55 protein-coding genes (1 of these 55 cut by a window edge) are annotated in these 57671 nt (G+C 26.3%); 49 read left to right on the top strand and 6 right to left on the bottom strand.

What is annotated here, in order from left to right:
- Together yedF and KYD98_RS02445 are read left to right on the top strand one after the other, a co-directional pair.
- Positions 1-279, top strand: the end of a protein-coding gene (gene yedF / locus KYD98_RS02450) for a sulfurtransferase-like selenium metabolism protein YedF (protein WP_219777989.1). The gene continues 297 nt to the left of window position 1, outside the view; the window shows 279 of its 576 coding nt (coding positions 298-576); its start codon lies beyond the left edge, outside the window; its stop codon occupies positions 277-279.
- A 27-nt stretch (positions 280-306) separates the two neighbouring features.
- A complete protein-coding gene (locus KYD98_RS02445) occupies positions 307-1263 on the top strand; it encodes an NAD(P)/FAD-dependent oxidoreductase (protein WP_219777988.1) in 957 nt (318 codons plus the stop codon).
- On the opposite strand, the gene KYD98_RS02440 is transcribed toward KYD98_RS02445, so the two are convergent.
- Complete coding sequence (locus tag KYD98_RS02440) at positions 1247-1810, bottom strand: GDSL-type esterase/lipase family protein (RefSeq protein ID WP_219777987.1); 564 nt, start codon at positions 1808-1810, stop codon at positions 1247-1249. The genes KYD98_RS02445 and KYD98_RS02440 overlap by 17 nt on opposite strands.
- Before the next feature lie 37 nt (positions 1811-1847).
- The gene (locus tag KYD98_RS02435; protein ID WP_219777986.1) at positions 1848-2462 is read right to left on the bottom strand and encodes a RusA family crossover junction endodeoxyribonuclease; all 615 of its coding nucleotides are present in this window, start codon (positions 2460-2462) and stop codon (positions 1848-1850) included.
- A 219-nt stretch (positions 2463-2681) separates the two neighbouring features.
- On the opposite strand from KYD98_RS02435, the gene tsaD reads away from it, so the two are divergent.
- The 6 genes from tsaD to KYD98_RS02405 all read left to right on the top strand — a co-directional run bounded on the left by tsaD (position 2682) and on the right by KYD98_RS02405 (position 9395).
- Positions 2682-3701, top strand: a complete 1020-nt coding sequence (gene tsaD, locus KYD98_RS02430) for a tRNA (adenosine(37)-N6)-threonylcarbamoyltransferase complex transferase subunit TsaD (RefSeq protein ID WP_219777985.1) — start codon at positions 2682-2684, stop codon at positions 3699-3701.
- Positions 3702-3705: 4 nt separating this feature from the next.
- Positions 3706-4707 carry an alpha/beta hydrolase gene (locus KYD98_RS02425; RefSeq protein WP_219777984.1) on the top strand — a complete coding sequence of 334 codons (1002 nt, stop codon included), beginning with the start codon at positions 3706-3708 and terminating at the stop codon, positions 4705-4707.
- Positions 4708-5035: 328 nt separating this feature from the next.
- Positions 5036-6229, top strand: coding sequence for a S1C family serine protease (locus tag KYD98_RS02420; RefSeq protein ID WP_219777983.1), 1194 nt, complete (start codon positions 5036-5038; stop codon positions 6227-6229).
- A 269-nt stretch (positions 6230-6498) separates the two neighbouring features.
- Positions 6499-6804 (top strand): PTS lactose/cellobiose transporter subunit IIA, encoded by a 306-nt coding sequence (locus tag KYD98_RS02415; RefSeq protein ID WP_219777982.1) that lies wholly within the window; start codon positions 6499-6501, stop codon positions 6802-6804.
- A gap of 298 nt (positions 6805-7102) precedes the next feature.
- Positions 7103-8197, top strand: a complete 1095-nt coding sequence (gene eutH / locus KYD98_RS02410; RefSeq protein ID WP_219777981.1) for an ethanolamine utilization protein EutH — start codon at positions 7103-7105, stop codon at positions 8195-8197.
- Between the two features lie 43 nt (positions 8198-8240).
- Complete coding sequence (locus KYD98_RS02405) at positions 8241-9395, top strand: ABC transporter substrate-binding protein (protein WP_219777980.1); 1155 nt, start codon at positions 8241-8243, stop codon at positions 9393-9395.
- 18 nt (positions 9396-9413) lie between these two features.
- On the opposite strand, the gene KYD98_RS02400 is transcribed toward KYD98_RS02405, so the two are convergent.
- Positions 9414-10538, bottom strand: coding sequence for a glycosyltransferase family 4 protein (locus KYD98_RS02400; protein WP_219777979.1), 1125 nt, complete (start codon positions 10536-10538; stop codon positions 9414-9416).
- A gap of 151 nt (positions 10539-10689) precedes the next feature.
- Here KYD98_RS02400 and KYD98_RS02395 point away from each other — a divergent pair, with 151 nt between their 5' ends.
- Genes KYD98_RS02395 through KYD98_RS02385 form a run of 3 tightly spaced genes read left to right on the top strand, consistent with a single transcriptional unit; the run spans position 10690 to position 13525 of the window.
- Complete coding sequence (locus KYD98_RS02395) at positions 10690-11706, top strand: CotS family spore coat protein (RefSeq protein WP_219777978.1); 1017 nt, start codon at positions 10690-10692, stop codon at positions 11704-11706.
- Position 11707: 1 nt separating this feature from the next.
- Positions 11708-12451, top strand: coding sequence for a spore coat protein (locus KYD98_RS02390; RefSeq protein WP_308462427.1), 744 nt, complete (start codon positions 11708-11710; stop codon positions 12449-12451).
- A 36-nt stretch (positions 12452-12487) separates the two neighbouring features.
- The gene (locus tag KYD98_RS02385) at positions 12488-13525 is read left to right on the top strand and encodes a CotS family spore coat protein (RefSeq protein ID WP_219777977.1); all 1038 of its coding nucleotides are present in this window, start codon (positions 12488-12490) and stop codon (positions 13523-13525) included.
- A gap of 207 nt (positions 13526-13732) precedes the next feature.
- On the opposite strand, the gene KYD98_RS02380 is transcribed toward KYD98_RS02385, so the two are convergent.
- Positions 13733-14860: a glycosyltransferase family 4 protein gene (locus KYD98_RS02380; protein WP_219777976.1), complete on the bottom strand. Its 1128-nt coding sequence runs from the start codon at positions 14858-14860 to the stop codon at positions 13733-13735.
- Positions 14861-14968: 108 nt separating this feature from the next.
- Between KYD98_RS02380 and KYD98_RS02375 the strand changes: the two genes are divergently transcribed.
- From KYD98_RS02375 to rho, 18 genes are all read left to right on the top strand, one after another.
- Positions 14969-15970, top strand: a complete 1002-nt coding sequence (locus tag KYD98_RS02375) for a CotS family spore coat protein (protein ID WP_219777975.1) — start codon at positions 14969-14971, stop codon at positions 15968-15970.
- A gap of 226 nt (positions 15971-16196) precedes the next feature.
- Entirely contained in the window at positions 16197-17060 is an 864-nt protein-coding gene (yabG, locus tag KYD98_RS02370; RefSeq protein ID WP_219777974.1) for a sporulation peptidase YabG, read from the top strand.
- 502 nt (positions 17061-17562) lie between these two features.
- A complete protein-coding gene (locus tag KYD98_RS02365; protein WP_219777973.1) occupies positions 17563-19497 on the top strand; it encodes a BglG family transcription antiterminator in 1935 nt (644 codons plus the stop codon).
- A gap of 118 nt (positions 19498-19615) precedes the next feature.
- Positions 19616-19936: a PTS sugar transporter subunit IIA gene (locus tag KYD98_RS02360; RefSeq protein ID WP_258049580.1), complete on the top strand. Its 321-nt coding sequence runs from the start codon at positions 19616-19618 to the stop codon at positions 19934-19936.
- A 1-nt stretch (position 19937) separates the two neighbouring features.
- Positions 19938-21335 (top strand): glycoside hydrolase family 1 protein, encoded by a 1398-nt coding sequence (locus KYD98_RS02355; RefSeq protein ID WP_219777972.1) that lies wholly within the window; start codon positions 19938-19940, stop codon positions 21333-21335.
- Positions 21335-21631 carry a PTS sugar transporter subunit IIB gene (locus KYD98_RS02350; RefSeq protein WP_219777971.1) on the top strand — a complete coding sequence of 99 codons (297 nt, stop codon included), beginning with the start codon at positions 21335-21337 and terminating at the stop codon, positions 21629-21631. Before KYD98_RS02355 ends, KYD98_RS02350 begins: the two co-directional genes overlap by 1 nt.
- A complete protein-coding gene (locus KYD98_RS02345) occupies positions 21631-22920 on the top strand; it encodes a PTS sugar transporter subunit IIC (protein WP_219777970.1) in 1290 nt (429 codons plus the stop codon). Before KYD98_RS02350 ends, KYD98_RS02345 begins: the two co-directional genes overlap by 1 nt.
- Before the next feature lie 609 nt (positions 22921-23529).
- The gene (locus tag KYD98_RS02340) at positions 23530-23772 is read left to right on the top strand and encodes a Veg family protein (RefSeq protein ID WP_219777969.1); all 243 of its coding nucleotides are present in this window, start codon (positions 23530-23532) and stop codon (positions 23770-23772) included.
- Positions 23773-24241: 469 nt separating this feature from the next.
- Complete coding sequence (locus KYD98_RS02335; protein WP_219777968.1) at positions 24242-25804, top strand: DUF3794 and LysM peptidoglycan-binding domain-containing protein; 1563 nt, start codon at positions 24242-24244, stop codon at positions 25802-25804.
- Between the two features lie 120 nt (positions 25805-25924).
- Positions 25925-26770: a cyanophycinase gene (locus KYD98_RS02330; RefSeq protein ID WP_219777967.1), complete on the top strand. Its 846-nt coding sequence runs from the start codon at positions 25925-25927 to the stop codon at positions 26768-26770.
- Positions 26742-29363 carry a cyanophycin synthetase gene (gene cphA / locus KYD98_RS02325; protein ID WP_219777966.1) on the top strand — a complete coding sequence of 874 codons (2622 nt, stop codon included), beginning with the start codon at positions 26742-26744 and terminating at the stop codon, positions 29361-29363. The genes KYD98_RS02330 and cphA overlap by 29 nt, the downstream gene beginning before the upstream one ends.
- A 225-nt stretch (positions 29364-29588) precedes the next feature.
- On the top strand, positions 29589-30431 hold the full coding sequence (ispE, locus tag KYD98_RS02320; protein ID WP_219777965.1) for a 4-(cytidine 5'-diphospho)-2-C-methyl-D-erythritol kinase: 843 nt from the start codon (positions 29589-29591) through the stop codon (positions 30429-30431).
- Between the two features lie 72 nt (positions 30432-30503).
- Positions 30504-31148: a stage II sporulation protein R gene (spoIIR, locus tag KYD98_RS02315; protein WP_219777964.1), complete on the top strand. Its 645-nt coding sequence runs from the start codon at positions 30504-30506 to the stop codon at positions 31146-31148.
- A gap of 204 nt (positions 31149-31352) precedes the next feature.
- A complete protein-coding gene (locus KYD98_RS02310) occupies positions 31353-32345 on the top strand; it encodes a tRNA 4-thiouridine(8) synthase ThiI (protein WP_219777963.1) in 993 nt (330 codons plus the stop codon).
- Between the two features lie 16 nt (positions 32346-32361).
- Complete coding sequence (locus tag KYD98_RS02305; protein WP_219777962.1) at positions 32362-32781, top strand: YwiB family protein; 420 nt, start codon at positions 32362-32364, stop codon at positions 32779-32781.
- A gap of 218 nt (positions 32782-32999) precedes the next feature.
- Positions 33000-33311, top strand: coding sequence for a hypothetical protein (locus KYD98_RS02300; RefSeq protein WP_219777961.1), 312 nt, complete (start codon positions 33000-33002; stop codon positions 33309-33311).
- Positions 33312-33466: 155 nt separating this feature from the next.
- The gene (pyrG, locus tag KYD98_RS02295; RefSeq protein WP_219777960.1) at positions 33467-35068 is read left to right on the top strand and encodes a CTP synthase; all 1602 of its coding nucleotides are present in this window, start codon (positions 33467-33469) and stop codon (positions 35066-35068) included.
- A gap of 782 nt (positions 35069-35850) precedes the next feature.
- Positions 35851-37293, top strand: coding sequence for a transcription termination factor Rho (rho, locus tag KYD98_RS02290; RefSeq protein ID WP_219777959.1), 1443 nt, complete (start codon positions 35851-35853; stop codon positions 37291-37293).
- A 40-nt stretch (positions 37294-37333) separates the two neighbouring features.
- On the opposite strand, the gene KYD98_RS02285 is transcribed toward rho, so the two are convergent.
- The gene (locus tag KYD98_RS02285) at positions 37334-38440 is read right to left on the bottom strand and encodes an MGDG synthase family glycosyltransferase (protein ID WP_219777958.1); all 1107 of its coding nucleotides are present in this window, start codon (positions 38438-38440) and stop codon (positions 37334-37336) included.
- Positions 38441-38592: 152 nt separating this feature from the next.
- Positions 38593-38802 carry a 50S ribosomal protein L31 gene (gene rpmE / locus KYD98_RS02280; RefSeq protein ID WP_219777957.1) on the bottom strand — a complete coding sequence of 70 codons (210 nt, stop codon included), beginning with the start codon at positions 38800-38802 and terminating at the stop codon, positions 38593-38595.
- Between the two features lie 407 nt (positions 38803-39209).
- Between rpmE and KYD98_RS02275 the strand changes: the two genes are divergently transcribed.
- From KYD98_RS02275 to KYD98_RS02180, 20 genes are all read left to right on the top strand, one after another.
- On the top strand, positions 39210-39818 hold the full coding sequence (locus tag KYD98_RS02275; RefSeq protein ID WP_219777956.1) for a thymidine kinase: 609 nt from the start codon (positions 39210-39212) through the stop codon (positions 39816-39818).
- 16 nt (positions 39819-39834) lie between these two features.
- Positions 39835-41598, top strand: a complete 1764-nt coding sequence (prmC, locus tag KYD98_RS02270; protein WP_219777955.1) for a peptide chain release factor N(5)-glutamine methyltransferase — start codon at positions 39835-39837, stop codon at positions 41596-41598.
- Positions 41599-41981: 383 nt separating this feature from the next.
- The gene (prfA, locus tag KYD98_RS02265) at positions 41982-43064 is read left to right on the top strand and encodes a peptide chain release factor 1 (RefSeq protein ID WP_219777954.1); all 1083 of its coding nucleotides are present in this window, start codon (positions 41982-41984) and stop codon (positions 43062-43064) included.
- An 83-nt stretch (positions 43065-43147) separates the two neighbouring features.
- On the top strand, positions 43148-43735 hold the full coding sequence (locus KYD98_RS02260) for a hypothetical protein (RefSeq protein WP_219777953.1): 588 nt from the start codon (positions 43148-43150) through the stop codon (positions 43733-43735).
- 20 nt (positions 43736-43755) lie between these two features.
- Positions 43756-44805, top strand: coding sequence for an L-threonylcarbamoyladenylate synthase (locus tag KYD98_RS02255; RefSeq protein ID WP_219777952.1), 1050 nt, complete (start codon positions 43756-43758; stop codon positions 44803-44805).
- A 118-nt stretch (positions 44806-44923) separates the two neighbouring features.
- Positions 44924-45373: a ribose 5-phosphate isomerase B gene (gene rpiB / locus KYD98_RS02250; RefSeq protein WP_219777951.1), complete on the top strand. Its 450-nt coding sequence runs from the start codon at positions 44924-44926 to the stop codon at positions 45371-45373.
- A 75-nt stretch (positions 45374-45448) separates the two neighbouring features.
- On the top strand, positions 45449-46078 hold the full coding sequence (gene upp, locus KYD98_RS02245) for a uracil phosphoribosyltransferase (protein WP_219777950.1): 630 nt from the start codon (positions 45449-45451) through the stop codon (positions 46076-46078).
- 180 nt (positions 46079-46258) lie between these two features.
- Positions 46259-46753, top strand: a complete 495-nt coding sequence (locus tag KYD98_RS02240; protein WP_219777949.1) for a dCMP deaminase family protein — start codon at positions 46259-46261, stop codon at positions 46751-46753.
- A 134-nt stretch (positions 46754-46887) separates the two neighbouring features.
- On the top strand, positions 46888-48036 hold the full coding sequence (wecB, locus tag KYD98_RS02235; protein WP_308462425.1) for a non-hydrolyzing UDP-N-acetylglucosamine 2-epimerase: 1149 nt from the start codon (positions 46888-46890) through the stop codon (positions 48034-48036).
- A 123-nt stretch (positions 48037-48159) separates the two neighbouring features.
- A complete protein-coding gene (locus KYD98_RS02230; RefSeq protein WP_219777947.1) occupies positions 48160-49341 on the top strand; it encodes an acetyl-CoA C-acetyltransferase in 1182 nt (393 codons plus the stop codon).
- Between the two features lie 731 nt (positions 49342-50072).
- Positions 50073-50447, top strand: a complete 375-nt coding sequence (locus tag KYD98_RS02225) for a hypothetical protein (protein ID WP_219777946.1) — start codon at positions 50073-50075, stop codon at positions 50445-50447.
- On the top strand, positions 50440-51129 hold the full coding sequence (locus tag KYD98_RS02220; RefSeq protein WP_373368718.1) for a F0F1 ATP synthase subunit A: 690 nt from the start codon (positions 50440-50442) through the stop codon (positions 51127-51129). Before KYD98_RS02225 ends, KYD98_RS02220 begins: the two co-directional genes overlap by 8 nt.
- 71 nt (positions 51130-51200) lie before the next feature.
- Positions 51201-51416 (top strand): ATP synthase F0 subunit C, encoded by a 216-nt coding sequence (gene atpE, locus KYD98_RS02215; protein WP_219777944.1) that lies wholly within the window; start codon positions 51201-51203, stop codon positions 51414-51416.
- A gap of 54 nt (positions 51417-51470) precedes the next feature.
- Positions 51471-51950, top strand: a complete 480-nt coding sequence (locus KYD98_RS02210) for a F0F1 ATP synthase subunit B (protein WP_219777943.1) — start codon at positions 51471-51473, stop codon at positions 51948-51950.
- A 2-nt stretch (positions 51951-51952) separates the two neighbouring features.
- Entirely contained in the window at positions 51953-52492 is a 540-nt protein-coding gene (locus KYD98_RS02205; RefSeq protein WP_219777942.1) for a F0F1 ATP synthase subunit delta, read from the top strand.
- 10 nt (positions 52493-52502) lie between these two features.
- The gene (atpA, locus tag KYD98_RS02200; RefSeq protein WP_219777941.1) at positions 52503-54017 is read left to right on the top strand and encodes a F0F1 ATP synthase subunit alpha; all 1515 of its coding nucleotides are present in this window, start codon (positions 52503-52505) and stop codon (positions 54015-54017) included.
- A 40-nt stretch (positions 54018-54057) separates the two neighbouring features.
- A complete protein-coding gene (gene atpG / locus KYD98_RS02195; protein ID WP_219777940.1) occupies positions 54058-54909 on the top strand; it encodes an ATP synthase F1 subunit gamma in 852 nt (283 codons plus the stop codon).
- Between the two features lie 14 nt (positions 54910-54923).
- A complete protein-coding gene (gene atpD, locus KYD98_RS02190; RefSeq protein WP_219777939.1) occupies positions 54924-56315 on the top strand; it encodes a F0F1 ATP synthase subunit beta in 1392 nt (463 codons plus the stop codon).
- Positions 56316-56329: 14 nt separating this feature from the next.
- Positions 56330-56728: an ATP synthase F1 subunit epsilon gene (gene atpC, locus KYD98_RS02185; protein ID WP_219777938.1), complete on the top strand. Its 399-nt coding sequence runs from the start codon at positions 56330-56332 to the stop codon at positions 56726-56728.
- Between the two features lie 274 nt (positions 56729-57002).
- On the top strand, positions 57003-57650 hold the full coding sequence (locus tag KYD98_RS02180; protein WP_219777937.1) for a hypothetical protein: 648 nt from the start codon (positions 57003-57005) through the stop codon (positions 57648-57650).
- Positions 57651-57671 lie beyond the last annotated feature (21 nt).

The raw sequence follows: 57671 nt of genomic DNA, 5'->3' as shown, positions 1-57671 counted from the left end.
ATATTATTAAATGAGTATTTAAATGCATTAAATGAGTCTGAAAAACTTCCTAAAAATATAATATTTTTAAATGAAGCTGTAAAAGTATTTGATACAAATGGTAATAAAGAAAAAATAAATAATATAAAATTATTATCACAAGAAGGTGTAGATGTTTTAGTACATGAAGGTTCTTTAAAATATTATAAATTGGATATAGTAGATGATTTTGTTGAAGTTGTTGATATGTACGATATAGTGGATATAATAAACGAATCTAAAAACTTAATAAAATTATAATAGATACTATATTTGGAGGACAATACAATGCTTAAATATGATTTGATTGTAATTGGTGGTGGAATAGCTGGAATGACAGCAGCCCTAGGAGCACTAAAAAGTGGAGTTAAAAATATATTAATTATTGAAAGAGATAATAATCTTGGAGGAATATTAAATCAATGTATTCATAATGGTTTTGGAGAAAAATTTTTAGGAGAGCAAGTAACTGGACCAGAATATATTAATTTTGTGCAGGAAAGATTATTAAGTTCTAATATAGAGATAAAATTAGAATCAACTGTAATAGAAATTACTAAGGAAAAAATAGTAACATATGTTAATCAAATAGATGGTATTAATAAAGTAAAATCAGATGCAATAATATTATCAACAGGAGCTAGAGAAATTTATACAGGAAGTGTTATAATTCCTACCAATGGATTAACTGGAATATTTACATTAGGAGATGCTCATAGGTTAATTAATATAGAAGGATATTTACCAGGTAGGAAAACTGTAGTTACAGCTAAAAATAAATGGGGTTTTTTGGTAGCTAGAAGAATTATAATAGAAGGCGGATATGTAGAGGCAATAGTAATAGAAGACGAATTTGATGCACTAAGAAATGAAGAGATAGAAAGTATACTAGATGGTTTTGATATAGAGATTATAGAAAATTCTAGAGTTATAGAAGTTCATGGAAATAGTAGGATTAATGGGCTTAAAATATTAAATCTAAAAGATGATGTTGTTATAGAAAGAGAATGTGACTCTTTACTATTATCAGTTGGATTTAGACCAGAAAACATGCTTGCAGAGATGTTAAAATTAAACATTAATTCGAATACATTAGTACCTATTGTAGATGATTTTAAAACATCAATCGATGGTATTTTTGCTTGTGGAAATTTAATTTATGGTAAAATGGCGTTAATTATGAATGAAACTGATGGTATTAATTGTGGAATAAAAACAGCAGAATATATTAAAAGTATGAAATAGCAGCTTTATACATAAGCTCATTGCCATGAGAATTTAAATGAAGTCCATCTAAATAAAAGTTTTTTTTATTGAAAGTTAATAAATAGAAATCTATATAAGAAAGGTTATAATTAACACATAAATTAATTATAGCTTTTCTTAATTTAGGTAATTCTATTTCAGCATAACTATAGAAAGGAGAAGATCCAAATAATCTATTTGCCATGCTGCCAATAATATTTGGTGGAATACCAAGAATAATTTTTGCATTAATATCAATAGAATCCTTAATCATTAATTCCAAATTATCAATTATTGTATCAATTTTCCTTCCAAGCAATAAGTCATTAGTACCACCCATAATAAAGATTTTATTTGGATTATATGTAATAACATCTCTATAATAACGAGTGAGCATTGAAGCCGTAGTATCACCATTACATCCTTTATTCAAAGAGGGATTTTCATATGAATTTTGAATTTTATATACCCATGAATCCTTTTTAGAAACACCGTATCCAAAAGTTAAGCTATCTCCAAAAAAAATTAAATCTATATTTTTAGTCATAAAAAAACATCCTTTCAACATTAAAGTTTAACTTAGATTAAAATAATTTATTAAAACACTTTTTACATATTAGAGTTTTACCTTTATCAGCTTTAATATAATCATTACCTTTGATTAAAGTATTACATATACTACATGTAGTTTTAATATTAGGTAATGGAGTTTTACTTTCAATTGATTTTTTTAAATCTTTTTTTATTGGGGAATAAATTTTAGGAGTAGTTATAGTTTCTTTTTTATTAATACAAAATCCTAAATCATATTCACTTTCACCAAATAACTCTAATTCAAATCTGGGATTTTCTTTATCATAATATTCTTGTACAATAATTCTTGTTATTTGAGCATCATTAACAATTAATCCGCTTTTTTCTATTCCATCAAAGATACTTTTAGTGATGTTAATTGTATCAGGATGACGCTTTTCACTTTTATAATAAACTTTTAATAATGCTATTAAGCTTTCATTTAAAATAACATTTGGATTTTGACTTCTTGCAACTAATGCAATTTCTTGTTCATAGAGAGCATATCTATCATGGTATTTCCCAGAATTGTTAGGTAAAATAGCACGTCCGTTTGAATTATGTAATTTAAAATTTGATTTAGTAATTGGTGAACCATTAACAATTACTTTAGCATAAGTTGTCATTAAAAATCTCCTCTTAAACAATATTTAAAAAAAATTAATTTTTTAGTAGTTAATAATTAATTTTTATATAGTAAAATATACATTATATCATTAGATTATACAATAATCATAAATTGATAATATACTTTATATAAAGTATAATATTTTTGGATAATTGTTGTTATAGCTAATTTTTAAATATACAAATTAAGTTAAATATAAAAATAAGAGGTATTAATTATGAATAGAAAATTAATTTTATCAATAGAATCAAGTTGTGATGAAACTTCTGCAGCTGTTGTTGCAAATGGAAGAGAAGTTTTATCTAATATTATATCTACACAGATTGATACTCATAAAAAATTTGGCGGTGTAGTCCCAGAAGTAGCTTCAAGAATGCATATTGAAACTATAGATTTTGTTGTAAAAAAAGCGTTAGAGGAAGCTGATGTTACTTTAGATGATATTGATGCAATAGGTGTTACATATGGTCCAGGACTTATAGGAGCACTTTTAGTTGGCTTGCAATATGCTAAGGGACTTGCTTTTGCTGCTAAAAAACCTTTAATTGGAGTTAATCATATTGAAGGTCATATTTCTGCAAATTTCATACAACATAAGGATTTAAAACCTCCATTTATATCTTTGGTAGTATCAGGAGGACATACTTTTATAGTTTGTGTTAATGATTTTTGTGATTTTGAAGTAATAGGAAAGACTAGAGATGATGCAGCAGGTGAAGCATATGATAAAGTTGCAAGAGCTTTAGGATTAGGTTATCCAGGAGGTCCTAAAATTGATAAATTAGCCAAAGAAGGAAATCCTAATGCTATTGATTTTCCTAAAGCTAAATTTCATGAAGATACATTAGATTTTTCTTTTAGTGGAGTTAAATCAGCAGTTTTAAATTATTTAAATAAAGCAAAAATGCAGGGTAATGAGATAAATAAAGCAGATGTAGCAGCATCTTTCCAAAAAGCTGTTATTGATGTTTTAAAAGAGAATGTATTTTTAACTTGTAAGAAAAAAAATGTTGATAAAATTGCTATAGCAGGTGGTGTAGCATCAAACTCATGTTTAAGAGAGACATTAGAAAAAGAAGGTGTAAAAAAGGGAATAAAAATATTATTTCCAGAACCAATATTATGTACAGATAATGCTGCAATGATAGGAAGTGCTGCGTATTTTAATTTTGAGAAGGGATTTATATCATCTTTTGATATAAATGCAAAACCTAATTTAAAGTTAGGAGATAGTTAAAAAGATGAATTTATTACCACATTCTAATGGCTTTGAAAGAATAAAACAAAAAAAATATAGTTTTTTAGAAATTTGTAAAAAAACATTAAAAATTATATTAGTACTTCTATTTGTAGGTTTTTTCGCACAATTAATGAGTAACTTTTTTAGTAATGAAAAAATTAAACCAAATTTAAAATATGTTAGAGTAGATAGCAATAAATTAGAATATAGAATTAGAGGAACAGGAAGCTATACGGTGGTTTTTGAAGGTGGCATAGGAACTAATATATATCAATGGGATGAAGTGTGTAAAACTTTGGAAGCTAATTCGGATATAAAAACATTTGTATATAATAGGCAAGGATATGGATTTAGTGATTCATCAGATAAAAAATCTCCTGAGCAACAAGCTGATGAATTGAGGGTATTGTTAAGAAAATCTGGTGCATCTGAACCATATATTTTTGTTGGAGAAGAGTATGGAAGTTTGGTTGCTACAAGTTTCACTAAAAAATACCCAGAATTGGTATCAGGATTAATATTTATTAATCCTTTATCAGAAGAATTGATTAGTAGTATACAATATTTAAAATCAATAAGATGGGAATATTATAAATCTAAGCTTGAGTTTATAGGAAGTTATTTTTATTTAACAGAATTATGTGATAAGTTTGGTCTTTTGGAAGAAAATAAAAATTTAGAAGAAAATATATCTATTGGTGCGCTAGAGGAATTTAATATACATAAAAATAAGAAAAATTATAGAAAAGCAGTTTCAGATGAAATAAGTAATTTATACAATAAAAATTTTGATATTCCAAGTATAGACCAATTAAATAAAATGCCTATGTATATAATAAGTAATAAAATAGAATCTAAATATGATTATTTGCAAGAAAATCCATTGATTACAGTATATGAAAGCTCTATTTTAGGTACACCTTATGTAGCAAAGGATAAAGATACAGTTATTAGTGCTATAAATAATACAATAAAAAAGGTAAAAAAATTAGATAAAAGTTAATAATACATATGTGTATATATTCAAATAATTACTTAATAAATTAAATGACTATATACTATTTTGGCCAAGATTTAAATTTGAACATATATTATAATAATCCTTTAAGTGGCTAATTAAGAATAAGTATTAAAAAATCATGCAAAAATAGGAAAACAAAATTTTCTTATATGCATGGTTTTTTATTTATGAAAATTTATAGTACATGAATTTAAATTATCTATTTTACTATTATATAAATATAGATTTATATTTGACATGTTTTTGACACAAAATACTTTTATACTAAGAATATGAATTACAAAACTTAGTTACCTTAGGAGGAGATTATATGGATAATGAGAATAATAATTTTATAGATGTAGAAACAAATGAGATACAACAGGTAAATAAATCTATATTTAATGATGATGTTATTAGCATAAAACGTAGGAAAAAGAAAAAGGCATTTTCCAATATTGCTTTAGCATTATTAATTGCGATAATAGGGGGATTATTTGGTAGTGGAATTACTTATTTAGTTCTTAAAAATTCGCAAATCTTAAATAACACAAACAGAAAATATGTAGCACCAATATTTACGGAAGATACATCGGCGGGGACACTATCAGTTACAGATGCATTTAATAAAGTTGCTCCAGCAGTTGTTATTGTATCTACAAAAGGATTATCTAATAATGGATTTATACCACAAGAAGTTGAAGGTATAGGATCAGGATTTATTATAAATGAAGAAGGATATATATTAACTAATTATCATGTTATAGAAGGAGCAAATGAAGTAAAAGTTACTTTAAGTGATGGAAAAGAAGTTAATGCAACAGTAGTAAATTATGATCAGGCACAAGATGTAGCAATGATTAAGGTTGAACCAGGAACTAAAGTGCCAGCAGTTGCAGAACTTGGAGATTCAGATGAAATATATCCAGGAGCACAAGTTATAGCAATTGGAACACCACTTTCAAAAGAATTTGCTCAAACACTTACACAAGGAATTATAAGTGCTGTTAATAGAAGTGTACCAGGTCAAAATGGAAATAATATAAATCTTATACAAACAGATGCAGCTATAAATCCAGGTAATAGTGGAGGACCATTAGTTAATTCTAAAGGTCAAGTTATAGGAATAAATTCTATGAAAATAGGTACACAACTTGGTGGAACAAGTGTTGAAGGAATGGGGTTTGCTATTCCTATTAATGAAGTGAAAACTAAGATAGATACTTTATCAAAGCCTATAGTTAATTTAGGAATACAAGTAAGAGAAATTACTAGTGAAATGGCTAAAAAATATGATTTAAAAGAAGGATTATATGTAGCAGGAGTCGAAGAATTTTCACCAGCGGAAAAAGGTGGAGTAAAAGTTGGAGATGTAGTAACTAAATTTGATGGTAAAAATATTAAAACATTTGATGAATTAAAAGAACTTAAATCAGCTAAAAATGTAGGAGATACTGTTAAGATAGGTGTAATTAGAGATAAAAAAGAGGTTGAGTTAAGTATAACCTTAGAAGAAAAGAAATAATTAATTGAATACTAAATTATAAAATATTATAGGGATATGAATATAAACAAAATCTTTTGATTTAAGAGAAGTTTATATTTATATCTCTATTTTTGAATGCATGAAATAAAACAATAGATAAAATAGATGGACATACTGGTATATATATTAATAAATTAAATATAATCTTTAATTTTAAACATATTTTGGTGTAAAATGTAATTATAGTAATTTGTGCGATGATAAAGTATATTTTCAATATACATAGGCTTAAGAAAGGGTGATTAGGTTTGGAAGAGGTAATATTAAATTTAATTATGCATAGTGGAGAAGCTAGAAGTTATTCAATGGAAGCAATTTCATTAGCTAAAGAAGGAGAAATTACAGCCGCAAAAAATTTGATTAAAAAAGCTGATAAAGAATTAGGATATGCCCATAATTCACAAACAACCTTAATCCAGACTGAAGCATCAGGGCAAAAATCAGAGTTTTCTTTGCTTTTAGTACATGCAGAAGATCATTTGATGACAACTACTATGTTAAAGGATCTATCAGTAGAATTTATAGAATTATATGAGAGAATTGGTGAATTATAAGTTGAAAATAAAATCAATAAAAGCTTTCTTAATTCAAAGAAGGCTTTTTATTCTTTAGACTAGTTATATTACTAAATAATCTTTGAATAAATCAGATTATATTTTTGAATTGACAATCTATGATTAAGAATTTAGGATGAACTCACCTTAGGCTTTCTAAAATATATATTTTTTAGAAAGCCTGTAGTTTTCAATCACAACTGTGTATTGTCAGCTGTCAATTGTCAATTGAAACGTGGCGCAGCCACTTTTGTTCTGTTATACTTAATAATAGTTTACGGTATTAACAGGAGGAGATATGAGAAATATATTGTTATATATTGTGGCTTTATTTTTTTTAATTGGAGCTATTGATTATATAGAGGGAAATAAGTTTAAGCTTGGAAAAGTTTTTGAGGATGGAATAAAAACAATAGGACCATTATCATTATCAATGATAGGTATATTGTCAATGACACCATTTTTTTCTGATATTTTAACAAAAACATTAGTACCTATAGCACAAAAATTTTCACTAGATGCATCAATATTTCCAGCAAGTATAATAGCTATAGATATGGGAGGACTTAATTTATCTCAAAAATTAGCTACATCTAATGAAATGGCTAAATTTACAGGAATATTTATATCATCAATTTTGGGATGTACTATTAGTTTTACATTACCACTTGCAATAGGGTTGATAAAAAAAGAAATGTTTGAAACGTTATTTAAAGGAATACTATGTGGTATTATAACTATGCCAATAGGGTTGTTTATAGGAGGAATTATAGTTAAAGTGCCTATTAATATATTAGCGTATAATCTCTTACCAATAATATTGTTAGCAGTTGTTTTAACTTTAGGTATACTTTTTAGACCTAAATTATTAATAGTAATATTTAAATTTATAGGAAAAGCTATAATGTTTATAAGTGTTATAGGTTTAATTATACAAGGGGTTAATTCTATAGCTGGAATATGTATTTTAGATAATGTTATGCCAATAGATAAGGTCTTAGAAATTGTGGGCAAAATAGCAATATTTTTAGGCGGAGCATATGTTATGTTAGAAGTATTAAAAAATACATTAAGTAAGCCTTTAAATAATATGAGTAAAATATTTAATGTTAATATAAATTCTATTGCAGCATTTATAGGTAGTTTAGCTTCTGCAATAGTTATATATTCAGAATATGATTCATTAGATGAAAGAGGAAGAGTTATTTGTACAGCTTTTTCTGTTGGTGGTGCATATGTATTTGGTGGACAAATGGGATACATTGCAAATCAGGCACAGGATATGTTATTAGCGTATATATTAGTTAAATTAATATGTGGAACATTAGCAATAATTTTTTCTATAATTTATTTAGAGTATGAAAGTAAAAAAGAGATTACCATATCTAAATAATTATAAATATTTTTAGATATGTATTTTTATAGAGGTGTAAATCATGAGAAATAAGATGAAATATTTAAGCATATTTTTTATTTTAATAATACTTTGCATAGTAGGAATGGATTTATTAGATTCTAGTAAAGAATCTAAAATTAAAGGTAATATAGAAATAGCAGTAAACGAAAATTTATATGAATATTTAAAAGAATGTGCAGATAAATTTATGGAATATAACCCAAAAACAAATATTCAAATTAAACAAATAAATAGCGATAAGTATGTAGATAATTTGAAATCTCAAATAGAAGAGAATGAATTATTTAATATAGGACAATTAAATAGATTAGATATGAAAAAATTATCATTAGAAGATATTAATATAGATGATGATATGAATAAAGTTTTAGAAACTTATTCTAAAAACTTTTCTAAAAATAGATTAGAACAAGTTATTAAGGATGATAAAAAAATAGCTATACCACTAAATTCAAGACCGTTAGTGTTATATATAAGAGAAGATATATTAAGTCAATATGGATATCATAATTATGATATTAGTACGTGGAATGATTTTGTAAATATTGGAACTGATATTTATAAGAAAAGTAATGGTAAGTTAAAGATATTAAATGCTACAGGACAGGATTATGAAGATTTAGTAAGTTTATTAGTTATGCAATCTTTGAGTAAGGATAAAAGCATTTATGACATTCAACAAGAAGTTGAAGATAAGTTAAAAGAACTAAAAGATAATAATATATTAAATTTACAAGATGGAAATCCATTTTTAGCAAGGATATCATCTATAAATGGAATGAGAGAACTTATGGCCTTAGACGAAAAATGCGAATGGGTAGCAATTAACACTCCGAGTAAGAATATTGGGACTAATAGATTTTTTTGTGCAGAAGGGGATAATCTTATAATATTAAACCAAAATAATGATAATAAAAAATTAATAGAAAAATTTATAACATTTGTCATTACTAATAATAAATATACTATTAAATATATTAAAGAAGGAAGATTTTTTTCAAGTTATTTATATACATATAAGAATATAGAAATTGAAGATAGTATTAAAAATTTTAATGGAAAGAGCCCTCTAATTATTATGAGTAACATAGAAGAGAGAGCTCCTGTTATAAAAAAATATGATGATTATATTGATATAAAAACAAAAGTACTTGAAGAAAATAACCTAAGATAATAGCTAAAATTAATGTATTTAATTATTAGATATTATTTGTTTATATGCATTTAAGGTATTTTTTGCTGTTTGCCTCCATGAAAATTGGAGGCTTCTTTTATAGCCTTTTTTGCTTAAATTAAGTTTTAAATCTTCATTATTAAGAAGATTTACCAATGCAAGTTCTAAGTCTTTTTCATTATAAGGATCAATTAATAGGGCATTATCTGATGTAACCTCTGGTATTGATGATATGTTAGATGATATTATCGGTGCACCACAGCTCATAGCTTCTAGTGGTGGTAATCCAAAACCTTCATAAAAAGATGGGTAAACAAATGCTTCACAACTATTATAAAGGATAGGTAAAATATCATCTTTAACATAGCCTGTAAAAATAACTTTATCATCTAAATTATTTTGTTTTACAAAATTATATAGCTCTTCACCTTCATCTTTTAATGTACCCACTAGTACTAGATTGTAAGTTTTATCTAAATCTTTATAGGCATTTTTAAATGCTTTTATAAGACCTAAGACATTTTTTCTTGAACTAAATCCACCTATATATAAAATAAATGGATTATTAACATTAAAGTTATCCTTAACATAATTATTGCAACTAGTTTTATTTAATAGCTTAAAATTAGAATTAGCTGCAAGTGGAGTAACAAATATTTTTTCTTCAGGATAACCGTTGAAAAACTTAAGTATGTCTTTTTTTGAATGTTCAGAAACAGTTAATATAGCTGATGAATTATAAATGATATTTGGCATATCTCTTAAGAAACGTTCTAAATATCCCTTTCCTACAGTTTCAGGCATAATATAAGGTATTAAATCATGTATTGTAACTATTGTTTTATAAGATGATGATGGTTCTAATCCAATACCATTTTGAGGGATATGGTATAAATCAATATGTTTTTCGTTTAACATTCGTGGAATATAGTATTTATCGTAAAATCCAGAATGCCTACCAGATGAGTATATAATATTAGTATTTTTTTTAATAAAATCTTTATTAAATTTTCCTGAACAAAATAATGTGAAATTATCTTGTGAGTTTATAGAGAGAATTTCTGATATAAGATTATTGGTATAAGTACCTATACCAGTACCTTCATGTAAGGTAGCACTACGAGCATCTATAGAAATTTTCATACAACACCTCTAAATATACATATATAACTAAGATATTAATCAAAACTAAATTTTGTGAATATAAAGTTTAGATATTTTTTGGATTTGCTAAATCACAATAAATAATTTAATAACATACAATAAAAAGAAGAATATTTTTTAGGTGAAATTTATGAAAAGTAATGATGATACATTTCAAATAAAAAACTGCATTAAAGAACAATATGAATTGAATATAAATAAAATTGAGAAGGTTAAAGGTAGCTATAAGATTTTAACAGAAGATATGGGATATTGCTTAAAAATAATTAAGTATAACTTTTTTCATTTTTATTTTATTTTATCTGCAATGAAACATTTACAAAACAATAATTTTAAAAATATACCTAAAATTATAAAAAACAAATATGGAAAGGATTATATAAATATAGATGGTAAATATGCTTATTTAACAAAGTGGGTACCATCAAGGGTAAGCAATTATGATAATCCAATGGAATTAGCAAAGATTTCTATGAAACTTGCAGAATTACATGAGTGTAGTAAAAATTTTACTATTAAACAAGGTATGCAGCCTAGAATAGGATGGTTTTCTTGGCAGGAAGTATTTAATACAAGATTAAATGAAATTTTAGATTTTAGAAATAGAATAAATCAAAAAGCATATAAATCTGATTTTGATTTATTATATTTAGAAAATATTAATAGGGAGATAGATAGAGCTAAGAAAAGTATTGAGGGATTAAAGAATAGTAATTATATAAAAATAATGGAAAAAGAAATGCTTTTAAGGGGATTTTGTCATCATGATTATGCTCATCACAATATTCTTATATGCGAGAATAATGATATAAATATAATAGATTTCGATTATTGTATACTAGATTCACATTTACATGATTTATCATCTTTGCTTATAAGGGTTATGAAAGATGGAAAATGGGAAGAACAGAAAGCTAATATAATATTAGACAATTATGAAAAAATAATTGAACTAAATAAAGAAGAAATACCATTAATCAGAGAATTTATTAGATTTCCACAGACTTTTTGGCAATTAGGAATTCAAGTATATTGGGAGCAACAACCATGGGGAGAAGAATTTTTTATTAATAAATTGAGTAAATATTTAGAAGATTGTTATGAGAGAGAAGAATTTATAGATAGTTATTTCAAAGGAGGAGATTAGGATTAAAGAGTTGAGTATAAAGGAATATCTAAATAATAAAGGAATAGATATTACAGAAAGATATTTTGTTTATGATAAAAATATAGAAAGTAAAGAAGCCATTGCTCAAGTTATAAGAATGGTTAATCTCCATAAAATCTTGTTAGGGTATCAAGGCGGATGTCTAACGAGGTTAGAAAGTACTATAGGAAAAGAAATTGAGAATTATAAAGTTCAAATAAAAAAGTTAAAAAAAGATTATGAAAGAATAATTGATAATGGAATAAAAAATGATTTTGAAAAATTAATAATTACGGATGGAAAAAGATTATTAGAACAAGCAGAAGAAGTTATAGGGTATATATATACTCATAATTATTTTGGAATTATAGAAAGAAGTATGAATAGAGAAGAAATATGCATTGGAAGAGCAGATCAAGCAAATCTAAAATTTGATTCAAATTTTAAAATAGCTAATCTAAAATATATGTCTTATAACTTAGTTGAAGAGGATCTTTATAAATACATTAAAAAACTCCAAAGGAAAAAATGCAAAATAGATGTGGAAGAGTTAATAAAAGTTTTTGTATATGAATCTCACTTATCAAACGATAGTTTTTTTTATTTAAGAGCATTAAATAGTTATCCTAAAGATTCATTAAAAGTTTGGGAAAGATATAGAACAAACAAAAAATCAAAAACAGAAGAGGAGTTGTTAATACAATTAAAAAATAGTATGGAGTATGAAAGTAAAAAATTTATTTAATCAGGTAAAGTTTTTATTTTAAATAGGAGGAAAGATATGAATAGAATTAGATATGCTGAGAAAAATTCATTGTGTGATTATGATTTAAGTTTGAAATTCTTTAATGAATTAGGAATTAACATAAATGATATAACTCCTTTAAGAAATGTATTTGTTATATCTACAGATGATGGGAATAAGATATTAAAAAAAGTAGATTATGATGAAGAAAGATTAAAGCTTATTAATGAATGCTTAGAATATATTAAGAATAATTATGATAATGTGATAACTTATAATAAGTTTAGTAATGGCTTGAATTATAAAAAATGGAATGATGAAGTGTATGTAGTTATGGATATTTTAGATGGTAGAGAAGCGTGTTTTACAAATCCAGTAGAAATTAAATTATGTGCAAAAAATGTAGCATTAATGCATAAGGCTTCTAAAGGATTGAGAGAAGAATTAAAAAATAAAATAAATAAAGATTTATTAGATGAATCATTAGAAATTAAATTTAAAAAAGCATATGATGAGCTTATTTTCTTTAAAGATATTGTAAGCAAATATAAATATAAGAATGAATTTGATATTTTATTTCTTGAAAATATAGATAGATATTTAAATGAGATAGTTAATGTTCAAGAAAAACTTAAAAATAGTCAATATAATGAGTTAAGGGACTCTGGTGATACAGTATCAATATGCCATAATGATTTAGCATATCACAATTTTTTAATAAAAAAAGATAAAGTAAGTATTATAGATTTTGATTTTTTAACACTAGATTTAAGGATAATAGATATATCAGATTTTATATTAAGATGTATAAAAAATTCAGCTTTTGATATAGATAAAATGTTATTAGCTATAGAGGCATATGAAGAAATAAGTGTATTAAAAAAAGAGGAAAAAGAGTTAATATATTTACTTTTATCTTTTCCTAAAGATTTTTATACGATGTCAAAAAATTATTATTATAAGAGAAAAAGATGGGAGTATGAAGTTTATTTAAATAGATTTAAAACTAAATTAAATAATGACCAATTCAGAAAAGAATTTCTAGATAGATATGGAAAGTTAATTAATATTTAATAAGATTGTTAAATTTCTATAATCTTAAAATTATATAGAAATAAGTACTTTAAAATATTGCTATGTTTTAAAATAAATTCCCTTGTCCATGAGCTTTATACTACAATATCAATATTCACTTAAAACATAGTGTAATAAAAAATAAGATTGTCTCAAGTTAATTTATAAAATTTTTGAGACAATCTTATTTTTTTAGTTTTTACTTAATTAGTCTTTCAGTTTTAATATATCATTATAAGCGTTTAAGGTATCCTGAGCTGTTTTAGTCCATGAAAATTTGGAACTTCTATTTAAGCTTTTATTAACTAAGGTTAGTTTTAATAAACTATTATCTAGTACTTTCTGAATATTATATGATAAAGCATCTATATCATTAGGATCTATTAATAAAGCAGATTCATAGCATACTTCTGGTATTGAAGTTACATTAGAAGCAATCACTGGTGTACCACATGCCATTGCTTCTAGTGGAGGTAATCCAAATCCTTCATAAAAGGATGGATAAACTAAAACTTCAGTTGCATTATAAAAAATTGGCATGTCTTCAAGTGGAACAAAATCAGTAAATATTACTTGAGAAGAAATTCCTAATGATTCAGATCTTTCTTTATATTTTGAGTAAGAAGGACCTTTTCTTCCTATAATAACTAATTTGAATTTTTCTCTTGTGCTGTAAGGGAGTTTTGAATAAGAGTCAATTAATCCTAAAATATTTTTTCGTGGACTAAATCCTCCTACATAAAGAATAAAATCTTCTTTTATACCATATTTATCAGTAATAATTTTTTTACATTGACATTTACTTAGAGGCTTATAAATTTCTTCAGCTGCAAGGTGAGTAACATATATATTTTCTTTTGGAAAGTTAAATTCTTTTGCAATATCGTTTTTAGAAAATTCCGATACAGTAATTATTCCTTCACAATTATTTAAAATATCTGGTAATTCATCATTAAAAATTTTAAGATATCTTTCACTAACAGTTTCAGGCATTCTTAAAGGAATTATATCATGTAATGTAATAATTTTTTTACAATTAATATTTTTAGAAATTCCTACTCCATTTTGTGGAACATGATAAAGTTCCATATCTGAATTTTTTAAAATGTTAGGGACTTTTACATCATCCCAAAAACTATTACAATCATTAGATTCAACAGGTTCTATAGAAAAATTAGAATTTAAATTATTTAAAGAATCACATTTTGGCATAAAAATTAAATAGTTATTTTTATCATCAATAATATTTAGACTTCTAATTAGTTCATGCGTATATGTGCCTATTCCAGTGCCTCTATACCATTTTGCAGCTCTACCATCTATTCCTATTCGCATTATTCAATCCTTTCCAAGAATTCGTCCTAATCTATTATATTAAAAGAATATAAAAAATGTTAATAAAAGAAATAATATGTACATATAAATATAAAGGAGGTGAGCACTATGATGCGGGAATTTGAAATTGAAAGACAATTTGATATTAAGATAGAAATAATTAAGGCTAATAAAGGTGTTTACTATCTTAAGACTAATAAAGGTGAAAGGTGTTTGAAAAAGATTAACTATGGTCCACAAAAATTATTATTTGTATATGGTGCAAAAGAACATTTAATAAAAAATGGATTTAATAATGTGGACAGGTATTATTTAAATACTGAAGGTGAGCCATATGCCTTAGTTAATGAAGATTTATATACCTTATCTGAATGGTTAGAAGGTAGAGAATGTGATTTTCGCAATATTAATGAGGTGAAAATAGCTGCGGAAACATTAGCTCATATGCATGAGGCATCTAAAGGATATGATCCACCTGAAAATTCTAAATTAAAAAGTGATTTAGGAAGATGGCCTCATTTGATGGAAAAAAGGACAAAATCTTTAGATAAAATGAAGGATATAATAAGAAAGAAAAATATTAAAAATGATTTTGATATACTTTATTTGCAATCAGTAGAATTTTATAAGGAAATTGGAAAAGAAGCTTTAACAATATTAAAGGAATCAAATTATTATGAGTTATGTATGTTAGCAGAGCAAGAGAAAAGCTTTTGTCATCATGACTTTACCTATCATAATATAATATTAAATGATAATGAATCTACTCATGTTATAGACTTTGATTATTGTAAAAGAGAAGTTAGAACATTTGATATAAGTAATTTTATGACAAAGGTTTTGAAAAGAGTAGATTGGGATTTAGAATTTGCTAAAGCTATACTTGAATCATATAATTCAGTTTCGAAATTAAAAGAAGAAGAATATAAGGTCTTATATGCTTATTTAAAATTTCCACAAAGGTATTGGAGATTAGCTAATAGATATTATTATAATGAAGTAAATTGGGGACAAAATACATTTACAAATAAATTAAATTCTATAATTGAAGAAAAGGATAAGTTTTTAAAATTTTTAAACGATTTTAAGAGTGAGTATAAAATAGAATAATGAATATGATAGGAAAAGGGATTATCTCAAAAAGCATTTTTATGTATTTGAGATGGTCCCTTATTCAAGTTAAGGAACATTAAAAAAATAATAGATCAGCAAGTATGCTCATATATTTAATTTATTTTATGCACTCAAGTACTTTTTATATGGAATTAAACAGGGAAACTTTTGAGAGAAGAATCATATTATAAAGTAAGCAATATATATGTATTTAGGAGAAAAAATGGATATAGGAGATGTAGTTGTAAGAAAATCATATGATAAAGATGTAACATTTAAAATAATAGATATTAAAGAAAAAGGTAATAAGAAAATTTTTATTTTAAAGGGTATAAGTATAAGAATAATTGCAGATGCTACACTGGAAGATTTAGAAGAAGTATCAGATGAAGATGCAGGTTCACAAGATAAAATTTTAAACACAAGAGTAAATGATGCTATAAAGAAAGCTATATCATTAAGGGGGGGACTTAGGGATAAGGTAAATAAGTCTGTGAAAGTTAAACCTAGTAATGATTTAATGTTTGGTAGACCAGGAAAAATACTACATGTTGATGCAGATAGTGAATATATGGAGACGTGTCTTAAGGTATATAAACAACTATCATTAGATGCCGTTGGAAGATGTGTATCAGAAGATAAGCAACCATATGTAATTGTTGACTTAGTTAAGGAAATAAAGCCGGATATAGTTGTTTTGACAGGCCATGATGGGGTTTTAAAGGATGCAAAAGATTACTTGGATTTAAACAATTATAGAAATTCAAAATATTATTTAGAATCTATTAAAGAATTAAGAAACTATAATTCTAGTTATGATGAATTAGTAATATTTGCAGGAGCATGTCAAAGTTGTTATGAGTGCATGCTGAATGCAGGAGCAAATTTTGCATCGTCTCCAAGTAGAGTATTAATACATTGCTTAGATCCAGTATTTGTATGTGAAAAAATTGCTTATACAAGAATAGATAAAATAGTATCTATTACTGATGTTATAGAAAATACTATAACAGGAATAAAAGGCATTGGTGGATTGCAAACAAGAGGAAAATATAGAGAAGGATATCCAAAGTCTCCATTTGTATAATAAAGTACTAAGGTTCAAAAGTTCATTTATTATTATGAATTTTTGAACTTTAGCTTTTTTATGACAAAATAATTTATAATATATTCAAATTATCATAAAAGAGAAGCAAAATAAATGTGATATAAATATTTAAAATAAGAGTGATTAATGTATATATTAATTTTTAATATAAATAAAATTAGTGTAGTCTGTATTAATAATTTTGCATTAAGAAAGACATAGATATGGAATAATTAAGATAGATATAAATTTCAATAAAATTATAGATATGATAGAATTAAGAGATAAAGAAAAAGATGAGAAAAAGCTTAAATATATAACTGTTAGTAAAACAAAACTTCAAATAAAATTAAGTTAGTATTGCTGTATTTGAGTATATTGAGATATTTTACAACGGATAAGGTATACATGCTTTAAACTGGTATATAACTCCATAACAATATTATAATAATGCAAAGAAAGAATTAAATCTATAAAATTATTATGAGGAGGATATAATCAAATGGTGGGTATTTCAAAAAGACAAAAAGATCTTATGAACAAAATATTAGATAGTTGTGGATATATTACAGCTAAAAAACTATCTAATATGTTAGGCGTATCAACAAGAACAATACGAAATGATATTTCACAAATTAATAATTTAAATAAGATTCAAGTAATATGTATGTTAAAATCTAAAGGTTACTATATTAAAGAGCATGATATAGTAAAAAAAATGTTAGGTGAATATAGAGAGGATATACCAAGTACAGTTGAGGAGAGAACATCATATATTATAAATAAGCTATTATATAGAATGGATAGTATAGATATATTTGATTTAGCAGATGAACTAATGGTAAGTGAGTATACAATTGAAAAGGATTTAAATAGAATTAAAGTCTTATTAAAAGATGAAAATAGTAATATAGAAATGAGAAGAATTAGTAATAATGTATTTCTAGATGGAACAGAAAAAGAAAAAAGAAGTCTTTTATGTAGATTAATTTTAAAAGAGCAAAAAGATAATATTTTTGATATAAGTAGATATGAAGAGAATTTTAAAAATATAGATATAGTAAGAATAAATAGTATTCTAAGAGAGTATTTTTTTGAAAATAATATTAAAATAAGCGATTTAGCAGTTATTAATTTAGTTGTACATATACTTATAGTTTTAGAAAAGGTCATTGATAATTGTGATATAAAAGATGATTATAATTATTTAGAGATTTTAAATGAAGATGATATGAAAATTAGTAATGATATCTGTGAAAAAATTGAGAATTTTATAAAAATTAGTATACCTAAAAGAGAAAAGGAATACATAGCATTACTTATATCAGGAAAGAGAATATTTATACATAATAGAAGTAAGATTAATAAGTTGCAAAAAAATAATGATAAAGTAAATTACTTTATAGATTTGATAATCAATAAATTATATAATGAATATTTATTAGATTTAAAACAAGATGGTGAATTTTTATCGGGGTTAACACTTCATATGGAAAATTTATTAATAAGGAGTGGCAAAGGTATTTATATACAAAACCCATTGATTTACACAATAAAAAAAGTTTATCCGTTAATTTATGATATGGGAGTATCAATAGCATTAGAATATCAGAAAGTATTTGGATATACATTAAATGATGATGAAATAGGATTAATAGTATTACATTTGGCATCGGCAATAGAAAAATTAAATGAAGAAAATCGTAGAGTTAGATGTTTAATTATATGTCCAACAGGAATAGCATCAAGTAAATTATTAAAAAATAAATTACTTAAAATATATTCTGATAAGATCGATATAGTAGGTTGCATATCCATGTATCAGTTAGATCATATTGAAGAAGATTTTGTAGACTTAATAATATCAACAATACCAATACAAAATAAGTTAAATATAAAAACTATTGTATGTTCTACATTTTTGCTAAAGGAAGACATAAATAAAATAGATAATATACTAAATTTATTTAATTATAAAAAAAATAATTTAGATGAAATTTATAATATATTTGATAAAAAATTATTTTTTAAAGATATTAAATTGGAAGATAGAATGGAAGTAATTAAATATCTTGTAGAAAGACTTTATGAAGAAGGATATTGTCCTAAGAATTATGTGGATTATGTATTAAAAAGAGAAAAGATATCTTCAACAGCATATGGAGGATTAATAGCAATTCCACATCCTTTGGAAAAAATAGCATATAAAAATAAAATAGTAGTTGGAATATTAAAAGAACCAATTATGTGGGGAGAATATAAAGTACAAGTAGTGTTTCTATTCAGTTTAAATACGGAAAAAAACTTAGATTTAGATAATTTTTTTAAAAATTTAATATTATTGATAGAAAATCAAGATATTATGAAAAGAATTATAAATTCAAAATGTTATGATGAATTTATAGAGATATTTTTAAATGTATATAATTTAGAATAATTCTTTTAATATACTTTTTCCTTTTCAAGTGGAAAAAGTATATTTTTTTATAAAATTTATTTTAGTTATAATATGAATATAAGATATCTTATTAATAAAGGTTTGGAGTGTGATATTAATGGATGAAATGAATAAAATAGAGTTTAAATTAATAATGCATAGTGGAAATGCAAGAAGTTATGCTATGGAAGCAATGAAAGAAGCTGATAAAGGCAATTTCGACAAGGCTAATGAATTATTATTGGAAGCCAAAGAAGAACTTTTAAATGCACAAAAAACTCATAGTGGCATTATTCAAGATGAGGCGGCAGGTAAAAAGGTTGAACTATCTCTATTATTAATACATAGCGAAGATCACTTGGCTTCTTCTACAGTTGTTGTGGATTTAGCAAAACAAATAATTAATATTCAGATTAAGTATAGTAAGGAGAGAAATTAATATGGAAAAATTTTTATGGGGAACAGCAACTGCATCATATCAATGTGAAGGTGCTTGGAATGAAGATGGAAGAGTAGAATCAATGTGGGATTACTATTTACATAAGAATAATTTTGAAAGTGGTGATATGGCTTCAGATCATTATCATAGATATAAGGAAGATATTAAGTATATGAAGGATGGAGGTCATAACACGTATAGATTTTCATTAGCGTGGCCAAGAATAATAAAGAATATAGATGGAGATATAAATCCAGAAGGTATAGAATTTTATCATAAACTTATAGATGAATGTATAAATAATGGAATTACTCCATTTGTTACAATATATCATTGGGATTTACCACAATTTCTTGAAGAAAAAGGTGGATGGATTAATAAGGAAACTATTGATGCATATATACATTACGTTAATGTGATATTTAAAGAATTTGGAGAAAAGGTGAAATATTTTGTTACATTCAATGAACCTAGATATTTTATTTTCTCAGGATACAAGATAGGTAACTATCCTCCAGGATTACAAAATACTGAATTTACTATAAAAGGTTCATATTATGTTATGTTAGCTAATGCTAGAGCAATTGCAGAGTATAGAAAACATAATTTAGAGGGAAAGATAGGAATAGTTCATAGCTTTGCTCCTATATTTGGAATTGATGATACTTTAGAAACAAAAATAGCTATAAGAAATGCTGATAACTTCATGAATAATTGGATATTAGATACTGCAGCAAAAGGGGAAATTCCTATAGACTTATTAACAAGATTGAGTATGAAGTATGACCTTTCATATATTACAGCAGAGGATATGAAAGTTATCAAGGAGAATACTGTTGATTTTATAGGGCTTAACTATTACGCGAGAGCTTTGGTAAAGCCATATACAGAAGGTGAAACAACTTTAATAGTAAATAATTCTGGAAGTAGTGCAAAAGGAACTTCAAAGTTAATAATAAAAGATTGGTTTGAGCAAGTATTTGATCCAGCATCAAAATATACAGAATGGGATACAGAAGTATATCCAAGAGGTCTCTATGAAGGTATAATGATGGTTCATAATAAATATAGATTACCGATATTTGTAACTGAAAATGGTGTTGCTTCATATGAGGATGTATCTAAAGATGAACCTGTAAATGATGATTATAGAATTGAGTTTTTAAATGATCATATAGCAGCAATTTTAAATGCAAAAGATGAGGGGGCAGATGTTAGGGGCTATTATATCTGGTCTACAATGGACTTATATTCATGGAAAAATGGATGCAAGAAAAGATATGGTTTAGTTGCTGTTGATTGGGATAATGGATTAGTAAGAAAGCCTAAGAAATCATACTACTGGTTTAAAGAAGTATGTGAAAGCAATGGAGAAATTATAGATAGGAGGGATATATAATGAATATTATGTTAGTTTGTAATGCAGGAATGTCAACAGGTATGCTTGCTAAAAGGATGGAGAAGGTTTCAGAAGGAAAGTGTAATGTTAAAGCTTACGGAATTGCAGAATATATGGATCATTTAGAAAATGTAGACATTATTTTAATAAGTCCTCAAATAAGGTTTGAATCAGATGGGATAAAGAAGAGCGCAGGAAATATAGCTGTTTTAAATATTGATCCAATGAATTATGGAAGTATGAATGCAGAAGCTGTTTTAAAGACAGTTTATGATAAGTTAGGAGGAGGAAAATAATGAGTAAGCTAGCTAAATTTAATATGTTTTGTGAGAAAAAGATTATGCCTTTTGCCAATAAATTGGCTAAACAAAGACATTTAGCAGCGATGAGAGATGCGTTTATGAGCTTACTTCCAATCACATTAATGGGAGGTGTTGTAGCTATTTTAAAATCACCACCAGTTACTGAGAATACAACTAATATATTATTACTAAAATGGGCTGAATTCGCATCAAATAATAGTGAAATTTTAAATTGGTTGTTTACGTTTACATTAGGAGGGATGTCATTATATATAGCTTTAGGAATTAATTATTTTCTATGTAAACATTATAAAATGGAAGCATTTTTGCCAAGCTTATTTATTACAGTAGGGTTCTTTTTATTAGTAACAAACCCAATTGAATTAGGATATGCATCTAAATCAATAGAGATATCTTATATTGATGGAAAGGGATTAATTCCAGCAATTGCTATTAGTATGTTTACTGTAGAATTATATAGATTCTTAAAAGTAAGGAATTTTGGTAAAATAGAAATGCCAGAAGGAGTTCCGGCTAGTTTAAGTGATGTATTTGCATCTTTTATACCAGGGTTTATTATAATAATCATATATATAATTATATTCATGATTTTTAATAAAATGGACACTACTCTACCTAAATTCATGTTTAGTTTGTTAACACCAACTTTTAAAGCAGCTGATAGTATTTTCTTTGTAGTTTTTATAACATTATTAACACATTTCTTATGGTTCTTTGGAATTCATGATGCAGCATTAGCAGGTATTATGGGACCTATTAGAGATGGTAACTTATCAATAAATGCAACAGCTCAAGTAGCAGGAGAACAACTACCTAATGTATTTACAACTCCATTTTGGATCTATTTTGTTGCAATTGGTGGCTGTGGAGCAGTTTTAGGACTAGCGATATTACTAATTACAGCAAAATCACGTCAGTTAAATATGATGGGTAAAATGGGAATAGTTCCAGCTTTGTTTGGTATTTCTGAACCATTAATATTTGGTGTACCTTTAATGTTAAATCCTGTTTTCTTAATACCATTTATATTTGCAGCAACAATAAATGCTATAATTACTTTTTTATTAATGTCGCAACATATTATAGGGAGAACATTTTCAATGCTATCATGGAATATGCCGTCAATAGTAGGTGCATTTTTTTCTACATTAGATTGGAAAGCAGCACTACTTGTTATAGTATTAATAATAGTTGATATGATTATTTATTATCCTTTCTTTAAAGTATACGATAAGCAACTTCTAGCTCAAGAAAAAGAATAATTATTTAATTAAAGGATTATTAAATGTTTCATATGCAATAAATAAATTTTGTAGCTAATTTACAAGAATTTATGATTTAGAGGTGAGTTATAATTAATTAACTTCAAATGAAAATTATGAATTTGGTGAGTATATGATATTACTGGAAGATTTTCTAATGATGAAGAATTAAAAATTTTTAACATGTTATTGTAATGAAAATAAGATTAGAAATAAGTCAAAGTATTATTTAATTGGTTTAGTAAGGTTGGATTTAAGAATATATTTCCAACCTTATTTTATATAACAAATAATAATAGGTATAGTTGATCTTAAATAAATTTATAAGTTTAAAAGATACTCCAAGCTCTTTAAATTTTCAGTTAAGTAATTTTATATTTTATAAGCTATAGTAATTAAAAATCTTTATAAGAAATATCCCAAAAATAAATTTACAAAAAAAGAATAGAATTTTGTTAAAGATAGATAATAAGAGTGTATGAAAAGAAAAATAAGTCATTTACAAAATATTAATATTGACAAATGCATATAATAAGTGATAAAATATAAATTTTATTTGACAAAACTATTCTTTTTGTGTATAATTTAAGATAGAAAGAGGGTGTTTGTATGGAAAAGATTAAGACAATTTCCTCTATTAAGAAGGATATAGAAAGACATATAGGAGAAAAAGTTACTTTAAGGGCTAATGGAGGAAGAAAAAAGATTTTAGTTAATGATGGAGTAATTGAAAGTGTATATCCTAGTATTTTCGTAATAAGATTAAAAAATGACACCCAAAGGACTGTGACATATAGTTACTCAGATGTCTTAACAAAGACTGTACAATTGGTATTTCCAACTTCAATATAAACTTCGATTTAAATCGGAGTTTTTTTATTTACTTAATTATTTATTGAGTAAATAAAAAAAGAAAGATGGTGGGTTTCCATCTTTCAACTATGGTATAAAAGGGTATTGAGAATTTATGAGAGGTTATATGGTCAATAACCATTTATTATGATACGACAAAATATAGTATATGTCAACATATTTATTAAGAAAAAACATAAAAAAAGTAATTTACGACAAATAGTTTGGAAAATTTGGAATTATATATGCATAAAAATGTTCTAACTTGTCTTTTCTTAATAAAAATAAAAGAATTATTTTAGACTAAATTTTAGTATAAGTTATCTATAGAGTTTACTTTAGACATAATGAAAAAAATAACAAAGTAATTTAATAAAAATACTAACTAAAAATTTTTAATATTTATATCATAAACATTTAAGTATGAGTATATAAATAAATAGTAGAAATTTTATGGGAGGTATAAAGTATGTCACAAATAGATGCAATAAAAGAAAGTATTGGATTTGAGCAATTGATTAGGGAAAGTAATTCAAATTGCGTTTTAAAAGAAGAATATTTAATTCCAGATACTCATCCAGATGTACAAGAAATATTGACAGTTGAAGCTAAACCTATAATAAAAACAAAAGAATTAGTTGGAGATAAAATGGTGTTAGATGGTAAAGTTGAATATACTGTTTTATATTTAGCAAGAGAGGATGGGTTTGTTGTAAATTCGGTTAATTACACTGAAAAATTTACTAGCAATATTGATTTAAATCAAGAAGAACATAAAGTTATTTGCGAAGTAGAATGCAAAGTGGAACATATTGACGCTACTATAATGAATGAAAGGAAAATATCTATTCAAGCAGTTTTTGGAATAGATTGGGAAATATATAAGAGTAGTGAAGTTGAATTTGTAAAAGATATTGAAGGAACTGATGACATTGAAGTTTTAAAGAAAACAGAAACTATAAATAGAATTAGTGCTAGTGAAGATCTAGATTTATTAGGGAAATCAACAATCAGAGTTGGGATGGACAAACCTCAAATTAATAAAATATTAAAATGTTCATTATCATTACACAAAAAAGAAATAAAAATACTAGAAGATAAAGTTTATTTAAGTTGTTACTGTAAGTTAAATATATTATATAAGGGGGATGATTCCCGAGATGTAATATATATCGAAGATGATGTTTATTTATCTAAAGAAGAAGAAATAAAAGGTGTTAATGCAGATATGATGTATTCAGTATCTTATGAGATAAGCAGTAATGATTTAATGTTAGAAGAAGATGATTTAGGTGAAGTTAGAGTAATAAACAATGAATTTGTAGTTAAAGCTAATTTAAAAGTATTTTCAAAAGAAAATATTGATATTATTAAAGATGCTTATTGTCCTAAATTCCCAATAGAATTAAGAAAAGATGAATATGAATTAGGAGTAATTCAAGGAACTAACATTTCCGAAACAATAGTTAAAGATAATTTACAACTAAAAGAAGATAATTTAATACCGGAACAAATAATATCAAGTAATGCTTCAGTAATAATAGCAGATAAGCAAGTTGAGACAGATAAAGTTATTGTAGATGGAATATTGAAGGTTGATGTTTTGTATAAAACAAATGATTCTGATAAGTATGTAGAAAATGTCAAATCAGAAATTCCATTTACAGCAATAATAGAAGCTCCAGGTGCTAAAGAAGGTATGAAAGCAATAGTTAGAAATAATCTGGAAAATATTGATGCTTATATTGAAGCTAATACTATTGCTATAAAAGCAACACTAATGTTATCAGCTAAGATATGTTATGAAATGAAAAAAGAATTTATATCCGATGTAGTTGAAAAAGAAGGTGAAGCACCACAACAAAAAGCTAGTGTAACTATTTATGTTGTAGGTCAAGATGATACACTCTGGAAGTTAGCAAAAAAATATAATACAACTGTAGAGTCTTTAGTAAAAATAAATAATATTGAAGAGTATGATGAAATTGAACCAGGAAAAAAAATAATTATACCAGGAAGAGCAATTTTTTAAAAAATTATTACAAAAAAGCTTTAGTACTTTAAGTAGTACTAAAGCTTTTTTTGTACAATTTTGAATAATTATATTTATGGGTGGAAACAATATTTAATGCATGATATGAGGTGATAAATTTTGGATGAAATTTTAAATGGAAATTTAATTATAATTGGAGGAGGTGAAGATAAGGAAGGAAAGAAAGAAATTTTAAATAGAGTATGTTCTTCAATAGATAAAGACAAAGACATTTTATTAATTGCAACCATTGCAACTGAATATCCTAAAGAAGCTGCAATGAAATATAAAAATGCTTTTGGAGAATTGAAGGTTAAAAATATAAAAGTATTAGAAATTAATGAAAGAATGGATTCATTTAATGATGAAAATGTAGAACTTATCAAAACATCTTCTTTAATATTTTTTACAGGGGGAGACCAATTGAGGATAACTAGTTTAATTGGTGGTACACCTATATATACTGCACTAAAACAGGCTTGTATTGCTGGAACTTTTATTGTAGGGACATCAGCTGGAGCTTCTGTTATGAGTGATACTATGATTGTTAAAGGTTCAGATGATGAGTCACCAAGAAAATGCACGCTTAAGATGGCACCAGGATTAGGATTAATAAAAGATGTTATAATTGATCAACATTTTGCACAGAGAGGTAGGATAGGAAGATTATTAACAGGAATTGCAGAAAATCCAGGAGTTTTAGGTATAGGTATAGATGAAAATACGGCAATAATAGTTAATAAAGCAGGTAAAATAGAGGTGATTGGAGAAGGAGCAGTATATTTTATTGATGGAAGTGAAATTACATATACAAATGTTTCAGAACTGTATGGTGATGAGATTTTAAGTATGCATAATGTAAAGTTGCATATTTTAACTAATGGAAATAAGTTCGATCTTGTAAAAAAGGCACCTTTTGAGGAGGGTAAATTAAGTAATGAAGATAGTGCAGGAAAGAATATATGAAGGTAAAAATATATATTCTCATAAAAAATGTATAAGAATAGATTTAGACTTAGAAGGATATTGTGAAACTCCTAGTAAAGATATACCTAATTTTAATTTTAATCTATTAAAGCTTGTACCAGAACTATATACACATAGATGTGGTATAGATGAAGTAGGGGGATTTGTTACAAGGCTTAAAGAAGGAACATATTTAGCACATATTTGCGAACATATAACAATTGCATTACAAAATAAATTGGGAATAGAAGTAGCTTATGGAAAAGCTAGAGAAATTAGTGGGGATAGATATTATATAATTTTTCAATATCAATACAAAAATACAGCTATAGAATGTGTTAAATTATCAGTAGATTTAATAAATTCTTTAATAAAACAAAATCCTTTAAATTTTGAACACAGGATAGAATTATTAAATGAAGTTTTGCGTAAGGAAGAGATTGGGCCGAGTACAAATGCTATCTGTAAATCTGCAAAAGAATATAATATGCCAATAACTCAATTGGGAGATAGTGGATTTTATCAGATTGGTTATGGAAAAATGGGTAGAATTATTGAAGCTACTATAGGAGATAAAACAAGTTGTATAGGTGCGGATATTTCATGTGATAAATTATTAACTAAAAAATTACTTACCAATCAAAATATTCCTATAGCTGATGGAGAAAAAGTATTTAATATAATTGGTTTATTAAAAGCAGGAGAAAGGATAGGGTATCCAGTAGTTTTAAAACCACAATACGGAAGTAAAGGACGCGGGATATGTTTAAATATTAGAAATGAAAAGGAATTATTAAAATGTTACAATAACATGCGAAGAATTTATAGCGATATATTAATAGAAAAATATATACAGGGAAATGATTATAGAGTTTGTGTTATTGATTATAATGTAGTAGCAGTTTCATTAAGAGTGCCACCATTTGTTATAGGAAATGGAAAAGATAATTTAAAAAAGTTAATACAAGATATTAATAATAATCCATTAAGAGGAGAAGATCATGAAAAGCCATTAACTAAGATAAAGATAGATAATGAATTAATTTCATGTATAAATAAGAAAGGATTTTCACTTAGTTCAATACCGTTAAATGGAGAAAAAATTATATTAAGAGATAATGCTAATATTTCAACTGGTGGAATTGCAATAGATTGTACAGATGATATATGTGAAGAAAATAGAAAATATTGCATAAATGCTGCTAAAGCTATAGGGTTAGATATATGTGGAATTGATATATGTGTTAATGATATAAGAAAAGACATTTCAAAGAATAATGGTGTTATTATGGAAGTAAATGCTGCACCAGGAATAAGGATGCATCATTTTCCATGTGAAGGTAAAAAAAGAGATGTTGGTAAAGCTATAATCGAAATGTTATACAGAGGTAAACCTAAAAATATCCCAATAATATCAGTTACAGGAACAAATGGTAAAACAACTACAACCAGAATGATAGGCTATATTTTAAGTAAAATGGGACATTGCGTTGGTATGACATCCACAGATGGTATATATTTAAATAATGAATGTATCCATAAAGGAGACGATTCGGGATTTAATAGTGCAAAGACAGTATTATTCAATAAAGATGTAGATGTGGCCGTATTAGAGACTGCTAGAGGTGGGTTAATTCGTAAAGGATTAGCTTATGATGTGGCTGATGTAGCTGTAATAACTAATATAACAAATGATCATTTGGGACTAGATGGAATTAATTCAATGGAAGAACTGAGTTTTGTAAAATCATTAGTTGGTGAAGCTGTAAAAGAAGATGGATTTGTCGTTATCAATGCAGATGATAAATGGAGTAGGTCAATAATTAATAGAATTAAAGCAAAAAAGATATATTTTTCAAAATATAAAGATAATGACTTAATACAGAAGAATATAAATGATGGTGGTATAGCTATATTTATAGAAAATAATCAAATTTTTGTAGTAAATAATAATAAAAAGTATTGTCTATCTTTGATAAAGGATATACCTATTTCTTACAATGGGATATTACAATATAATTTGGAAAATGTAATGGCAGTATGTGGAGCTTTGGTAGGGCTAGAAGTTGATTATTGCATGATTGAAAAAGGGTTAAAAGAATTTATGCCTAATGAAAATAACATAGGTAGATTTAATATTTATGAAGTTGAAGGTAAAAAGGTAATATTAGATTATGGGCATAATATAGAGGGATATAAAGCTGTATTATCATCTATTAAAAAATTAAAAAGTAATAATAAATTAATAGGTGTGATAGGAATTCCAGGTGATAGAAAAGATGAGGCAGCATATAATATAGGAGATGTATGTTCACGAGAATTAGATAGAATAATAATAAAAGAAGATAGAGATAGTAGAGGTAGAAATTCTGGTGAGATAGCATCTTTGATTCAAAAAGGTGTATTGAATGCAAATAAAAATGCTAATGTTCAAATATGTTTAGATGAAATAGGAGCTGTAGAACAGGCATTAAAAATAAGTAATCAGGGAGACATAATAATAGTATTTTATGAGGAATTAGAACCTATTATAGAATTAATAAATAATAAAAAGAAAATCAAAGAATTGGATTTAAATTTAGCAAATTTATAATAGATAAAGGAAATGTATTTTTTATTATAAGAGTTGTTAGACAGGATTTTCCCCCTATGATAGAATGTTACTGAGGTATTTATAAGAAAATAATAGATAAAAACTTTTATTAAGATAAAGTATATAATTTAAATTAATTTGTTATATTTTAAAGTATAAATAAAAGTTTTTTTAAATTATTTTCTTTAAAGTACCTATAAAATGTTTGGGAAAGGATAAGGGAAGATGGAGATTAAGGCTTATGCCAAAATAAATATTGCCTTAGATGTTATTGGAAAAAGAGAAGATGGCTATCATTTATTAAAAATGATAATGCAAAACATAGATTTATATGATATAGTTCAAATAGAAAAAATTGCTTCAGGAATAACATTAAAATGTAACAAAAGCTATGTACCTACAGATGAAAGAAATTTGGCTTATAAAGCAGCTAAATTATTTAAAGATATATATAATATAGAAAGTGGAGTACATATAAATTTAGAAAAAAATATTCCTGTTTCTGCTGGATTAGCAGGAGGGAGTACTGATGCAGCAGCAGTGTTGAAAATTATGAATAAACTTTTTAATATAAATGCGTCTGAACATGAATTGATGGAATTAGGTTTAAAATTAGGTGCAGATGTACCATATTGTATTACTGGTGGAACTGCATTGTGTGAAGGAATTGGAGAAAAAGTTACTAAAATAAAACCATTTAAAGATAAAATTTTAGTTTTAGTAAAACCACCATTTGGAGTATCAACTAAAGAAGTATATAAAGCCTTTGATTTATCAAAAGTAATTTTTCATCCCAAAACAGAAGAATTAATTTTAAATATGGGAAATAATAATATTAATTTTGTTGCAAATAATATGAAAAATTTATTAGAAAATGTAACTTTAGGAAGACATAGAGTTATATCAGCAATTAAAGATGAAATAAAAGAGTGTGGTGCTATAGGTAGTATGATGAGTGGGAGTGGTCCCACTGTTTTTGGATTTTTTGATGATATGTTAAAAGCACAAAAATGCTATGATAAAATGAAAGAAAAATACTTAGATGTTTTTATAACTCGTACAATTTAATTTTTATTAATTATATTATGTATAAAGTTTCCCTTAAGTGGTAAGAATTTTAGCTACAAGGGGGAATTGATTATGAGTATAATAAAGAAGTTAAGTTTTTTTATCATAATAGTTATATTTTTTAGTTTATTTAGTGGGTGTACAAGTCTAACTAGTAATATGCAAATAGGAGAAAGTAAAATATTAAATTATGAAGAAGTAAAAAATTCTTTAATAAGATTTCATGTTATAGCAAATAGTAATTCTGATGAGGATCAGAAATTAAAATTAAAAGTTAGAGATAAAGTTATAGATTATTTATATCCATCTTTAAACGATTCGAGTTCACTTGAAGAATCAAGAGAATTAATAGAAGAAAATATGAATAAAGTTAAAGAAATTGCTGAAACTGTAATAAAGGATAATAATTATAATTATACAGTAAAAATTGAATTATCTAGAGAAAATTTTCCGGAAAAATCATATGGTAATATAACTTTACCACAAGGAAATTATGAAGCCTTCAGAATAATAATAGGAGAAGGTAAAGGGAAAAATTGGTGGTGTGTAATGTTTCCACCTTTATGTTTTGTAGATGAATCTAAAGCGCAAGTTCAATATGAAAAAACAGAAAATAAAATTAATAAAGAAATTAATAAAGAAATTAATAAAGAACATAATAACTCAAAAATAAAATTAAAATTCAAGACAGTAGAGGTATTAAAGAATTTATTTTAAAAATAGGGTTCTAAGTATTAGATATAATTAATGTTTATTTGATGCTTAGAATTTATTATCTTAATATATAACTTAAAATAAAGTTTTTTCATTAATATAAATTTTAAGATATTTATAAATGTATTAACTTAATTAGAAGTATATATTAACATAAAGCTTTAATGTTATTCGGATGTCAAATTGAATTATTATAGGAGGACTAATATGACAAAAGCATTAGCAATGATATCAGGAGGTCTTGATAGTATATTAGCAGCAAAATTAATTAAAGATCAAGGAATAGAAGTAATAGGAATTTGTTTTAAATCTTATTTTTTTGATGAAACAAATGCAATAAGAATGACTAAACAAATAGGGATAGAATTAGAAGTTATAGATTTTTCAGAAGAACATTTTGAAATGGTTAGAAATCCAGAACATGGTTGGGGAAAAAATATGAATCCATGTATAGATTGTCATTCTATGATGATGAAATATTCAGGAGAATTATTAAAAAAATTTAATGCTGATTTTATTATTACTGGTGAAGTATTAAATCAAAGACCAATGTCACAAAACAGACAAGCATTAAATGTAGTAAAGAAACAATCAGGATATTCAGATAAGATATTAAGACCTTTATGTGCTCAAAATTTAGAACCAACACAAATGGAACTTGATGGATTAGTAGATAGGGAGAAATTACTTAAAATTTCAGGTAGAAGTAGAACAGTTCAAATGGAATTAGCAGAAAAATGGGGCATAAAAGATTATCCTTCACCAGCAGGGGGATGTAAATTAACTGAACCTAATTATTCTATAAGATTAAAAGAAATTATTGAAAGAAAAAGTAATATTACTGAGAGAGATATAAATCTTTTAAAATATGGTAGACATTTTGTCACACCAAATAAAATAAAAATTATAGTTACAAGAGATAGCTCTGAAGCACAAGAGTTGAAAAAAATATTAACTAAAAAGGATTTATTATTTTTCACATCTAACTTTAATGGAGCTATGGTTATAATCCCAGAAGGTAATAATCCAACAGAAGATGATTTAACTTTAGCTTGTAGATTTGCTGTTAGATATAGTAAAGGAAAAGATGAAAAAGATGTAGAAGTGAAATATGGTCATGTATCAACAGATTTTAAAGACTTTAAAAAAGTTAATTCAATAACTCAAGAAGAACTTGAAAAGTATAATTTGAATAACTAACAAATAGGAGGATAATATGAAGAAAAAAGCAATTATTGCTATTAAAAGTAATGCTTTATCAGATAATGATGATTTAATTGAAGTTGTATCTCCAGGTGATTTTTATATGGAGGAATCTATTTTTAGAGTTGAGTACGATGAAACAGAAATTTCAGGTATGGAAGGCACTAAAACTATACTAACTATTAGAGATAAATCATTTACGTTAGAAAGAAAAGGTTCTACAACGACTAAAATGGATTTTAAAATTAGGCAAAAGACTGCATCATTATATAAAACTCCTTATGGTATTCTTAAACTTGATATTGATACTAAGAAGTTAAAGATAGATGTAAATGAAGATGGTGGAAAAATAGAGGTTAATTATTTAATGACAATGGAAGGTCAACCACCTATTAATACTCAATTATCTGTAAATATAAAAGCAAATAATTAAAAAATTTAATAACATTTTGTTGCATATTTAAATTTGTAAAATATATAAATTATTAACTATAAATAATATGTTGTTAGTTATGATACATAGTTTAGGAATTTTACATATGTATTAAAAATTATTTAGAAGAGTATAGTATTTAATTCTATACTCTTTTTATTTTTAAATAGATTATAATATGTAAAAAATGTAAATAATTAGATATAGAGGTGATAGTTATGATAAATCAAATTAAATATATAAGAGTTTTAAATGCATTATGTGATTACTATGGAATTAATAAAGAAGGATTAATTGAAATACTAAAGGAAAGAGAAAATAAATACTTATTATTATTATTATTAAAAAATTATAGTTGCTTAGAACATGAAAGTGCTATGGAAATATTAAGAGTAAAAACTCAAAAAAGTGTTAAAAATAATATAAAATCTGCAGAAGAAAAATTATTGATAAATAGAAATTTTAGAGAAAAATTTTTTGAAATTCAGGATAATATAGATAGGATAGAAAAGACAAAAAAAATAAATTAAAAAAAAGCTAGTCAACAACATAATTATATGATATTATATTGCTTATGTTATTTCAGCACAAAAAGACCCATGACATATTTAATGGGTGGAATTTTATTATATCATTTAAAGAATGTGCAGTCAATATAAAATAAATTTTTTTAGGGAGGACAACAATGAATACTAAATACATTTTTGTTACTGGTGGAGTTGTATCATCATTAGGAAAGGGTATAACAGCGGCATCTCTTGGTAGATTATTAAAAAATAGGGGTTTAAAAGTTTCTATACAAAAATTTGATCCTTATTTAAATTTTGATCCAGGAACTATGAGCCCTTATCAACATGGAGAAGTTTTTGTAACTGATGATGGAGCAGAAACAGACTTAGATTTAGGACATTATGAAAGATTTATTGATGAAAATTTAACTAAAAATTCAAATGTTACAACAGGTAAAATATATTGGTCAGTTATTTCAAAAGAAAGAAAAGGTGAATATCTTGGAGGAACAGTTCAAGTTATTCCACATATAACTAATGCTATAAAAGAGAGAGTATATAGAGTCGGAAAAGAAAAAGATATTGATGTTGTTATAACTGAAATAGGAGGAACAGTCGGTGATATAGAATCACAACCTTTCCTAGAAGCAATAAGACAAATTAAAGGTGATGTTGGAAGTGAAAATGTATGTTTTATTCATGTAACATTAGTTCCTTTCTTAGGAAAAGCAGGTGAATTAAAAACTAAACCTACACAACATTCGGTTAAGGAATTAAGAAGTATAGGTATACAACCAGATATAATAGTTTGTAGAAGTGAAAAGAATTTATCAGATGATATAAAAAGAAAAATAGGATTATTTTGTAATATAGATGGAAATTCAGTAATTCAAAATTTAGATGCTGAAAATCTTTATGAAGTACCATTAATGTTACATGAAGAAGGATTAGATAATCTTGTTTGTGAGAGATTACATTTAGGATGTAAAGATATAGATAATTTAGAATGGATTCAAATGGTAGAACATATAAAAAATCTTAAAAATAATGTTAAGATTGCTTTAGTGGGTAAATATGTTGAATTACATGATGCGTACATATCAGTTGTAGAAGCATTAAATCATGGTGGATATGCTAATGATACAAATGTAGAAATAAAATGGGTTAATTCTGTTGATATTGAAGAAGGAGATGTGAATAAAATCCTTTCAGATGTAGATGGAATATTAGTACCAGGTGGATTTGGAGACAGAGGTGTAGAAGGTAAAATTGAAGCAATAAGATGGGCAAGAGAAAATAAAAAACCATTCTTAGGAATATGTTTAGGAATGCAATGTTCAGTTATTGAATATGCAAGAAATGTATTAGGATATGAAGGTGCTAATAGTTCAGAAATAGATCCAGATACAAAATATCCTGTAATAGACTTAATGCCAGAACAAAAGGATGTAGAAGAAATGGGCGGAACTATGAGACTTGGAGTGTATCCATGTAAATTAGAAGAAATTTCTAATTCTTCAGAACTATATAAAGATGAACTTATTTATGAAAGACATAGACATAGATATGAATTTAATAATGAATTCAGAAAACAAATAATTGAATCAGGTATGAATATAGTTGGAACTAGTCCTGATGGTAGATTAGTTGAAATTGTTGAAGTTGAAGATCACCCTTGGTATGTTGCTGTACAGTTTCATCCAGAATTAAAATCAAGACCTAATAAACCACATCCATTATTTAAAGGATTTATTTCAGCAGCTTTAAATGAAAAATAAATCTAGATTTAAAAGTTTTCCTTAATAATAAGGGAAACTTTTTTATATCTAGGAAAGTATAGAATTTCTTAAGATTAAAAGTCTGATAAAATTTAAGGTAAATGAGATAATTTAAATTCACAATAGACGATTGAGAATTTACGATGAAATCACTTTATGATTTCTAAAACATATATTTTTCAGAAAGACTATGGCTTTCAACCATATAACAAAAAATAAAATATATTTATTAAATGAATGTTAATATTACTTAAAAGTTTTAATATTTAATATATTAAATAAAAACATTTACTATTATAAAAAAAGGACTTATAATAAAACTAAATATTTATTTATTATAAAGTTATATATAAGAAAAGTTTTAAAATATTTTTCTTGGATATAATAATTTATATAAGACTTAAAAAATTAAAGTTTTTATACATAATATATTATAAAAGAATAGTAATCAGTAAAAATTATGCATATCTTAATTTTAAAATCTTAATAAAATTCCCTAATTTTTAAAATTTGTAACAAAAATTAATTCACAATGAATAAAGAGAATTTGAAAAAATTCTTTAGTATTTCTAAAATATATATTAAAAAATAAAATATATTTATCTGATATTTTAATTAAAATTTTTGATTAAAATATATTTTGTTAAGAAATTTTAAATAATTTTATCATAATTAATTATTGTGAATTTTCAATTGAAAAATATGTATATATAAATTTAGAATTAAGACTGTTATTTATAGAATAGATTATGTATCAATTAATTTAAAATGGAGGTGCTAGCTTGACAAAGCAAGAATATGAAGGCATGACTTTAAGTCAATTAAAGGAAATTGCTAAAAATTTAGAGATAAAAAATATATCTAAATATAAAAAAAATGATTTAATAGAAAGAATTTTAGAAAAATCGCCTAATTCTGTAGAGAAAGAAGGGATGATTTTAAGAGAAAAAATAGCACCTAAAGTACTGAAGGAAGAAAAAACAGATATAACTACAAGCAATACTTTAGGTAATAGGGAAAACATAAAGAATAATAACTATAATAGAAATGTAGAACATGAAGATAATTTTTCAAAACAAGAAAAATTAAAAAGCATGATTAATGAATCAAATACTGCAAAGGGTATTTTAGAAATATTAGAAAATAATAATTTTGGATTTTTAAGATGTAAAAATTATTTAACAAGTAGTGAGGATATTTATGTATCTCCATCTCAAATAAGAAGATTTAATTTGAGAACTGGTGATGAAGTAGAAGGAAAAGTTAGGGAAGCAAAAGAAGGAGAAAAATTTAAAGCTCTTTTATATGTTCAAAAAGTAAATGGAGAAGAACCAGAAAAAGCAATAGGAAGAAAATACTTTGAAACATTAACACCTATATATCCTAAAGAAAGATTAATGTTAGAAACGTCTGATGAAAGAGATTTATCATCAAGATTGATGGATATAATCTGTCCAATAGGAAAAGGTCAAAGAGGTATTATAGTTGCACCACCAAAGGCTGGTAAAACTACTTTATTAAAAAAAGTAGCTCAAAACATTTCTTTAAATTATCCAGAAATAAAATTAATAGTATTACTTATTGATGAAAGACCAGAAGAAGTTACAGATATGATTAGATCTATCAATGGGGATGTAATATACTCAACATTTGATGAAGAACCTCAAAATCATGCAAAGGTATCAAGAATGGTATTAGAAAGAGCTAAAAGAATGGTAGAGCAAGGAAAAGATGTTGTTATACTTATGGATAGTTTAACTAGATTATCTAGAGCTTATAATTTAACTATAACTCCAACTGGAAGAACATTATCAGGTGGATTAGATCCAGGAGCTTTAATAATGCCTAAGAAATTTTTTGGAGCTGCAAGAAATATTGAAGAGGGCGGTAGCTTAACAATTTTAGCAACTGCATTAATTGAAACAGGTTCAAGAATGGATGATATGATATTTGAAGAGTTTAAAGGAACAGGAAATATGGAAGTTCATCTCGATAGAAAATTACAAGAAAGAAGAATATTCCCAGCAATTGATATTTATAAATCAGGAACAAGAAAAGAAGATCTTATTTTCTCTAGAGAAGAACAAGAAGTAGCATATAAAATAAGAAGAGTTATGTATAAGGATGGAAATATAGAAGAAGTTACAGAAAACCTTATAAATATGTTATCTAAAACTTCAAATAATAAAGATTTTATTAATATGTTCAAAAAAAGTGGTATATAATAAAAATGACTAGGATATATATTATAATTATTTATATATCCTAGTTATTTTTTATTAAGTTTTCCCCAATAGTAACAATTTCATCTACACTATATGTGGATGATAATTCTTTTAATTTATCTTTTATTATAGAAAGTTTATTTTTATCACAAATTAAATCATCTATAACAGGGTTAATTTCATCTAAATTATTTACAAGTATAGAATATCCACCATTAACTAAAAAATCAATATTCTCCATTTCTTGACCAGGTATCGCAAATGGAATTATTAAAGGAATATTTTTAACAATTGATTCTGTCACGGTTAATCCACCAGGTTTAGATATTATTACATCACAATAATCCATTAATTCAGGAATATCTTTGGTAAAACCTAATATATGTAGTTTTTTATTGTTATATTTATTTGTATTACAATAATTTGTTAAATATTTCTCTAATTTATTATTGTTTCCACATACAACAGTAATTCTTAATTTATGAGGGCTTTTAAGTAATTCTTTTAATACAAAAGAAATAGTATTTAAACCAAGACTACCACTCATAAGTAATAAATTAAAGTAACCATCATTTTTTAAATCTTTTAAAGAATAATCAGATTTATAAAAAATCTTTTTAATAGGAATTCCTATTGGATAGATCTTATCAGTTTGAATTCCTTTATTTATTAATGATTGCTTTGTATATGAACTCCCTGTAATATATGCATCTACATCAGAGTCGATATAAGTATAATGTGCCTTGAAATCAGTTACGATTATAATGTAAGGTATATTTAATCCTTGTTTTTTTAATGGTGTAACAATGTTTATTGAAAGAGCATGTGTAGCTATTATTAAATCAGGTTCAATATTCTTTATTAGTTTTAATAGTTTTCTTTTTGGAAAAAAGAAAATAAGTTTCAATATTTTATTGGTAATCTTACTATCAGTAAGATTATAAAACCAACCATAAAATTTAGGGAATTTTGATGCTAAAATTTCATAACCCACTACAATTAAATCATTTAAAAGTTTACTACTTTTAAACAAAAAATCATGTTTAATAGTTTCATATCCAGCATCTTCAAAAGATTGAGATATGGAATTTGCAGCTTGATTATGCCCTTGTCCTGTAGAGGTTGTTAAGATTAAAATCTTTTTCACTTAATTTCACTCATTTCTACTATATTACATATAGAATAGTTTATCATGTTTATTGCAAATTTTAAATATAATAAGCTATTTATGGGTTTTTTTATTAAAATAAAAGATGTATAAAAAGAAAATAGGAAAGACTAAGTCTTTCCTTAAATTTCCTATTTAGCATTAAGATTAAATCTCTTATTGAATTTATCAACTCTACCGCCAACATCAACGATCTTTTGCTTACCAGTGAAGAATGGGTGGCATTTAGAGCATATTTCAACTTTAAGTTCTTCTTTAACAGAACCAGTTGTAAAAGTGTTTCCACATGCACACTTAACCACTGTATTGTTGTGGTATTCTGGATGTATGCCTTCTTTCATTTTTTTCACCTCTTCCAGTATATTAACTTTATGTTAATATGAAATAACTATTAAAGTATATCATAGTGAATTTTTATGGTCAATATAATTAATAAAAAATATAAATTAAGAAAACAAATCATTAAATTTATATTTATTTTAATAAAATCGAAGCCTTTCAATTATACTTCTTAAGTGTTAACTTTCCATTAAAGTGTGGGCATAGAGACTTTGTTATTAAGTAAAATTATATCTTTATTTAAAAATAATATATCTATAATTAAAGATATTTATGGAACTAAAAACTTCTTTATTTAGGTAAGTATTAAATGCTATAATCGATTAAGGTACATTCAAAAAATAATAAGTTAGTATTTATAATATTATTTTTTATTTGTCTAAGATAATTAAAAGGAGAGTAGTGAATTATGAGTAAGTTATATTTTAGATATGGAGCAATGAATTCTGGTAAATCTACTCATTTAATGCAAGTGGCATACAATTATGAAGAACGTGGTATGAAGGTTATTGTAATAAAACCTTTGGTAGATAAAAAAGGAGGAGATAGATTATTATCTAGACTTGGAGTAGAAAGAAAAGTTGATTTCATGGTTTCGGAAGATGATAATATATTAAATTTAGTTACTGAATATTTAAGTAGTAAATCTAGTATAGATTGTATATTAGTAGATGAAGTTCAATTTATGAAAGCGAAACAAATAGATCAATTATTTGAAATATCAGTTAGATTAAATATACCTATAATATGTTATGGATTAAGAACAGATTTTAAAATGAATGGATTTGAAGGTAGTACAAGACTATTATTAATTGCACATAGTATAGAAGAAATGAAGACTATATGTGCTTGTGGTAAAAAAGCTTTATTAAATGGAAGAAAGATTAATGGTAAATTTGTTTTTGAAGGAGAACAAATAGCAATAGATGAACAAGATGATGTACGTTATGAATCATTATGTGGAGATTGCTATTATAAATATAAACAAAGATGTATTACTGATAAAAAAGATAATTAGAAAGTGTGTGTTGATTATGAAAAGATGTGATGTTGGAGGTCAAGCTGTTATTGAAGGTGTCATGATGAGAGGCACTAAGGGGTTAGCTACTGCAGTAAGAACACTTAAAGGAAATATAGAAATAAAAGTAGAGAAAATTAGCGCTATAACTAAAAAGTATCCAATTTTAAACATTCCTTTTTTAAGAGGATTTTTTGTTTTATTTGACTCATTAAAACTAGGAATAAATTCATTAAATTATTCAGCTTCGTTTTTTGAAGAAGAGGATGATGAGCCATCAAAATTTGAACTTTGGATTACTGGTAAGTTGGGTGAAAAAGTAAATAGTATAATTATGGGATTAACATTAATATTTTCATTTTTTATATCTATTCTTCTTTTTATAGTTTTACCAACTAGTATAGCATCAATTTTTAAAGAGACAGGTATATCTTATATAGAATTGAATTTTATTGAAGCTATTATAAGAATAATAATATTGATTGGATATATGTTTATAATAAGTAAGTTAAATGATATATATAGAGTATTACAATATCATGGTGCAGAGCATAAAACTATATTTTGCTATGAAGCTATGGAAGAATTAACAGTAGAAAATGTTAAGAAACATCCAAGACTTCATCCAAGATGTGGAACTAATTTTTTGTTTTTAGTAATGTTTGTTAGTATAGTGGTATTTTCATTTACAGGATGGGGAAGTTTTGTGGAAAGATTAATTCTAAGAATTATATTAATCCCTGTAGTAACAGGTTTTACTTATGAAATAATAAAGTGGTTAGGAAAGAATAATAATTCTTTATCAAAAATTATTGCATGGCCAGGAATGCAGTTACAACTTTTAACTACTAAAGAACCAGATGATAAGCAAATAGAAGTTGCCATTGCAGCACTAAAAGCAGCAGAAGGAATTGAAGATATGAAAAAAAGTATTGGAGAATTGATTAATTTAGGAACGAATATTTTAAAAGATAATAATGTAGATACAGCTAGATTAGATGCAGAATTATTACTTGGAAAGGTATTAGATAAAGAAAGAATTTATTTAATAACACATAGAGAAGAATCGGTTATTGTATCTAATGAGAAAGAATACCTTAAATTGATTGACAAAAGAAAAGATAAAATGCCAGTTAAATATATTTTAAATGAATGTGAATTTATGGGACTTAATCTTTATATTGAAGAAGGAGTATTAATTCCTAGGGGAGATACTGAGATATTAGTTGAAGAAGTATTAAATAATATTAATGAAGATGAAGAGAAGGAAATATGCGACTTGTGTTGTGGCTCTGGTGCTATTGGAATATCATTAGCTTATTTTAGAAGTAAAATAAATGTCGATTTAATAGATTATTATGAAATTCCAGAAAAAGTAACTTTGATTAATATTGAAAGATTTAATTTAAAAGATAGGACTTCATTTATAAGAAGTAACTTATTAGAAGAAGTAATATTACAAGAAAAACAATATGATATTTTAGTTTCAAATCCACCTTATATTGAAGAGGATGAAATAGAAGAACTAATGGATGATGTAAAGAAATATGAACCACGTACTGCTTTAAGTGGAGGAAAAGATGGGTTATATTTTTATAGAGAAATAGTAGCTAAAAGTAGTAAGATATTAAAAAAAGATGGAATATTAGCATTTGAAATAGGATATAATCAAGGTAAGTCTGTAAAAATGATTATGGAACAATTTAATTTCAAAGAAGTAAAAGTTATTAAAGATCTTGCTGGCTTAGATAGAGTAGTAATTGGTAAATTAAATAATTAATGTCTTATTAAAGATGTCTATTTAAAAATGAAATTTGTATTTTTAAATAGACTTTTTACAAATAAATTATTTTGACACTTTAAATTCTATATGATACTATCAATTAAATTAAAAATAAATGATTAATTTATGCAGATATATTAATGTAGTATTTTTTGTAAACAGAGTTAATAAAAATTAAAAATTCTTAATATATAACTTACAGTTAAGTTTGTTGCTTAAAAGTCGAAAAATATGATATAATACCAAGTGGTTCTTAATTTTTAGATGAAGTTCATTTATTTACCCGAAGGCTTTGTTCATCTAAAAGTCAGGATGTGATTTATCCAACTATAGTTAAACACTTGGATAAAATGTGTAAAAATGAAATACGGAGTGATTAAATGTTATTAGATAAATTAGCTTTTATAGAAAATAAATATGATGAATTATCAGTTAAAATTAGTGACCCATCAATTATGCAAAATCAAAATGAATGGAGAAAGCTTTGTAAAGAACAAGCTGACTTAGAGATAATTGTAAATGCATATAGAGAGTATAAGCAAGTAACTGAAGATCTTGAAGCAAACAAAGAGATGTTAAGTGAAGAAAGTGATAAAGAAATGAGAGAAATGTTAAATGAAGAAATATCTTCTTTAACAACTAGAGAACAAGAATTAGAAGAAGAAATTCAAATATTATTACTTCCTAAAGATCCAAATGATGATAAGAACGTTTTTGTTGAAATAAGAGGAGGTGCAGGTGGAGAAGAAGCAGCTCTATTTGCATATAACTTATTTAGAATGTATACAAGATATGCAGAAAATCAAAGATGGTCTACTGAAATAATGAGTTTAAATGAAACAGATATTGGTGGATTTAAGGAAGTTGTCTTTATGATTAAGGGTAATGGAGCTTACTCAAAACTAAAGTATGAAAGTGGAGTACATAGAGTTCAAAGAGTTCCTGATACTGAATCAAGTGGAAGAATTCATACATCAACTGCAACAGTAGCTGTTTTACCAGAAGTTGATGATGTAGAAATTGAAATTGCTGATAAAGATATTAGGATTGATGTATTTAGAGCATCAGGACACGGTGGACAATGTGTAAATACTACAGATTCAGCTGTTAGAATTACCCATTTACCTACAGGGCTTGTAGTTTCATGCCAAGATGAAAAGTCTCAATTAAAAAATAAAGAAAAAGCTATGAAAGTTCTTAGATCAAGATTATTTGAAAAGGCTGAACAAGAAAGAGCTGATGGAATAGCTGAAGATAGAAAAAGTCAAGTAGGAACTGGTGATAGAAGTGAAAGAATCAGAACTTACAACTATCCACAAGGAAGAATTACTGACCATAGAATAGGATTAACATTATATAAATTAGAGGCATTTTTAGCTGGAGATATTGATGAAGTAATAAATGCATTAATTACAGCAGATCAAGCAGAAAAAATGAAAAAAATGGGAAATAGTAACATGTAAGGCAATATTAGTAAATGCCTAAGTATTATTTAAAAGCCTTACATTTTATATGTGAGGCTTTTGAATAATAGGAGGAATGAGTTATGGATATTTATACTGCTATAAAAAAGGAAAAGTCCTCATTAAAGGGATTTGTAATTTTTATGATTATGATAGCATTTTTTTTACCTATAGCATTATTTTTAACAGGACTTTTTAATGTGTTTTATTTATTTTTTTTGGCATTTATTGAATTTTTAATAGTTATAGCTATAATACTTAGATTTAATAGTTATAAAGTAGAATACAAATGCAATAATAATAAATTAAGTTTTAGAACAGGAATATTTACAAGTAAGTCTTTAGTTTTTTGTGATAGAGTAGTTTTAGTACATACAAATAAATCAGATTATGATATGGAAATAATAGTTATTACGAACTTAGCTTTTAAAAATAAAATTTTAAAACCAGTAGTACCTAATTTTCTTAAAAGATATCCAGAAATCAAAAAGGAATATTTAAAAATACAAGAATTTAATCCAGATAAGTCTTATTATTTTCAAGTTATAAGAAAAGGTGGATTGAAAAAATATTTATTATTAGATTGTATATATAAAAATTGTGTAAAAGCTGTTTATACAGATTATAGTATACAAAATATTAAGATTGCACGGGGACAGACAATAGTTTAGCAGGAAAGAAGGAATTTATTTTGAGAACAAATATTGTTGTGGTTAACAATATTTTTGATGACCAAGAAAAAATAAAAGAAGCAGCTGAAGTAATAAAAGAAGGTGGAATAGTTGCTTTCCCTACAGAAACAGTTTATGGCTTAGGTGCAGATGCCCTTAATGAGGAAAGTGTTAAAAAAATATTTATAGCAAAGGGTAGACCTCAAGATAATCCATTAATTGTCCATGTAGCGTCAAAAAATATAGATTCATTAGTTGAAAGTATCCCAGAAGTTGCTCAAAAACTTATGGATAAATTTTGGCCAGGACCATTAACAATAATTTTAAAGAAAAAAGATATAATACCTAATATGACTAGTGCTAATTTAGATTCAATTGGAATTAGAATGCCAAATGATGAAATAGCATTAAAATTAATAGAATTATCAGAAACTGTTATAGCAGCACCATCAGCCAATATTAGCGGAAGGCCTAGTCCGACTGATGTTCAAAGATGTATAGAAGATTTAGATGGCAAAGTTGATTGCATAGTAGGTGGACATAAAAGCATTATTGGTGTAGAATCTACAATCGTGGATTGTACTGTTAATCCACCATTAGTATTAAGACCAGGTGGAATAACATTAGAAATGTTAAAAGAAGTAAATCCGAGAATAGAGATAGATAAAGCTATAATGAAAAAACCTAGTGAAAATCTAAAGCCTAAAGCACCAGGAATGAAGTATAGACATTATGCACCAAAAGCAAAAGTTACAATAATATCTGGTGAAAGAAAAAAAACTATTGAAAAAATTAACGAAATAGTACACAATTATATAGATAACAATAAGAAAGTATGTATACTTACTGTAGAGGAACATGAGCATGAATATAAAGAAGGTACTAAAATATTATTAGGAAGCATTAAAGATTTATCTACAGTAGCTCAAAATTTATTTGAAGCATTAAGAAAATGCGATGATTTAGGAGCAGATTTTATTTTAGCAGAGGCTTATGAAGAAAAAGGGGTTGGAATTGCCATAATGAATAGATTAAATAAAGCAGCAGGATTTGATATTATTAAAGTATAATTAAATAATTTATAATAATTTGATTTTATTATTTTTTGAAATAAAAAAAGACGAAGTTAGGATTTAATACTTTTTCTTTTTTTTTTATGAATAAATATATTATTGGAGGTTTTACAATATGAAAATAGCAATTGGTTGTGATCATGGTGGATTTGAATTAAAACAAGAAATTATATCATTTTTAAAATCAGAAGGACATGAAGTTAAAGACTTTGGTACAGATACTAAAGATTCTTGTGACTATCCAGATATTGCACTACCTGTAGCTGAAGCGGTTACTGCAAAAGAATATAGATTTGGAATATTAATCTGTGGAACAGGAATTGGTATAGGAATTAGTGCTAATAAAGTTCCAGGAATTAGAGCAGCATTGTGCTCTGATACATTTAGTGCTCATGCTACAAGACAACATAATGATGCTAATATATTAACATTAGGTCAAAGAGTAGTTGGTTCGGGTCTTGCATTAGATATAGTAAAGACATTTATATCAGCTGAATTTGAAGGTGATAGACATTTGAAAAGAATAAATAAAATTAGTGAAATAGAAAAAAAATATAGCAAGTAATAATTTTGTAAAATAAGCTATTGTTTAAAATATAGCTTTTAAAAAATAAATTATAAATATTAGGAGGAAGAAATAATGAGTAAAGTAATAGAGGTAAAGCATCCATTAGTGCTTCATAAGCTTTCAATGATAAGAAATAAGGAAACAGGAAGTAAGGATTTTAAAGAATTGGTTAAAGAAGTTTCAACTTTATTAACTTATGAGGCAACAAGAGACTTAAATATGGATGAGGTTGAAATCGAAACTCCAGTTTGTAAGACTAAATGTAAAGTAGTTTCTGGTAAAAAGGTAGCTATAGTACCTATATTAAGAGCAGGACTTGGAATGGTTGATGGAGTGCTTAGTTTAATACCAGCTGCTAAAATAGGTCACATTGGATTATATAGAGATGAAGAAACATTAAAGCCTGTAGAATACTTCTGCAAACTTCCAAAAGATATTGAAGAAAGAGATGTAATTGTAGTAGATCCTATGCTTGCAACAGGAGGATCAGCAGCAGATGCATTAACTATGCTAAAGGAAAAAGGAGCAAAAAGTTTAAAACTAATGTGTTTAATATCAGCTCCAGAAGGTATAGAATTAGTACAAAAACAACATCCGGATGTTGATATATATATAGCATCTATAGATGAAAAATTAAATGAAAATGGTTATATAGTACCAGGACTTGGAGATGCAGGAGATAGATTATTTGGAACAAAATAAAAAATAGTTAAAAATAATGATAAAGGGACTATCTTAAAATTAATTTTAAGATAGTCCCTTTATTGTCTATTGTTAACAGTCTATTGAAACGTGGCACAGTCACTTTTCTTCTTATGTATATAGATGATATATGGTATAATCAACATATATTATATAATGTCACTTTTAGGAGAATATAGGATGGAACGAAGAATTAAAGATAATTATTATTTAGATATTGCTGAAACAGTTTTAGAAAGAGGAACTTGTTTAAGAAGAAATTATGGATCTATTATAGTTAAAAATGATGAAATAATTTCTACAGGATATACAGGAGCACCTAGAGGAAGAAAAAATTGTATCGATATGAATAGATGTATAAGAGAGGAGTTACAAATTCCAAGAGGAACACATTATGAATTGTGTAGAAGTGTACATAGTGAAGCTAATGCTATAATTAGTGCTTCAAGAAGAGATATGATTGGTGCAACTTTATATTTAGTAGGAAAAGATGCTAACACAAAGGAATATGTAAAGAATGCAAATTCTTGTTCTATGTGTAAAAGACTTATAATTAATTCTGGTATTGATTATGTTGTTATAAGAGATACAAAACATGATTATAGAAAAATAAATGTATCAGAATGGATAGAGAATGATGATTCTTTAGATGTTAAATTAAATTTAGGGTATTAAAAATTAAATATAAATTAAAGAATATATAATAAGATATTGATAAAAATATAATAAAAATATAAATTTATAATCTAATATAACTATATTATATAGAAAAATAAAATATTTATAAGTAAATGCTAGGAGGAAGTAAAGTGAGCAAAACGAAAGTTATAACGATATTTGGTACAAGACCAGAAGCAATAAAAATGGCTCCTTTAGTAAAGGAATTAGAAAAAAGAGAAGAAATAGAATCTAAAGTTTGTGTTACTGCGCAGCATAGAGAAATGTTAGATCAAGTACTAGAATTATTTGATATAAAACCTGATTTTGATTTAAACATAATGAAAACAAGACAAACATTAACTGGTATAACTAATAAAGTTTTAGAGGGATTAGAAGAAATTTTTCAAAAAGAAAAACCAGATATGATACTAGTACATGGGGATACAACAACAACTTTTGCAGGTTCATTAGCAGCTTTCTATCAACAGATTAGGGTTGGTCATGTAGAGGCAGGACTTAGAACGTTTAATAAGTATTTTCCATTTCCAGAAGAGATGAATAGAAAATTAACAGGAAGTTTAGCTGATTTACATTTTGCTCCAACAAAAGGTTCAAAAGAAAATTTATTAAGAGAAGGCATAAATGAATCAGATATTTATATAACTGGAAATACTGTAATAGACGCTATGGAACATACGGTTGAAGAAGATTATAAATTTGTAAATGAAGAACTTCAACAAATAGATTTTAATAAAAAAGTTATAATGGTTACAGCTCATAGAAGAGAAAATTGGGGAGAAGGAATAGAAAATATTTGTGAATCTCTAAAAAAGATAGTTGAAGAAAATTCAGAGGTTCAAATAGTATATTTAGTTCATTTAAATCCTGTTGTTAAAGATGTTGTATTTAATAAACTTGGTAATATGGAAAGAGTTCATTTATTACCACCATTAGATACTAAAGAAACTCATAATTTAATGAATAAGTCATTTATGGTTATGACAGATTCTGGTGGACTACAAGAAGAAGCACCACATTTAGGTAAACCAGTATTGGTATTAAGAGATGTAACTGAAAGACCAGAGGCTGTACAATACGGAACAGTTAAATTGGTAGGGACTAATATACAAAACATAGTAGATGAAGCTACAAAATTAATTAATAATACTGAAGAATATATAAAGATGAGCAAAGCTGTAAACCCATATGGAGATGGTGTAGCATCTATTAGAATAGCAGATGCTATATTTAAATATTTCAATATTAGCCAAAAAGAAGTAAATGAGTTTAAAAGATAGAGTTTGTTTAAAATTTAACAATTAACTCTTGAAAAATGTGAGAAAATTATGTATAATTAAAATATGTTAATAATTTAACGATATCAATATTAAAATATATATAATTTTTAGGAGGATTTATAGATGAAAGAAGTAGTTATTGTAAGTGCAGTAAGAACTGCATTAGGAAGCTTTGGCGGATCATTAAAGACAGTTCCAGCAGTAGATTTAGGAGCTACAGTAATTAAAGAAGCTGTAAAAAGAGCTGGAGTTAAAGAAGAATTAGTTGAAGAAGTTATAATGGGTAATGTAATTCAAGCAGGTTTAGGACAAAACCCAGCTAGACAATCAGCTGTTAAGGCTGGATTACCAGTAGAAATTCCAGCAATGACAATCAACAAAGTTTGTGGATCAGGTTTAAGAGCAGTTGGATTAGCAGCTCAAATGATTAAAGCTGGAGATGCTGATATAATAGTAGCTGGTGGTATGGAAAACATGTCAGCAGCACCATATGTATTACCAGGTGCTAGATGGGGCCAAAGAATGGGCGATGCTAAAATGGTTGATACAATGATTAAAGATGGTTTATGGGATGCATTTAACAACTATCATATGGGTGTTACTGCTGAAAACATAGCTAAACAATGGGGATTAACTAGAGAAGAACAAGATGCTTTCTCGGCTTCATCTCAACAAAAAGCTCAAAAAGCTATTGAAACTGGAAGATTTAAAGATGAAATAGTTCCAGTTATGATCCCTCAAAGAAAGGGAGAACCAAAAGTATTTGATACTGATGAATTCCCAAGATTCGGAACAACTGCAGAAGGTTTAGCTAAATTAAAACCAGCTTTCCTTAAAGATGGTACTGTAACTGCAGGTAATGCATCAGGAATTAATGATGGAGCAGCAGCTTTCGTTGTTATGAGTGCTGATAAAGCAGCTGAATTAGGACTTAAGCCATTAGCTAAAATAGTTTCTTATGGATCAAAAGGATTAGATCCTTCTATAATGGGATACGGACCATTCCATGCAACTAAGAAAGCTTTAGAAGTAGCTAACTTAACAATTGATGATATGGATTTAATAGAAGCTAATGAAGCTTTTGCAGCTCAAAGTTTAGCAGTTGCTAAAGACTTAAAATTTGATATGGAAAAGGTTAATGTTAACGGTGGAGCTATTGCATTAGGACATCCGGTTGGAGCATCAGGTGCTAGAATTCTTGTTACATTACTTCATGAAATGGAAAAGAGAGATGCTAAAAAAGGTTTAGCAACACTTTGTATAGGTGGAGGAATGGGAACAGCGCTTATCGTTGAAAGACTATAAGATTGTTAATATTCTTTTAAATAAAAAAAGCTGTTATAATGAAAAACATTATAACAGTTTTTTATATGTAAAATAAAAAAAGATTTAACAAAACAAAGGAATATTAATGAATAAAAAAACCTATATATTATAAAAATATATAATATAAGTTTAAATAAGTTTAAATAAGTAATATTTAAATTATAAGATGAAAGAATTCTTACAAAAATTCTAAAAATTTATACTTTAGTTTTAAATTGCATAAAATGTATGCAAGATGTAAGAAAAAATCTTTGATAAACAATTATAAATACCATTTTATAACGTCTGCATAAGTACTTACAAGTATTTTATTATTATGTATAAAAATAAATAATTGAATAAATTAAGTAATTTGTATTCATCAGTACAAAATAAATACGACAAAATTTTATAAAAAAATTAAATTAAATATATTAAAATAGAAAAAATATTATAAATTATAATAAAACATGTAATGTAAATGTTATCAAAAGGTTGCATAACATCCTTCTAAAGATAGAATATTCAGTTAATTGCATGTTTGATATTTAATAATATCATTATATAGAAATAACAAAAGAAAAACGAATTTTAACTGCATATAGACAAGCAAATAGAAGGTAAATTAACTCAATGAGAATAAAAAGCAATTTATTAATAAAAATAGTGTTTTATTAAAGTTTCATATGGAGATATAATATCTGATATCGACGAGGAAAGAGGAAAAATATATGAATAATGAGAATGTTAAGCTTCTTAGAGATATGATAAAAATTGATTTAGGAATTGGTATTATAATGTTTTTTATTATATGTTTATTCTCTTCTTTAATAAATGGAATTATGTATTTTGGAGGTATATTAATATCTCTATTAAACTTTATTTTAAGTGTATATATTACATTAAATTTCTTAGAATATAATAAACGAAATAAATATACGCCTATAATTACTTTTTTTAAAATAGCTATAATAATTATTATAGCTATACCATTTATTAAAAGTATAACTTTAATGTTTTTTTATATGTTTGGATTTATTTCGCATTATATATTACTAATAATAAACTGCATAAAAAACATAAAAAATAGGAAAGGAAGTGTTTAAGTTGGAGTCTAGCAGACTTATATACTCCTTTAAAATTGGAAATTTCCCTATTGACATCACTCCAGAAATAATAGTTCAGTGGGTTATAATTCTGATTTTATGGATAGGAGCTTGTTTATTAACAAGAAATCTAAAGCAGAAACCAGATAAAAAGCAAGCAGCTTTAGAAAAACTTTATGAATCAATAAAGTTACTTGTTAAAAACACTATGGGGGAAGATTATGGAAGCTTTGTACCATATATAGGAACACTGGTTGTTTATTTATTGCTTTTAAACTTTACAGGACTAATAGGTATAGAACCACCAACTCAGAATTTGAGTGTAACTTTAGGACTTGCAATTACAACTTTTTTAGCTATTAATGTAAATGCAATTAGAAAAAATGGTCCTGGGAAATATATGAAAGGTTTTGCACATCCTTATGTTGTTATGTTACCAATAAACATAATGGAAAGAGTAATGCTTCCAGTATCTTTAGCACTGAGACTTTTTGGTAACATGTTAGCAGCAACAATTTTAGTAGGATTAGTATATAGTAAATTAGCTGATATAGGAATGTTAGCACAAATTGGTTCACCTATAATAGTACATGGATATTTTGATTTATTTGATGGAACAATTCAAATGCTAGTATTTACAATGTTAACTATGATTAATATTAAAACTACAGCAGAACATTAATAAAAGGTAATAATTTTGTTATTAAAAATAATAATTTTTGTTATTAAATAATTTTTGAGGAGGAATTTATAATGAATTTAGCATTTATAGGAGCAGGTATTGCTGTATTAACAGGATTAGGAGCAGGTATAGGTATAGGTATAGCTACAGGAAGAGCTACTGAAGGTATAGCTAGACAACCAGAAGCAGCAAGTAAAATTCAAACAGCTCTAATCATAGGAGCAGGTCTTGCAGAAGCAACAGCAATTTATGGTTTAATAGTTGCATTTATGATCTTATCAAAATAATAAATTTATATGAGTTGATTATATTGACTCCGAAGGGAGGATATAGGTAAATATATGGATATTAATATTTCAACATTGTTAATGACTTTAGTTAACTTTTTTATTCTAGTTCTTATATTAAAGCGTTTTTTCTGGAGTAAAATCCAAGCAATAATAGAAGAAAGACAAAACTATGTTGATGAACAATTAATTAAAGCTGATGAAGATTCTGAAAAAGCAAGAATGTATTTATTAGAAAATCAAAAAATTCTTCAATCAGCTAAAGATGAAGGTAAAAAAATTACTGAAAAGAAAAAAGTAAAAGCAAATAAAATATATCAAGAAATTATTGATAATGCTAATGAAGAAGCAAAATCACTAATTGAAAGAGCTAAAACAGATATACAAAGAGAAAAAGAAAAAGCAGAATATGAAGTTAAAAAACAAGCAATAGATTTAGCAGTGGAGCTTTCAATTAAAGCATTAGAAGAAAGCATAGATGACGATAAACATAGAAAGCTTATAAGTGATTTTATTACTAAGGTAGGTATGTAACTATGTATGAATATTTAGATAGGCGATATGCATTAGCACTTTATGAAGTTGCTGAAGAAAAAGGTAAAATTGAACAGTATTTACAAGATCTAAGACAAGTGTGTAATATTATTGAAACTAATGTAGATTTTTATGAGGTAATCAAACATCCTCAAATAAGTACAAAAAAGAAAAAACAAACATTTGTTAATATATTTAAAAATCAAATAGATGAGGACCTACTTTCTTTCCTTCTTATATTAATAGAAAAAGATAGAATACTTTATTTAAGAGAAAAATTAAATGAGATGGAAAAGATAGATCTTGAAAGAAAAAATACTTTAAATGGTGTAGTAAAAACTGCTATTCCAATTTTGCCAGAAGAGTTAGAAAAAATAAAAGATATTTTTGAAAAAAAATATGATAAAAACATATTGTTCAAAACTGAAGTAGATAAAAGCCTTTTAGGTGGAGTATATGTAAGAATTGGACACGAGGTCATAGATGATACTGTAAAATCTAAAATAGAAGAAATGAAAGATTTAATGCTTAAGCAGAATTAGAGGTGAGTCCATGAATATCAAACCAGAAGAAATAACTTCTATCATCAAAAAAGAGATAGAAAAATATGAAAAACAAATAAAAACAGTGAATTCTGGTACTATAATTCAAGTTGGAGATGGAGTTTCAAGAGTTTATGGATTAGACGATTGTATGGAAGGAGAATTATTAGAATTCCCTAATAACGTCTATGGTATGGCTCTAAACCTTGAACAAGATAATGTTGGATGTGTTCTTTTAGGATCTGAAGAAGGAATAAAAGAAGGAGACATTGTTAAAGGAACTGGAAAAATTGTAGAAGTTCCTGTAGGTGAAGCTTTAATAGGTAGAGTAGTTAATTCTTTGGGAGAACCAATTGATGGTAAAGGTCCAATAAATACCAAAGAAACTAGACCGATAGAAGTCCATGCTCCAAGTATAATAGACAGAAGCTCGGTTAATGAACCACTTCAAACCGGAATTAAGGCCATTGATTCAATGATTCCAATAGGTAAGGGACAAAGAGAACTTATAATAGGAGATAGACAAACAGGAAAGACTGCACTATGTATAGATACTATATTAAACCAAAAAGGTAAAGATGTTATATGTATTTATGTAGCTATAGGTCAAAAACAATCTACAGTTGCACATATTGTTAACACATTTACTGAAATGGGAGCTATGGACTACAGTATAGTAGTAAGCTCTACAGCAGCAGATTCAGCACCATTACAATATCTTGCACCATATGCAGGATGTAGTATAGGTGAATATTTTATGCATCAAGGAAAAGATGTACTAATTATTTATGATGATCTTTCTAAGCACGCTGTAGCTTATAGAGCTATGTCATTATTACTTAGAAGACCACCAGGCAGAGAAGCTTATCCTGGAGATGTTTTCTATATACATTCTAGATTACTTGAGAGAGCAGCTAAATTGTCACCAGAATTAGGTGGAGGTTCATTAACAGCTCTTCCAATTATAGAAACACTAGCAGGAGATGTTACAGCATATATACCAACTAATGTTATATCTATAACAGATGGTCAAATATTCTTAGAATCTGATTTATTCTATGAAGGACAAAGACCAGCTGTAAATGCAGGTATATCAGTATCAAGAGTTGGTGGTAATGCACAAATAAAAGCCATGAAACAAGTTAGTGGTACATTAAGATTAGATCTTGCACAATTTAGAGAATTAGAAGCATTTGCACAATTTGGGTCTGATTTAGATAGTGATTCTAATAGAAGATTAGAAAAAGGTAAGAGATTAATGGAAATATTGAAGCAAGATCAGTATCAACCAATGGATGTTACAAAACAAATAGCAATATTATATGCTACAGTTAATGATTTCTTATCAGATGTTAAAGTTAGTGACATAAGAAGATTCGAAAAAGAATTTTTAGAATATATGGACACTCATCATAGAGATATTGAAGACTCAATTATTGAAGAAAAAACTTTAACTAATGAAATAAAATCAAGGTTAGAGGAAGCAATAGTTGAATTTAAAAAAATATTTTTAAAAGATGCATAGCTTAATTTTAAGCTATGCCCTTCTTTAGGAGGTGGAAATCATGTGTGCAGCTGGATTAATTGATATAAAAAGAAGAATTAAATCAGTAGAAAGTACAAGAAAAATTACTAATGCTATGGGACTTGTTGCCACTTCTAAGTTAAGAAAATGTAGAAAAGAATTGTTGTTAAATAATAAATTCGTTGAATCAACTGAAAAAATTGTAAAGAAACTTGCAAGCTCAATTTCTGATGAAGAACAAAGTATTTATTTTAACGGAAATAATAGTAAAGATAAATTGTATATAGTTATGACATCAGATACAGGTTTATGTGGAGGATTCAATGCTAATATAGTATCTTACTTGGAAACCCTAGTGAAAAAAGATGATGGAGATACAAATGTTGTTGTAGTTGGAAAAAGAGGGATTGGATATGTTAAAAAGACTGGAATTGATCCAATTAATGAATATGTAGATATTTCTGATCTACCAACTGTTACAGAAGCTAAAATTATTTTTGAAAAAGCTCTTGAAATGTATATTAACGGAGAAGTTTCAGAAGTCAATATTGTATACTCTGAATTTATTTCACCAGTTAAACAGCAACAAAAATCAACTAGGATTTTGCCTATAGAAAAACTTGATAAAGTATCAAGTAATTGTATTATTGAACCTAATGTAGAACAAGTATTAGGCGATTGCTTAAATATCTATTTAAAAGCAAAAGTTAGAAGTATTTTATTAAGTTCAAAATGTAGTGAACAAAGTTCAAGAATGACAGCAATGGATGGAGCTACTCAAAACGCTAATGATTTGTTATCTAATTTAAATCTTAAATTTAATAGAATTAGACAACAAATTATTACACAAGAAATAAGTGAAATTGTTGGAGGAGCAGAAGCTCAAAAATAGTAAGGAGGTATCTTATGCCTGGAAAGATTGGAAAAGTAGTTCAAGTAATTGGACCAGTAATAGATATAAAATTCGATTCAGACTCACTTCCTAATTTATATAATGGTATTCATATAAATATGGGAGATCATGAATTAGTGGCAGAAGTTGAACAACATGTTGGAGATGACATTGTTAGAGCAATTTCAATGGAAGCTACTGAAGGGTTAAAAAGAGGAATGGAAGCTGTTGATACAGGAAAGCCTATTTGTGTTCCTGTAGGTAATGATGTACTAGGAAGATTATTTAATGTTTTAGGAGATCCTATAGATAATTGTGGAGAAATAAATGCAAAAGAGGAATATCCAATTCATAGAGCAGCTCCTAGTTTTAAAGATCAATCAGTTGAGCCTGAAATGTTTGAAACAGGAATTAAAGTTATAGATTTACTTGCACCATATCAAAGAGGTGGTAAGATAGGTCTATTTGGAGGAGCTGGAGTTGGTAAGACAGTATTAATCCAAGAGTTAATAAATAATATAGCTAAAGAACATGGTGGATTATCAGTTTTCACAGGTGTTGGAGAAAGATCAAGAGAAGGTAATGATTTATATCATGAAATGAAGGATTCAGGAGTTATTGCTAAAACAGCTTTAGTATTTGGTCAAATGAATGAACCACCAGGTGCTAGAATGAGAGTTGCTTTAACTGGATTAACTATGGCAGAGTATTTTAGAGATCAAGGTCAAGATGTATTATTATTTATAGATAATATATTTAGATTTACTCAAGCTGGTTCAGAGGTTTCGGCTTTACTTGGAAGAATACCTTCAGCAGTTGGATATCAACCAACATTAGCTACAGAAATGGGAGCACTTCAAGAAAGAATAACATCAACTGTTAATGGATCTATAACATCAGTTCAAGCTGTATATGTTCCAGCGGATGACTTAACAGATCCAGCACCAGCTACAACATTCTCACATTTAGATGCGACTACAGTTTTATCAAGAAGTATAGTTGAACTTGGTATATATCCTGCAGTAGATCCATTGGAATCTTCATCTAGAATATTAGATCCAAGAGTAGTTGGAGAAGAACACTATAAAGTTGCTACACAAGTAAAAAATGTTCTTCAAAAGTATAAAGAATTACAAGATATTATAGCAATACTTGGTGTAGATGAATTATCAGATGAAGATAAGGCAGTTGTAGCTAGAGCAAGAAGAATTCAAAGATTTTTATCACAACCATTTACTGTTGGAGAACAATTTACTGGTATGCCAGGAAAATATGTTCCTATAAAAGAAACAATAAGAGGATTTAAAGAAATATTAGAAGGTAAACATGATAATTTACCTGAATCAGCATTCTTATTTGTTGGATCTATTGATGATGCAGTAGAAAAAGCTAAAAAGTTAGGATAAGGGGATGAGCGATTATGCCTAATACCTTTTTACTAAAAATTGTTACACCTACTCATGATGTATATAATGGAGAAGTTCAAAAAGTATTTTTAAAAAATGCTGGCGGGAATTTAGAGATATTGGCAAATCATGCAGAGATGATAACAAGTACAATACCTTCTATTGTAAAGATTAATAATGCAGAGGGCGAAGTTGAAGAAGTATTTGTTTCTACAGCAATTGTAAATGTTGATTCAGATGGATTAACAATATGTAGTGATGCTGCAGAAAAACAAGAGGATATTGACTTTGAAAGAGCAGAGAAAGCTAAAGTAAGAGCTGAAAGAAGATTAAAAGAATCTAATAAATACAATAAAGAAAGAGCCGAATTAGCATTATTAAGAGCAGTTGAACGTATAAAATTAAAAAAATAAAAGCTTAAGAGGGATACCTCTTAAGCTTTTATTTTTTTAGTGAATTATATTATTGGATAATCAGTTGATAATTTCTAGAATACTGTATTTTAAAAAGTCAAATGTGTGAAAAAATGGACGTTTCATAGTAGCATTGGCGGTTTTTTATTATTAATACTATTAAATTATCACAAATTAACAAAAAATCTATATATTATATTATAAAGTTAAATAAAAGTAGAATAGAAATTGAAATAGCTGAGCATAATTAAAGAAATGAATAGGGGGTATAGGTATGAAGTTTAAGATTAGTTTAATGTTACTTATATTGATATCATTTTTTAATATGGGGGCTATTTCTAAGCAACAGATGATTAATAAGTCCTTCTATGAAATAGAAAATAGCATGCTAAATAAAAGTCAATTTGAAGAGAATGGTGTAAAAATCCAATTTAAAACTAAAGTAAGTATTGAAGAAGAATATTCATTAATTAAGCAAAGTTTGATTAGTAATATTCAAGGGATATATACTGAAATTGACAGAAATAAATTTGAAATATTGAATAATAATTTTAATATTAGTGCAAATTTATGGTGTGTAGATAATTATACTTATGTTGAAGTTATTTTAATAAATACTAATTCTCAATATAAAATAGAGTACTTAAAGAATATATTAAAATCCTTAAGCGATAAAAAGTCAGAGAATATACAAATGTTTTTATATTATAAAGGAAAAGTAGAAAATATATCAAATGATAAATTTAGGGATTGGTTAAATGCTTCACAATATATTAAAAATATAGATATAATAAAAATTAATAATGGCTATACTGGAACTGGAAGCTTAAAAGATGGAGAAAAAGTTAATTTTGCACTGTCTAACTATAATACTGATTCGTATGTAATTATTGCTACACCAATAATATTTACAACATATTAAAGCATTAAGAATAAAGTAACA

The sequence above is a fragment of the Clostridium weizhouense genome (genome assembly GCF_019431045.1).
Taxonomy (GTDB): domain Bacteria; phylum Bacillota; class Clostridia; order Clostridiales; family Clostridiaceae; genus Clostridium; species Clostridium weizhouense.
The sequence above is the reverse complement of the archived record's forward strand: the minus strand, read 5'-3'. Positions and strand labels throughout refer to the sequence as shown.

Bases quoted from the DNA above. Each gene is read 5' to 3' on its own strand.
- KYD98_RS02445 (WP_219777988.1), top strand. From the start codon at position 307: ATGCTTAAATATGATTTGATTGTAATTGGTGGTGGAATAGCTGGAATG.
- KYD98_RS02440 (WP_219777987.1), bottom strand. From the start codon at position 1,810: ATGACTAAAAATATAGATTTAATTTTTTTTGGAGATAGCTTAACTTTT.
- KYD98_RS02435 (WP_219777986.1), bottom strand. From the start codon at position 2,462: ATGACAACTTATGCTAAAGTAATTGTTAATGGTTCACCAATTACTAAA.
- tsaD (WP_219777985.1), top strand. From the start codon at position 2,682: ATGAATAGAAAATTAATTTTATCAATAGAATCAAGTTGTGATGAAACT.
- KYD98_RS02425 (WP_219777984.1), top strand. From the start codon at position 3,706: ATGAATTTATTACCACATTCTAATGGCTTTGAAAGAATAAAACAAAAA.
- KYD98_RS02420 (WP_219777983.1), top strand. From the start codon at position 5,036: ATGGATAATGAGAATAATAATTTTATAGATGTAGAAACAAATGAGATA.
- eutH (WP_219777981.1), top strand. From the start codon at position 7,103: ATGAGAAATATATTGTTATATATTGTGGCTTTATTTTTTTTAATTGGA.
- KYD98_RS02405 (WP_219777980.1), top strand. From the start codon at position 8,241: ATGAGAAATAAGATGAAATATTTAAGCATATTTTTTATTTTAATAATA.
- KYD98_RS02400 (WP_219777979.1), bottom strand. From the start codon at position 10,538: ATGAAAATTTCTATAGATGCTCGTAGTGCTACCTTACATGAAGGTACT.
- KYD98_RS02395 (WP_219777978.1), top strand. From the start codon at position 10,690: ATGAAAAGTAATGATGATACATTTCAAATAAAAAACTGCATTAAAGAA.
- KYD98_RS02385 (WP_219777977.1), top strand. From the start codon at position 12,488: ATGAATAGAATTAGATATGCTGAGAAAAATTCATTGTGTGATTATGAT.
- KYD98_RS02380 (WP_219777976.1), bottom strand. From the start codon at position 14,860: ATGCGAATAGGAATAGATGGTAGAGCTGCAAAATGGTATAGAGGCACT.
- KYD98_RS02375 (WP_219777975.1), top strand. From the start codon at position 14,969: ATGATGCGGGAATTTGAAATTGAAAGACAATTTGATATTAAGATAGAA.
- yabG (WP_219777974.1), top strand. From the start codon at position 16,197: ATGGATATAGGAGATGTAGTTGTAAGAAAATCATATGATAAAGATGTA.
- KYD98_RS02365 (WP_219777973.1), top strand. From the start codon at position 17,563: ATGGTGGGTATTTCAAAAAGACAAAAAGATCTTATGAACAAAATATTA.
- KYD98_RS02360 (WP_258049580.1), top strand. From the start codon at position 19,616: ATGGATGAAATGAATAAAATAGAGTTTAAATTAATAATGCATAGTGGA.
- KYD98_RS02355 (WP_219777972.1), top strand. From the start codon at position 19,938: ATGGAAAAATTTTTATGGGGAACAGCAACTGCATCATATCAATGTGAA.
- KYD98_RS02350 (WP_219777971.1), top strand. From the start codon at position 21,335: ATGAATATTATGTTAGTTTGTAATGCAGGAATGTCAACAGGTATGCTT.
- KYD98_RS02345 (WP_219777970.1), top strand. From the start codon at position 21,631: ATGAGTAAGCTAGCTAAATTTAATATGTTTTGTGAGAAAAAGATTATG.
- KYD98_RS02340 (WP_219777969.1), top strand. From the start codon at position 23,530: ATGGAAAAGATTAAGACAATTTCCTCTATTAAGAAGGATATAGAAAGA.
- KYD98_RS02335 (WP_219777968.1), top strand. From the start codon at position 24,242: ATGTCACAAATAGATGCAATAAAAGAAAGTATTGGATTTGAGCAATTG.
- cphA (WP_219777966.1), top strand. From the start codon at position 26,742: ATGAAGATAGTGCAGGAAAGAATATATGAAGGTAAAAATATATATTCT.
- ispE (WP_219777965.1), top strand. From the start codon at position 29,589: ATGGAGATTAAGGCTTATGCCAAAATAAATATTGCCTTAGATGTTATT.
- spoIIR (WP_219777964.1), top strand. From the start codon at position 30,504: ATGAGTATAATAAAGAAGTTAAGTTTTTTTATCATAATAGTTATATTT.
- KYD98_RS02310 (WP_219777963.1), top strand. From the start codon at position 31,353: ATGACAAAAGCATTAGCAATGATATCAGGAGGTCTTGATAGTATATTA.
- KYD98_RS02305 (WP_219777962.1), top strand. From the start codon at position 32,362: ATGAAGAAAAAAGCAATTATTGCTATTAAAAGTAATGCTTTATCAGAT.
- KYD98_RS02300 (WP_219777961.1), top strand. From the start codon at position 33,000: ATGATAAATCAAATTAAATATATAAGAGTTTTAAATGCATTATGTGAT.
- pyrG (WP_219777960.1), top strand. From the start codon at position 33,467: ATGAATACTAAATACATTTTTGTTACTGGTGGAGTTGTATCATCATTA.
- rpmE (WP_219777957.1), bottom strand. From the start codon at position 38,802: ATGAAAGAAGGCATACATCCAGAATACCACAACAATACAGTGGTTAAG.
- KYD98_RS02275 (WP_219777956.1), top strand. From the start codon at position 39,210: ATGAGTAAGTTATATTTTAGATATGGAGCAATGAATTCTGGTAAATCT.
- prmC (WP_219777955.1), top strand. From the start codon at position 39,835: ATGAAAAGATGTGATGTTGGAGGTCAAGCTGTTATTGAAGGTGTCATG.
- prfA (WP_219777954.1), top strand. From the start codon at position 41,982: ATGTTATTAGATAAATTAGCTTTTATAGAAAATAAATATGATGAATTA.
- KYD98_RS02260 (WP_219777953.1), top strand. From the start codon at position 43,148: ATGGATATTTATACTGCTATAAAAAAGGAAAAGTCCTCATTAAAGGGA.
- rpiB (WP_219777951.1), top strand. From the start codon at position 44,924: ATGAAAATAGCAATTGGTTGTGATCATGGTGGATTTGAATTAAAACAA.
- upp (WP_219777950.1), top strand. From the start codon at position 45,449: ATGAGTAAAGTAATAGAGGTAAAGCATCCATTAGTGCTTCATAAGCTT.
- KYD98_RS02240 (WP_219777949.1), top strand. From the start codon at position 46,259: ATGGAACGAAGAATTAAAGATAATTATTATTTAGATATTGCTGAAACA.
- KYD98_RS02230 (WP_219777947.1), top strand. From the start codon at position 48,160: ATGAAAGAAGTAGTTATTGTAAGTGCAGTAAGAACTGCATTAGGAAGC.
- KYD98_RS02225 (WP_219777946.1), top strand. From the start codon at position 50,073: ATGAATAATGAGAATGTTAAGCTTCTTAGAGATATGATAAAAATTGAT.
- atpE (WP_219777944.1), top strand. From the start codon at position 51,201: ATGAATTTAGCATTTATAGGAGCAGGTATTGCTGTATTAACAGGATTA.
- KYD98_RS02210 (WP_219777943.1), top strand. From the start codon at position 51,471: ATGGATATTAATATTTCAACATTGTTAATGACTTTAGTTAACTTTTTT.
- KYD98_RS02205 (WP_219777942.1), top strand. From the start codon at position 51,953: ATGTATGAATATTTAGATAGGCGATATGCATTAGCACTTTATGAAGTT.
- atpA (WP_219777941.1), top strand. From the start codon at position 52,503: ATGAATATCAAACCAGAAGAAATAACTTCTATCATCAAAAAAGAGATA.
- atpG (WP_219777940.1), top strand. From the start codon at position 54,058: ATGTGTGCAGCTGGATTAATTGATATAAAAAGAAGAATTAAATCAGTA.
- atpD (WP_219777939.1), top strand. From the start codon at position 54,924: ATGCCTGGAAAGATTGGAAAAGTAGTTCAAGTAATTGGACCAGTAATA.
- atpC (WP_219777938.1), top strand. From the start codon at position 56,330: ATGCCTAATACCTTTTTACTAAAAATTGTTACACCTACTCATGATGTA.
- KYD98_RS02180 (WP_219777937.1), top strand. From the start codon at position 57,003: ATGAAGTTTAAGATTAGTTTAATGTTACTTATATTGATATCATTTTTT.